Genomic DNA, 56,667 nt, shown 5'->3' on the forward strand with positions numbered 1-56,667 from the left:
CATGGATTCCCTGTTGAATTACCGTTCAGAGGGCATTATAATGGTAGGGCACAAAGAATCCAAGAAGGAAGAAGAAACCGAGGTGTCCCATGGGAAAAACCATTGCCATTGTCAACCAGAAGGGCGGCGTCGGTAAGACAACCACCTGCGTCAACCTGGCCGCCGCCCTGAAGGAGCTGGGCCAGCGCGTCCTCATCTGCGACTTCGACCCCCAGGCCAACACAACTTCCGGCTTTGGAGTGGACAAGACCACCGCCTCCCCCTCCATCTACGACGTCCTCATCGACGGCGCCGACTGCCGGAAGGCCATCGTTCCCACCCAGTGGGCCGACGTGATCCCCGCCAACAAGGCTCTGGCCGGCGCCACCGTGGAGATGATCGGCATTGACCACCGGGAGTACCTGCTGAAAAACGCTCTGGAGCCCTTCCGGGAGGAGTACGACTATATCTTCATCGACTGCCCCCCCTCCCTGGAGCTGCTCACCCTCAACGCCCTGTGCGCCGCCGACACCGTCATGGTCCCCGTCCAGTGCGAGTACTACGCCCTGGAGGGTCTCAGCGACCTCCTGTCCACCATCCGCATTGTCAAGCGGTCTCTCAACCCCGCCATCGATCTGGAGGGCGTGGTCCTCACCATGTACGACGGCCGTACCAACCTGTCCATGCAGGTGGCCGAGGAGGTCAAACGCCACTTCCCCGGCAAGGTGTACGCCACCGTCATCCCCCGGAACGTGCGGCTCTCCGAGGCCCCCAGCCACGGCAAGCCGGTGACCGCCTACGACAATCTGTCCCGGGGCTCCGAGGCCTATCGCGCCCTGGCCGGCGAGCTGCTGGAAAAGAGCGCCGCCGCGGTGGGCTGACCCTCTCCCTTTGGTAAAATCCCCATGAAGGAGTGATCCTATGTCATTAGAACGCGGCCTGGGCAAGGGCCTGGGCGCCCTGCTGGGGGACGCCGCCCTTCAAACCCAGGAAGGCGGCTCCGTCTCCCTCCCCATCGCCCAGGTGGAACCGGGCCTGAAGCAGCCCCGGAAGCGCTTTGACCCGGAGACCCTGGCCGACCTGGCCGAATCCATCCGCACCCACGGCATCATCCAGCCCCTCACCGTCCGGCGGCTGGGCTCCGGCTACTATCAGATCATCGCCGGAGAGCGCCGCTGGCGGGCGGCCAAGCTGGCGGGCCTCTCCGAAGTCCCCGCCGTCATCATCGAGGCCGACGACCGGAAGGTCATGGAGCTGGGCCTCATCGAGAACCTCCAGCGGGAGGACCTGAACCCCATGGAAGAGGCCCTGGGCTACCAGGCCCTTGTCCAGGAGTACGGCCTCACCCAGGAGGAGGCCGCCCAGCAGGTGGGCAAGTCCCGCCCCGCCGTGGCCAACGCCCTGCGGCTCCTCTCCCTCCCCGACGCCATCCGGGCTCTGCTGGAGGAGGGCAAGCTCTCCGCCGGCCACGGCCGGGCCCTGCTGACGGTGCCCGACAGCACCTTGCAGAAAAAGCTGGCCCAGAAGGTGGTCCAGGAGGGGTTGTCCGTCCGGCAGACCGAGGCCATGGCCAAACGCCTGGCCCAGGCCGGCGCCGAGGCCCAGGAGGCCGCCGCCAAGGCGGCCGACCCCATGAAGCTCTACCGGGACGCTGCCGCCAAGGAGCTGTCGCAGCGCTGGGGGCGGAAGGTGTCCATCACCAAGGGGCCCAAAAAGGGCAAGGTGGAGTTTGAATTCTACAACGACGAGGACCTCACTGAGCTGCTGGATAAGCTGGAACAGTCCGTGAAGGGAGGTCCCGATCTGTGAGTCAGACCCCCGAGCAAAACCATTCCCAGGAGGAGGACAACATCCCCCTCCAGCACGCTGCCGAGCATGAGCGACCCAAAAAACAGCAATCAGTGCTCATTTACCTGGTGATTCTCTTTGCCGCCGCCTTTCTCCTCATGGCCCTGAGCTATTTTATGCAGCGCCGCACCAGCGATGCCACCATTGCGGGCTTGCGCGGGGAGTCGGTGTCCGCCATGCAGTCGATAGAGGACATCCAGGAGGAGAACGAGACCCTCAAGCAGCAGGTGGCCGATCTGGAGGCCCGGCTGGAGGAGGCCCAGAAGGAGGCCGACGACGCCCAGGCCCAGGCCGACGCCCTGACTGAGGCCCAGGACCGGCTCACCCGGGCCATGGATCTCTTCTGGCAGATCGACGAGGCCTATGTCCGGGGGCGCTACTCCCTGTGCCGGACGCTCATCGCCCAGATGGAGGACACCACCCAGGGCAGTGCCCTGAAGGAATCCCTCCCGACCGAGACCACCACCGACACCGACCGCTTCTCCCCCGCCGACCGCTACCAGGAGATCTATGACGCGGTGATGTGAGGCACCAAAACCGTTTGCTCAGAACAGGAAGGTTTTGCGGGCGGATGGTATCCGCCCCTACCCCCAGTCATCCTAAGCGCAAAAAAAGGGCCTGCGCACACCCAACGTGGCGGACTTTGCCCAATGGGGCCCCCGCGCGAGCCCAGCGCAGCGGGTCGCGTGGGGAGAGGAGGGGCAGCGGAGCGAGCGAGCTTTCGTGTATACACGGAACCGAGGGATACGCAGCTTGCCCCGACGAAGTTTCACGTGAAACATCGGGCGGCGAAACACCGCCCGGTAATTTGATAAATTACCTGAAAAAGAAAGGTTGAGAACAGCCATGCTGGACATCAAGTTTATCCGGGAGAACCCCGAAGCCGTGAAGGAAAACATCAAGAAGAAATTCCAGGACGCCAAGCTGCCCCTGGTGGACCAGGTGCTGGAGCTGGACGCTGAGAACCGCCAGACCATCCAGGAGGCCCAGGACCTGCGCACCGCCCGCAACGCCAAGAGCAAGCAGGTGGGCGTGCTCATGGGCCAGTCCAAGAAGGACCCCTCCAAGCTGGCCGAGGCCGAGAAGCTCAAGGACGAGGTCAAGGCCGACGCCGACCGTCTGGCCTATCTGGAGACACGGGAGTCCGAGCTGGCCGAGCAGATCCGCCACATCATGCTCCAGATCCCCAACATCATCGACCCCTCCGTGCCCATCGGCCCCGACGACTCCTGCAACGTGGAGGTCCAGCGCTTCGGCGAGCCCGTGACCCCCGACTTTGAGATCCCCTATCACACCCAGATCATGGAGTCCTTCAACGGCATCGACATGGACGCCGCCGGCCGGGTGTCCGGCAACGGCTTCTATTATCTGATGGGCGACATCGCCCGGCTCCACGAGGCCGTGCTGGCCTACGCCCGCGACTTCATGATCAACAAGGGCTTCACCTTCTGCGTGCCCCCCTTCATGATCCACGGCAACGTGGTGGAGGGCGTCATGAGCCAGACCGAGATGGACGCCATGATGTACAAGATCGAGGGCGAGGACCTCTACCTCATCGGCACCTCCGAGCACTCCATGATCGGCAAGTTCATCGACCAGATCATCCCTGAGGAGTCCCTCCCCCAGACCCTCACCTCCTACTCCCCCTGCTTCCGTAAGGAGAAGGGCGCCCACGGCATCGAGGAGCGGGGCGTCTACCGCATCCACCAGTTCGAGAAGCAGGAGATGGTGGTGGTCTGCAAGCCCGAGGACTCCATGAAGTGGTACGAGCAGATGTGGCGCTACTCCGTGGAGCTCTTCCGCTCCATGGACATCCCTGTCCGGCAGCTGGAGTGCTGCTCCGGCGACCTGGCCGACCTGAAGGTCAAGTCCTGCGACATCGAGGCCTGGTCCCCCCGCCAGCAGAAGTACTTTGAGGTCTGCTCCTGCTCCAACCTCGGCGACGCCCAGGCCCGCCGCCTGAAGATGCGGGTCAAGGGCGAGAAGGGCACCTACCTGCCCCACACCCTCAACAACACCGTGGTGGCGCCCCCCCGTATGCTCATCGCCTTCCTGGAGAACAACCTCCAGGCCGACGGCAGCGTGAAGATTCCCGCCGTGCTCCAGCCCTACATGGGCGGCACCGCCCTGCTGGTGCCCAAGAAATGAGACGGCCCGCCGCCGCCCTGCTGACTCTGGTGCTCACAGCGGCGGTGAGCACGGCGATGCTCGCCGCCGCCCCTCGGCTCACTTCCACCCCGGAGGAGCGGGCTATTCAGGCCCTCAATCAGCGCTACGGCCTGGATGATCCAGCGGACACAGAGCTCCAGCTGTATCTGGAAAACCTGCTTCATGGGGACGTGGGCTGGTCCATTCAGCCATGACCCCTTCCCCGCCCGCACATGAAAAGAGAGGAATCTGAATGAAAACCCGTCTCTTGCCCCTGTCCCTTGCCCTTACCACCCTGCTGGTCCTTCCGGCCGGCGCCTTTTCCGACGTGCCGGCGGGCGCCTGGTACGCCGACGCCGCCCAGATCTGCGTGGACCGGGGCCTGCTCAAGGGCACTGGGGAGGACACCTTTTCCCCCGACAACGCCGTCACCCTGGCCGAGGTGATGACGGTAGCCGTCCGGCTCCACTACCAGGCCCACGGGGGTACCGGCGACCCGCCTGCCGCCCCCGACAACTGGGGCACCGGCACCCTCACCACCCCCACCGGCGCGGTGCTGCTGGCCTTCAACACCTGCGACCTGGACCGGGGCCTCACCTATCGCTACGATCAGGAGACTCCCCGGCGGCTCCACCTGTACCTCACCGTCAGTCCCGAGGAGCGGGCCGCCCTCACTCCCGCCGGCGGACCTGCCCAGGCCGTGCTCACCCTCAACGGCGTGACCGTGCTCACCGGCGGTCTGGCTCCGGCGGAGGGCAGCGCCAACCGCATGGAGTTTATGGCCGACCCCGGCAGCGACTACACCGCCTTCAACCGGGAGCTGTCCGCCTTCCTCCCCGCCCCGGCCGCGGGGCTGTGGTACCGGGATGCCCTGTGGTACGCCCGGGAGCACGGCATGGTGGACAGCCAGCCCATGGAGGCCTCCTTTGAGGAGCCCGCCGCCCGTCAGGATCTGGCCGAATGGCTGTGCTCCGCCCTGCCCCAATCGGCCCTCACCCCCATCAACACAGTGGATAGCCTGCCCGATTCCATCGACCCGGAGGTGCTGGCCCTCTATCGGGCGGGCATCCTCACCGGCGTCGACAACACCGGCGCCTTTGCCCCCGCGCGCACCCTCAGCCGGGCAGAGCTGGCCGCTGTGCTGGCCCGGGTAGCCGACCCCAGCCTGCGGGTGGTTCTGCCCACCGGCGGGGTTTCCTGATATTTACAGAAAGAGGGGTTTTCTATGAACCACCGCCTGCCCGCCCTGCTGCTGGGCCTCACCCTGACCCTCAACTGCCTGCCCGCCCTGGCGGTCCAGACCCCCTTCAACGACGTGCCCGAGGGGGCCTGGTACGCCCCCGGCCTCAATAAGACCTGTGAGATCGGGCTCATGTCCGGCGTGGGCGGGGACCGCTTCGCCCCTGAGGTCACCCTGACCTACGGGGAGCTGTACGCCGTGTCGGCCCGGCTTCTCCGCTACTACCAGATTGGCTCCACCACCCTGCCCACCGCCCCGGCGGGCTACCGGCAGGGAGAAAATATCCCGGCCTGGGTGCTGGACGCCCTGTGGTACCTGGAGCAGACCGGCGCGGCCGCCGGGGAACTGGCCGAGCTGGGGACGGGGGAGCGCTGGGACCGCCCCGCCACCCGGGAGGATCTGGCTCAATGCCTGTGGGGCAGCGTGGAGTCGGCCCAGGCCCTCTCTGCCGGGGCCTTCCTGGCCTACACCCCCAACCTGACCGAGAAAAACATCGTGGCCTACCTCCCCGACACCGGCGCCGAGAGCGTGCTCAGTCTGTGCCGGATGGGCGTGCTCACCGGCGTGGACAGCCGGGGCACCTATGCCGGGGACCGGACCCTCACCCGGGCCGAGCTGGCCACCGCCCTGGGGCGGCTGCTGGACCCCAACCTGCGGCTCTCCTTCACCCTGGAAACCCACCTGGAGTGGGAGAACTTCACCCTCTCCCCCATCGCCCTGCCTGAGGGCTACCGCATCATCTGGCCCGCCGACCCCGACCCCGCCTGCTACTTCTCCGACGGCATCTACCTCCACATGGACAACGGGGTGGACCTCACCGATGAGCGCAGCTGGACCGGCCACCGGGAGGGTATCCTGGACATGCGGGGCACCTGGGCCCTGGAGCCGGTGTGGCACACCGTCAGCCAGGTGAAGAGCAACGGCATGGCCGACGTGGTCACCGCCTGGCCCGCCCTCATCGCCAAGCAGGTGCTGGTGAAGCAGGTCTCCTCCCCCGTGACCGACGGTACCCTCACCGCCTACCAGGACGCCGCCACCGGCCTGTGGGGCTTCCAGGACGCCGGACAGACGGCGGTCATCCCCGCCCGCTACGCCGTGGGCAGCACGGAGGACCTGGACACCCCCTTCCCCTTCCAGTTCAAGAACGGCTACGCCGTGGTGGGGGCCGCCCAGCCCGGCGGAGGCGTGCTGTGCGGCCTCATCGACGAGGCCGGCAATGAGGTCCTGCCCTGTGTCTATGACAGCCTGGGCCTGGTCTGTGACGGCCTCATCTACTACCGCCAGGGCGGTACGGCGGGCTACTGGAATGTAGCCGCCAAAGCCCCCGCCTTCACCTTCTCCTATACCGACAGCGCCCAGCGGGCCAACCCCTTCTCCGAGGGCCTGTGCTCCTTTGCCGTGGAGGACGGCGGCGTGGGCTACCTGGACAAGACGGGCGAGCTGGCCATCCCCGACCTCTTCGACTGGGCCGGGCCGGTGCTGGAGGGCAAGGCCCTGGTTATCCTGGGTGGACGCCCCTACCAGCTCACGCTGAAGACCTGATACCTGACTACGGAGGACCCATTTTGAAGCACATCAAAGAAAAGACCGGCGGCTTTCTGGCCGAGTTCCGGAAATTCATCGCCCGGGGCAACGTGATGGACCTGGCCGTGGGCGTCATCATCGGCGGCGCCTTCAAGGGCATCACCGACTCCCTGGTGAGCGACATCCTCAACCCCATCCTGGGCATCTTCGCCGGCGGCAACGAGGCCCTCACCGGCCTGAGCATTGCCGTCCCCGGCGGAGGCGCCATCCAACTGGGCAGCTTCATCAACGCCGTGCTCAACTTCCTCATCATGGCCTTTGTCATCTTCTGCCTGGTCAAGGCCATGAACCGCCTCTATCGGAAGAAGGAGGAGGCACCGGCGGCGCCCCCCGCCCCCAGCAAGGAGGAGGTCCTGCTCACCGAGATCCGTGACCTGCTCAAGGCGCAGAAGGAGGAGAGCTGAGCATGGACGACCGCAAGGACCTGCCCCCGGAGGAGCCCCATGAGCCCTATGTCCCCGCCTCCCCCATCAAGCGGACCTGGGCCTGGGTGGCCATCGTGTACGTGGTCATCTGCACGGTGCTCTTCACCTACTACCTGGCCACCGCCCGGGTACTCATCGGCCTGGGCCCCCTGATGCTCTGCCCCGCCCTGGCGGGTCTGGCCGTCACCACGGTACTCCGCTACCGCAGCGGCAGGGCACGGGGCGGACTGGCGGCCTGCATCGCCCTCACCGCCGCCTGTGTGGCCCTGCTGCTCATCAATCTGTACGTGGGGGTCCCCTCCCTGCTACGGAACTTTGGAGGTTAACATGAAGGAACGGTTGGAACAGGGCCTGACCGCCCTGGGGATCACGCCCCCCGCCGGGGCGGTAGACCGGCTGGTGCGGTACGCCCAGCTGCTGCTGGAGCAGAACAAGGTGATGAACCTCACCGCCATCACCGAGCCCGACCAGGTGGCCGACCTCCACTTTCTTGACTCCGCCGGGGTGGCCCTGTGCGCCGACCTGGCGGATAAAAAGCTCATCGACGTGGGCACCGGCGCCGGCTTCCCCGGCATGGTGCTCAAGATCCTGGTGCCCGACCTGGAGCTCACGTTGGTGGACAGCCTGGGCAAGCGGCTGGACTGGCTGAGCACGGTGTGCGCCGACCTGGGCCTCACCGGGGTGACCATCCGCCACGCCCGGGGGGAGGAGCTCTCCCTGGACCCCGCCTTCCGGGACGGGTTCGACTTCGCCACCGCCCGGGCGGTGGCCGATCTGCGGGTGCTGTGCGAGCTGTGCCTGCCCTACGTGAAGCCCGGCGGCCGCTTCCTGGCCATGAAGGCCGTGGACTGCGAGGAGGAGGTCTCCCAGGCCGGGCGGGCGGTGTCGGTGCTGGGCGGGCGGCTGCTGCCCGCCTTCCGCTACCACATCCCCGGCACTGACGTGGACCGCCGGGTGGTGCTGGTGGAGAAGGTCTCCCCCACTCCCAAGGGCTACCCCCGCCGCTGGGCCAAGATGCAGAAATCCCCCCTCTGAGCATTCCCTGCCCTTCGCATCAAAATATTTTATGAATTTGTGCCAAATAGGCTTTGCACTCTGGCAAAAGCGATGATATAATGAGATGCGTGGGTTTAGGTTTTTGACCCAACGTCGTTTCCCCCGGCCGGGGGTAGGAGGTCTGCTATGGGAACCGTCATCGTGGTCACGTCCGGCAAGGGCGGCACCGGGAAGACCTCCCTCACCGGCGGCGTGGCCTCCTGTCTGGCCGCCCTTGGGCAGAAGGTGCTGTGCATCGATCTGGACATCGGCCTGAGGAACCTGGACATCTCCCTGGGCATGACCGACCGGGCCCTCATGGACTTCACCGACGTGGTGGAGGGTCGCTGCTCCCTGGAGCGGGCAGCCGTGGAGCACCCGGTGATCCGGGGTCTCTATCTGCTCACGGCACCGGTCCGTCCCACCCCCTCCTCCATGGACGAGGAGAAAATGAAGGCCATGCTGGGGACGGCACGGAAACAATACGACTATATTCTCATTGACTCCCCCGCCGGACTGGGCAGCGGCTTTCGTCTGGCGGTGTGCGGCGCCGACCGGGCGGTGGTGGTCTCCACCAACGACTCCTCCGCCCTGCGGGACGCCCAGCGCACCGTGGTGGAGCTGGGACGGCAGCTGGACACCATCCATCTGGTGATGAACCGCATCCAGCCCAAGCTGCTCCGCCGCCTGCGCACCACCATCGACGACGCCATGGACGCCGCCGGTCTCCCGCTGCTGGGGGTGGTGCCCGAGGACAGCCAGGTCATGCTGGCCGCCAACACCGGGGAGCCGCTCATTCTGTTCAGCCGCAAGGGGGCAGCCCTGGCCTATCTGAACATCGCCAAACGTCTGATGGGGCAGAGAGTGCCCCTCATGAAGATCCGCTGAAGCGCTCTGACGCTTTTAAAAAATGTTTTTGAGGAAAGAGAGGACTGAGTAAGAGATGAACATCGCACTGATGAGTCACGACAGGAGAAAGGAATTGATGGTGCAGTTCTGCATTGCTTACTGCGGCATCCTCTCCAAGCACACCGTCTGCGCCACCAACACCACGGGCAAGATGGTGGCCGAGGCCACCGGCCTGCCGGTGAACCTCTTCCTGTCCCACGAGCACGGCGGCAGCCAGCAGATCGGCGCCCGCATCGCCTATAACGAGATCGACATGGTCCTCTTTTTCAACGACCCCCAGTCCCACGACCTGGACGCCGACATCGACTACATCACCCGCCTGTGCGACCAGTACAACATCCCCTACGCCACCAACGTGGGCACCGCCGAGATGCTCATCCACGGCCTGGAGCGGGGCGACCTGGACTGGCGCGACATCGTCAGCCCCAAGACCGCTCCTTTCACCGTCTGATTTCCCCACTACCAGTGCGCCCGCCTTTCCCGTCCACGGAAAAGGCGGGCGTTTTTCCACATCAGGAGGTGTTTTTGTGGATAAAAAGACCGGACACATTCTCTCCGCCGTTGTTGCCGCCGCCGTGGTGGTGGTGTTCTTCCGGCAGAACGCCGCCCTTCAGGACAAGGTGGACCAGCTCTCCCAGCAGGTGGACAGCCTGAGCCATCAGCTGGTGGATGCCCGCTACGACCTCTCCGACGAGATCGGCACCCTACGGCGGGATCTGGAGGAAGAGGCCAGCCTCTTTTCCACCGTGGAGACCAAACTGGGGTATGAAAACGGCGCCCTGACCCTGGCCGTGGCGGTGGTGCCCAAGGAGCTGAGCGCCGGGGAGACGGCCCAGGTGGCTCTGAGCACGGGCGAGACCGCCGTCCTCACCGACGACGGCGCGGGACGGCTCAGCGGTACCCTCACCTGCTCCCTGCGGGAGTCCCTGGAACCGGTGGTGAGCCTCACCGCCGGGAACCGGACCCGCCGGGAAACTCTCCCCACCCTGTGGACGAATGAGCTCTTTACCATAAAGGGGGAGAGTCAGTGGGGCACAGTGAACGGCACATCGTCCAAGGTGCTCTGCCTGACCTTCAGCGCCCCGGAAAACAGCGCCCTCCAGCCCGGCACCGTCGCTGTGGAGGTTCGTTCGGCCATCCTGGACCCCACGGACCAGGGCTCTCTGCTGGGCACAGTGGAGGCCGTCCGGCAGGCCGACGGCAGCTGGCAGGCCGACCTGAGCCAGTACCTGGGCCGGGAGGGCGGCTATGAGTACGCGTTTTGGCTTACCCTGATCACCACCCACGATTTCGACCTCTGGCTCTCCACCACCACCGGGGAGGGGCTGACCCTGCGCAGCAACGAGGCCGTGGCCACCTGGCAGCAGAGTGAGGACGGAACCACCGCCAGTCAGAGCGAGGGCAGCTTTGCCCTCTTTGCCGACTTCGGCGAGGCGTGAGGACGCCCCCCCTTCCCGATCTCCGGCCCCTTTCAGGGCCGGATATTTTTTACATAATTTATCATATATAGCAGCTATTTGTATAATAAGAAAATTCATTTTGAAAAAGCTTGCACTTTTTCCCATAGGTTACTACAATAGACCGATAGCAGGGAACGATAGACCATCTGTTACTTTTTACACGTTCCCAGCGAAAATACATTTTTTACAAAGAGGAGTGAAACCTGCATGATGCGTGTCCGCGTAGGCCAAAAAACATTTATGTCCTTTATCATTCCGTTCCTCATTACCATCGCCGCAGCCGGGCTGCTGATGCTGACTGTAAACGGTTCCCCCGATCCCGACAACAGCGTCCTGGTGGACGTTTTACTGAACCTCTGGATGGTCACCCTCTATGCCTGGCTCCCCATCTTTATCATACTGAGCATTGCCTTTGTGTACATGGGCTGGTATCCCCCCACCTTTTTCAAAAAAACGGACCCCTTCCTCTGCCGGAGTGACCGGGAGAAGTGGGCCGCCGCGGCGGGCTACCAGCCCCTGCTGGAGCTCCACTCCAGCCTGCCCAACACGGTGGAGGGCACCGACCTGGTGGGCGGCGGCCGCCCCGCGCCCAAGCGCCGGAAGCGCTATCAGGACTTCTTGGCCAAGCGCTTCCACATCACCGACCGGAAGAGCGGTCTGGCCGTGCTGGAGCATCTGGCGGCCTCCCGTCAGGCCCGGAACCTGTGCTGGGGCGCCCTGATCGCCGGGATGCTCTTCGTGTGCCGCTGGCTCAAGCGGGATGAGCTCAACGATTGGTACGGCAAGTTCATGACGGCCATCCAGAATCAGTTCCACTCCTGGACGGAGCTCAACCTGCGCTTCCAGGAGGAGGAGTCCGCCGCCGGCATGGATGACGAGAGCGTAAAGGTCCTCAAAAACGCGGTGGAGCGGGAAAAGAACGGGCTCTATCAGGTCCGTTTCCTTTAAAATCCCCTTTTCGTCCGCAAAAACCGGGGAAAATGGTTGACTTTTTCCCCACCGTGGGATACTATTGTTACGCTCACCGCCACGACGGGTCATGAGTAACCCCCAGCACCGCCGGACAGAGAGGGACGCCTTTGGCTGCAAGCGTCCTACGGCAAGGAGAGGGCGAAGACGGTCCCACCAGCGGGCCCGGAGACGGGCGCGGTCCCCTTCCCGCAACAGAAGGCAAAAGGACGGTCTATTTCCACAGGCCGTTGAAAATGGGTGGCACCACGAAAGCAGGCGCTTTCGTCCCATTGAGGGACGAGAGCGCTTTTTTTGTTTTTGGCACCAAAAGCGTCCTTCCGACCCAAAGAGAAAAGGAGTGTTATGATGGACCGTATCAAACCCCGCACCCTCTCCGGCTTCATGGAGCTGCTGGCCCCAACGGCCTGACGGCCGCCGGGGACCCCTTTATTTGACTCAAACAAGCCGAAGTGAATCCGGCCTGTTTCAAGGTTTTTGCTCCGCAAAAACGCTTGGCGCCGCTGACGCGGCGGGCGGGGCAGCAGCCTGCAAACTTTTACAACAAAGGAAGTGTGATCATGGACCGTATCAAGCCCCGCACCCTCTCCGGTTTTATGGAGCTGCTGCCCCGGGACCAGGTGGTCTTTGACCGGATGGTGGCCATCCTGCGGGAGAGTTACAGCCTGTACGGCTTCACCCCCCTGGACACCCCCGCCATCGAAGCCAGCGAGGTCCTCCTGGCCAAGGGCGGCGGCGAGACCGAAAAGCAGATCTACCGCTTCACCAAGGGGGACACCGACCTGTCCCTGCGCTTTGACCTGACCGTGCCCCTGGCCAAGTACGTGGCCCTCCACTACAACGAGCTCTCCTTCCCCTTCCGCCGGTTCCAGATCGGCAAGGTCTACCGGGGTGAGCGGGCTCAGCGGGGCCGGTTCCGGGAGTTCTACCAGGCCGACATCGACGTCATCGGCGACGGCAAGCTGGACATTGCCAACGAGGCCGAGGTGCCCGCCATCATCTACAAGACCTTCACCGCCCTGGGCCTGAAGCGCTTCAAGATCCGGGTCAACAACCGGAAGGTCCTCAACGGCCTCTTCGACCTGCTGGGCCTCAAGGAGCAGGCCGGCGACGTCATGCGCACCATCGACAAGCTGGAGAAGATCGGCCCCGAGAAGGTGAAGGCCATCCTGGTGGACGACTTCGCCGTCCCCGCCGCCACCGCCGACCAGCTCCTCGCCCTCCTCTCCACCGCCGACCCCATGGCCGCCCTGGAGACCTTCAAGGGCAAGAATGAGCTGCTGGACCTGGGCATCGCCGAGCTCTCCACCGTGGTCAAGTACATGGCCGCCTTCGGCGTCCCCGCCGACCACTTCATGGTGGACCTCACCATCGCCCGGGGCCTGGACTACTACACCGGCACCGTCTACGAGACCGTCATGCTGGACCATCCCGAGATCGGTTCCATCTGCTCCGGCGGCCGGTATGATAACCTGGCGGAATATTACACCGAAAAACAACTCCCCGGAGTGGGTATTTCCATCGGTCTCACCCGTCTGTTCTTCGTTCTGCAGGACCAGGGCTACCTGAACCCGGAGGTCCTCACCGCCCCCGCCGACCTGCTGGTGCTGCCCATGACGGGCGACCTCACTGCCGCCATCTCCTTCGCCACCGCCTGCCGCGCCGCCGGCATCCGCACCCAGCTCTACACCGAGGCCAAGAAGTTCAAGGCCAAGATGAACTACGCCGACAAGACCGGCATCCCCTTCGCCGCCTTCCTGGGCGAGGACGAGATCAATGCCGGCACCGTCACCGTGAAGGACCTGCTGCTGCCCGACCCCTCCAACACGGAGGAAATCCAGGAGCAGAAGGCCGCCGGCCTCTTCAAGCAGGTGACTCTCCCCACCGCTGAGGCCGTCAACTACGTCAAGACCCACCTGGACGCCCGGCCCGACAGCCAGCCCATCCTGGACGCCCCCGCCCTGGCGGAGAGATACCACCTGGAGCAGCCCTGAGGGGGAAGGCTTGCGGGCGGCCAAAGGCCGCCCCTACGGAAAACGCTGGGGTCATGGGGTAGGGGGGGGGGGCGGCCCCCCCCCCCCCCCCCCACAACCCGGATCACCCGCCCATACCCCCTATTATCAAATCCTATCTGGATAAACCAATATCAATATTACAAACTGGAGTTGATTTTCATGATGCAGTCCCGCACCCACACCTGTGGGGAGCTCCGGATGGAGCATGTGGGCCAGACCGTCACCCTGGCCGGTTTCCTGGAGAACGTCCGTGAGGTGGGCCAGAATCTGGCCTTCGCCGTCCTCCGCGACTTCTACGGCACCACCCAGGTGGTCATCGAGACCGAGGCTATGATGGCCGCCATCAAACCTCTCAACAAGGAGTCCAACATCCAGGTCACCGGCGTGGTCCGGGAGCGTGATTCCAAAAACCCCAAGCTGCCTACCGGCGACATCGAGGTGGTGCCCAGCGAGATCAAGGTGCTGGGCCGCTGCCGCCACAACGAGCTCCCCTTCCCCATCAACCGCAGCCGGGAGGCCGACGAGTCCGCCCGCCTGAAGTACCGCTACCTGGACCTGCGGAACCCGGCGGTGAAGAACAACATCGTCCTGCGGTGCAACGTGGTGGCCGCCCTGCGGCAGGCCATGACCGCCCACAACTTCCTGGAGATCACCACCCCCATCCTCACCGCCTCTTCCCCGGAGGGCGCCCGTGACTACCTGGTGCCCAGCCGGAAGCATCCCGGCAAGTTCTACGCCCTGCCCCAGGCCCCCCAGCAGTTCAAGCAGCTGCTGATGGCCTCCGGCTTCGACCGCTACTTCCAGATCGCCCCCTGCTTCCGGGACGAGGACGCCCGGGGCGACCGCTCCCCCGGCGAGTTCTACCAGCTGGACATGGAGATGGCCTTCGCCGACCAGGAGGACGTCTTCGCCGTGCTGGAGGACGTGCTGCCTCCCATCTTTGCCAAGTACGGAACCTATAATGTGGCCTCCACCGCCCCCTTCGCCCGCATCCCCTACCTGGAGGCCATGGACAAGTACGGCTCCGACAAGCCCGACCTGCGCATCGACCTCACCGTTCAGGACGCCACCGAGGTGCTGGGTTCCTGCGGCTTCGGCCCCTTCGAGGGCAACACCGTGAAGGCCGTCCCTGTCACCGGCTTCTCCGCCACCCGCAAGCAGATCGACAAGCTGTGCGCCGACGTGGAGGTCCAGGCCGGTGAGAAGGTCTACTGGTTCCGCTACGACGAGAACGGCGAGATCGTGGGCGGCATCGCCAAGTTCGTCCAGCCCATCAAGGACCAGGTGGTCGCCGCCCTGGGTCTGGAGAAGGGCTCCTTCGTGGGCCTCACCGCCGGGAAAAAGCTCTCCGCCCAGAAGACCGCCGGCGTCCTCATCAAGATGCTCCCCGCCCTGGCCCCCCAGCACATGGACAAGGAGCGCTACGAGTTCTGCTGGATCGTGGACTTCCCCATGTACGAGATCGGCGAGGAGTCCGGCGAGCTGGAGTTCTGCCACAACCCCTTCTCCATGCCCAACGGCGGCCTGGAGATCCTGAAGAAGGCGGCCGCCGGCGAGGTGGACCCCCTCACCATCACCGCCTACCAGTATGACCTGGTGTGCAACGGCGTGGAGCTCTCCTCCGGCGCCGTCCGGAACCACGACCCCGAGATCATGATCGAGGCCTTCCAGCTGGTGCGGCTGGGCGAGGAGGACGTAAAGGCCAAGTTCCCCGCCATGTACAACGCCTTCACCTACGGAGCCCCCCCGCACGCCGGCATCGCCCCCGGCGTGGACCGCATGGTCATGCTGCTGGCCGGCGAGGACTCCATCCGCGAGATCATCCCCTTCCCCATGAACAAGAACGCCCAGGACCTGATGATGGGCGCTCCCTCCTTCGTGGAGCCCAAGCAGCTTGAGGAACTGAATATCGTGTGCACAAAGAAAGAGGAGGACACCGATCTGTGAGAGCCCCCTTCCCCAGATCCGCTGCCCGTGCCGCCGCCGGCCTGCTGCTCCTGAGCATGCTCGCCGGCTGCGGCGGTAAGCCGGAGACCACCCCTTCCCCCGCCGCCACGGCGGCCGACGACCCGGCGGCCCAGGCCGAGCTGGACACCCAGCTGGGCCGGCTCACCGGCTACATCACCGAGGAGGAGCGCCAGGCCGCCCTGGACCTGTGGCTCCAGATCCGCCCCCTGCGGGAGGCCCGGCTCTCCGCCGGACAGTGGGCCTGGCGGCCCCGGGAGGCCTCCCTGCTCACGGAGCTCTCCGGCCTCTACGACCAGTACACCATCAAGTACCTGGAGGGGGACGAGGCCGGGTTCGGCTACACCAACCCGGAGGAGAAGACCCTTATCTCCTATTCCATCGGGGACGACGGCACCCTCACCGCCGACCCGTCCACAGCGGGCCAGCTCACGGGCTGGACGGAGGAGGAGCTGCTCTCCCTCTGGAAGGACATGACCGACCTGCTGCCGGAGGGGTCCTTCGCCGACTTCAAGCGCCTCACCTTCTTCACCGACGGCCCCGGGGAGACCTCGGCCTGGGTTCAGGCCATGGACGATCCCGGCGACACCTGGGAGATCGCGGTGGACCCCGCCGATTCCGGCGACCGGCGCTATTTTGTGGAGACCGTCCTCCACGAGTACTGCCACTACCTCACCCTCAACAGCGGCCAGGTGACCTACACCACCGATCAGACCACCGACACCTACAACGAAGAGGGCATGGTGGCCCATAAGGGCTCCTACATCGATGACTTCTACCAGGCCTACTGGCCGGGCTACATCGACGACTGCCTCTCCTGCGGCGACACCTACAACTTCTTCCTGCGCCACTACGACGACTTCGTCACCGCCTACGCCTCCACCAACCCCGCCGAGGACATCGCCGAGGCCTTTGCCTACTTCGTTCTCTGGCCGGAGGGCGGCCAGGCCGACGAGGCCGTGTGGCGGCAGAAGATCGACTTCTTCTACGCCTACCCGGAGCTGGCGGCCTTCCGGGACCAGGTCCGGGAAAGCCTAGGTCTGAACCCCGACCAGGCCTATGAGGACCTTTTCCCCGCCGACACCAACGCCGACGCCGCATAAAAGAGAAAGAGGAGCGCCCCAAATGGGGCGCTCCTCTTTTATCCCCGTAAAAACGAAAGAATCTCTTTAATCGGGTATATTTTTCTATGACTGGAAAATCTTCTTGTGCTTTGTGAGGCCAGGGCTTACAATGTGGTCAATCCGCCGCCGGGATACGCCCGTTCCACGACGGTAGGAAAGAGAGAAGAGAGGAATCCGTATGGGAAAGAGATCATTTGCGCTTTTCCTGTCCCTGGCCCTGCTTCTGGGCCTGACCACCCCGGCGGGGGCCTACGACATGGGCTATGCCGGGACAACGCAGGTCATTTCCTGCGGCGAGACCAACAATGTGTTTATCAAGGAAGACGGAACCCTGTGGGGCATGGGGGATACTGGGTATGATGTCCTGGGCGAAACCGCGGGAAATCTCTCCACCCTATTTGGTGTATGTCAGACCGTACCCGTCAAGCTGATGGATCAGGTGACCTCCGTTTCCATGAAGGGTCGTCACATTGCCGTCATCCGGACGGATGGGTCGCTGTGGGCCTGGGGAGACAGCTACTACGGCCAGGTGGGCAACGGCGTCATGGCAAACTTGGATTCGTATGACTTCATTCCCACCGTCTCCTCCCCGGTGAAGATCATGGATCAGGTCTCTGTGGTCTCCTGCGCCGAGGAGTATACGGCGGCTGTCAAAGCAGACGGAACGCTGTGGACGTGGGGCAACGGGACATATGGCCAGCTGGGCAACGGCGGATATGGAGATGGGGTCGGCCTGGACGCCGTTCAGGCCCGCCCGGTGAAGATCCTGGACGGCGTCAGAACGGTGTCCTGCGGGTACTCTCATGCCGCCGCCATCAAGACCGACGGTTCCCTCTGGATGTGGGGGTACGCCAGCAACGGGGAACTGGGCAACGGCGGAACGGGCAACACAGTCCATCCGTCCAGCGATGACTACCGCACCTATTACTGCCAGACGGTTCCCGTAAAGATCATGGACGGCGTGGCCGCCGTGTCCTGCGGGGGGAGCTATACCGCCGCCATCAAGACCGACGGCTCCCTCTGGATGTGGGGGGACAACCACCTGGGCCAGTTGGGAGACGGGACCCTGGAGGACAAGACCTACCCGGTGAAGATCATGGACAACGTGCGGGCGGTGAACTGCGGTACCGGCTCCACCATCGTGATCAAGACGGATAACAGCCTTTGGGCGTGGGGCTGGGGCTCTGAAGCGCTGGGAGAGGACGGAGTCGGAAACGCGGAAGTGACCATGGACGGCAGTACGTTCCCCACCCAAACCACACCGGTGAAGGTCATGGACAATGTGGCGGCGGTGAACTCCGGACTGGCCGTTCAAATGGACGGTTCCCTCTGGACCTGGGGCTCCGATATGTACGGCCAGATGGGACGGGGCATCACTGATGAAAAAGAGTGGAACCACGCCCCCAAATCCTTCAGCACGCCCATCAAGATCCTGGACGGCGGAGTGGCCCTGCCGGAAGGGGTGGAGCCCCCCGTGCCCACGGTGGGCGGCTTCAGCGACGTGCCGGAAACCGCCTATTTCGCCCAGCCGGTGCTGTGGGCCGTGGAGCAGGAGGTGACCTCCGGCACCTCAACCACCACCTTCAGCCCCGACGCCACCTGCTCCACGGCGGAGGCGCTGACCTTCCTGTGGCGGGCCAACGGTTCCCCCACCCCCGCCTCCAGTGACGCCGTGCCCGCCGGGACCTGGTACGCCGATGCCGCCGGCTGGGCGCTGGAGCAGGGCCTGACGGACGGCTTCACCGCCGACTCCCCTGCCACCCGGGCGGCCATGGTGACCTACCTGTGGAGGCTGGCCGGCTCCCCCGACGCCGCCCACGCCGCCTTCTCCGACGTGCCCGCCGGGGCGGACTACGCCCAGGCCGTGGCCTGGGCCGTGGCGCAGGGCGTCACCTCCGGCACCGGCGACAACGCCTTCTCCCCCGACGGCGTCTGCACCCGGGCCCAGATCGTCACCTTCCTGTACCGGGCCTTGGCCGCCTGACCCACAAAACGCAAAAAGACCTTCCGCTTGGAGCGGAAGGTCTTTTTTGCTTCAGTATCGCTCCACCCAGCCGGAGATGAGGAAGGTGGGGACGGTCCAGGCCAGGAGGAAAATAGCCATCTGGGCGCCGGTGAGGGAGGAACAGGCGCCGATGAAGGTGAGGTAGAAGGCCAGCAGCAGGCCCACCACCGACCCCAGCACGGTGAGGGCGGTGGTCATGAGGACGGCCAGCCGCAGGCGCTTGGCACCCACCACCGCCTCGGAGAAGGGGGCCAGGCCCTCCCGGCAGAGGACGGCGGTGAGCCGGGCATTGTGGAGGGCGGCGGGGTCGGAGAGCTCGGTGCGCCGGTCCACGGCGGGGAAGTCCATCTTCTCCACAGGCAGCTTGAACTTCTGCCGCAGCATGGCGGGGATGAGGTTGAAGTCCCGGGTGCACAGCACCGGGGAGACCCGGTTGGCCACCAGGGCGGAGATGGCGGGCGGGATGGTGGGGTGCATCATGTAGTTGAGGGCGAAGATGCCGGCCAGCTCCCCGTCGATGGCGCAGAACACGGCGCTGCGGACGTTGAGGCCCTGGGGCAGGGGCACCTCCATGAGGGTCATGAAGGAGGCGGAGCCCACCAGAATGCGCTCCCCCCGGATGTCGGCGGAGAGGCCGCCGCCCTCGTGGCGGGTGAAGCCGGAGCACCGGCGGTAGACCGCCCCCTGGGTGCGGAGGAGGTCGTGAAAGACCTTGTCCAGCCCGGAGCCGCTCTCCTTGATGAGGGTGGCGCAGACGGCCACCACCTTCTCCACGGAGTAGTCTCCAAAGATCTTGATGCCGTTGAGGGCCACCTCACCTGGGGGAAAGAGGTCGGTGTCGGTGAGGAGGATGGCCCGTCCCACCCGCTCGGCGCCGGACCAGCCGGGTAGGGCGGCGCCGCTGGAGGCCAGCCGCCGGGCCAGGGCCCGGTAGGGCCGGGAGAAGCACAGCAGGGCGGAGAAGCCCGAGGAGGCGGTGGCGCAGGCGGAGAGGCACCAGGGCAGGCGCTCGGGGGCGCCGTGGCCCACCGAGGCCACCAGGGCGCACAGCAGGCTCCCCAGCAGCAGCAGGGGCACCGAGATGCGCAGCACCCGCTGGCTGCCGTCGGGCTCCTGGATCTGGCTGCCGAAGCCGTAGGCGGGGCCCGACCACTTGGCGTAGGCGTCCTTGCCGTTCCAGCTCTTGTGGTCCAGGGTCACCAGGTAGGGCTCCGAGGCGGCCGCCGCCGTGCGGCAGGAGAGCCGCAGGCCCTGGCGCTTGGCGTAGGTGCCCCACATGGTGCAGAAGAGCCCGGCGCAGCAGGCGGCGCAGTAGGGCAGGGTGGTCCGCTCGGGCATGTACGTGAGCTGGGTGAAGGTGTCCCACAGGGTGAAGGCGCAGGCGAAAAAACTGGCGGTGGCGCCGCTGGGACGCAGGCGGAAGAGGTCGACCAGTCCCCCCAGCAGCACGTCGATGCCCAGGACCATGGCCACGGCCAGCAGGCCGCCGGAGCACCACACCCGCAGCTGGAAGGAGTCCATGAGGGCGGCGGGCAGGGGCAGGCCGAAGAAGCCGGCGAAGGCCAGGTACAAAAGGGGCAGGCACAGCAGGGCCACCAGCACCGACCGCAGCCGCAGCAGGCCCAGGCCCCGGCCGTACCGCCCGGCCAGGTCGGCGGGGGGCAGGTCGGGGGGCGGCGCGGGCGGTTTTCGGGGCTTGCGCTCCCGGCGGGGGGGCTCGTCCTCCTCCTCCGGCTCCTCCTCGTCCACCCCGGGGATGAGCTTCTGGAACCGGATGGTCTCCTCCGAGACCTCGGTGCCCTCCTCGGCGAACATCTGCTCGGAGAAGGCGTCCGCTTTCTCCTTCAGGTGGCGCAGGCCCGCCTGGAGGGGAGGCGTGTCGTCCTCGGGGAACTCCAGCACCTTGTCGGTCACCGGAGCCTTTTTGGGCTTCTCCTTGGGCGGCGGCATCTTTTCCTCCGGCTCCTCTTCGTCACCGGCGTCCTCGGGCTCCTCCTCCCCGTCGTCCTCCTCCTCGTCATCCCCGCCGTCGTCCGGCGGGGCCGTCATACCGGGAAAGAGCACCACGTTCTTGGGGGGCGGGGTGTGCTTGGCCTCCGGCCAGGGCAGGTCAGGACCGGCGTCCGCCGCAGGCCCTTTGGCGGAGGGCCCCTTGGACCCCTTGGCCGCCGGGCGGTCCTCCTCCTCCCACCGGCTCACGTCCACACCGTACTCGGCCAGGATCTCCTCCAGGGTGAAGCCGCTATCCTGTTTTTCGTCGTCCTTTGACATACCGGCTCCTTTGTCTCTGTAAGCGTTATCCCAGCCGCTGGCGGACGGCCTCATAGAGCAGGATGGCCGCCGCCGCGGAGGCGTTGAGGGAGTTGAGCTTGCCCTTCATGGGGATGCTGACCTTGAAATCGCACTGCTCGGCCACCAGGCGGCCCATGCCGTTGCCCTCGGAGCCGATGACGATGGCGGCAGGGCCCTTGAGGTCGGCGTCGTAGAGGGTGGTATTGCCGTCGGCGGCGGTGCCGAAGATCCAGATGCCCGCCTCCTTGAGCTCCTTGAGGAGGGCGGTGAGGTTGGGCACCCGGGCCACCGGCACGTAGGACACCGCCCCCGCCGAGGTCTTGGCCACGATGGCGGTGAGGCCGGCGGAGCGGCGCTTGGGGATGATGACCCCGTGGGCCCCGGCGCACTCGGCGGTGCGGATGACGGCCCCCAGGTTGTGGGGGTCGGAGAGCTCGTCGCACACCACGATGAGGGGAGGCTCCCCCTTCTCCCTGGCGGCGTTGAGGATGTCGTCCACGGTGGCGTACTCCCGGACGGCGGCCTGGGCGATGACGCCCTGGTGGGCGTGGGTGCGGCTCATGGCGTCCAGCTTCCGCCGGTCGGCCTCCACCACCACGATGCCCTTGCCCCGGGCCGTGGATGCGATGTGGCCCAGGGCGGCGTCGGTCTCCCCCTTGGCGATGAAAATTTTATCGATGGGCGTCCCCGCCCGCAAAGCCTCGATGACCGCGTTGCGGCCCTCAATGATGCCGTCGGCCTCGGCCATGGGCTCGGGCCGGGGGGTCCGTTTCTCTCTCATGGGACTTGTCCCGCCTTTCTGTTCAATCAGCTCTCAGTATACCATACTTCACCCGGGAGAAAAAGAAGAATTTGTCCGTCTTTTGGGACGGAAAAAGCGGGCGGCCCCCAATGGGACCGCCCGCCGTGTTGGAACTGCGCTTTACCGTCTGCGAAGCCCATATAGATAACACAGGAAGCTGGCGAAACAAAAAACAGACATCAGCCCAGAAAAGACGGCGCTTTCCCTCCGCGGCATGAGATAGACCCCGATCATACCCAGGATGACGCCTATGGTAAAGAGGGCCCACCGGACCTTTTTCATCCTATTTCTCCGCCTCCTCCAACAGCCGGGCATAGCGGTCCCCGCCGTCGCCGCCGGTGATTACGTACCGGGTCCCGTCCAGATAGAGGTACCCGTCTCCGGGCAGGTTGAAGTCCCGCCGCTCCTCCCCCCGGAAGGTCACGGTGATGATGGGGCCGCTCTCCACGTACTCGATGTAGGCGTACTTTCCCCGCCAGAACAGCCGGACGTCGGACAGCAGCCGGTACAGCTCTTCCTGGGTCTCCTGGTCCAGGGGGCGGCTCTGGAGTCCCTTCTCGTCCCCCCAGTCCACGGTGAGGCCGACGCGCTGGGGCTCCGTCCCCGTAAGGCCGGTGAGGGGAACTGGCCGCAGGACCCAGGCCAGGGCGCACAGCACCGCCGCCGCCAGGGCCGCCAAGAACCACACCTTTCTGCCCTTCAAAGAGATCAGCTCCTTTCGCCCTTCTGTCCGGTTCAGGCCGGAGCCGACAGACACCGGGCGCTCTGATACAGAAACACCACATAGAGGACCTTGCTCACCAGCGTCAAAAGGATGGACGGCAGATTGACAGCCATGGACAGCACCGACAGCGTCCCCATATCCAGGCCGGTTTTCAAAAGGGCACTCACCGCTATTGTCAGCACGATTCCGGCCACGGTACAGATCAAATTGACCCTCCACGCCCAAATGCCCCGGGCGGCCACAGCGGGGTCGTCCACCAGCCCGGCGGTGGTGAGGCAGATCTGCCGCAGGATCAGCAGACTCAGAATCAGACCGGCAATAGAGAGGAGGGCGCTGAGCGCGCCGACGATCTGGACAGCCCAGGTGCCGAACATTGTTACCAGAACAAAAATAAGCCGGCGGAGAAGGACATAGGAGAGCACGTCCAGAGCCAGATCCGCCGCCTGGAGCTTCAGGGCGGCCCGGTAGCCGGAGGCCTCCCCGGCGGCTCTGACCAGGGCGGCCAGGGTCAGCAGGCCGACGGCCGCCCGGAGCAGGGTTTTGAGATCGTAGGCCAGGGGGAGCAGCGCGACGATGGACAGCAGTTGGGCCACAAACAGCCACTTGATCGCCCTGGAGAGGGCGGCGTTTTTCATGGGCGCACCTTCCTTTCGGCGGATGAAACGCTCTTTCGTTTACGTTCCGCAGTCGATGAGGATCTTTCCGCAGCTCCGGCACAGATGGGCGGGACAGTGGGAGTCCCGGAGCCGGGTGTGCCGGGGGCCGTCCAAAATGACCGTCCCGGCAGCCTCGATCTGCTTTCTGGTGTCAAAGGCCGAGGGCAGTTCCTCCGGCCTCGACACGAAGAAGAGGCCATAGCCCTCCCGGGTGCCCACATGGCCCCCCTCCATCTCCTGCCCGCAGTAGGGACAGCGCATGACAAACACGCTCCTTTCCGTCTGTTCCGGTCGGTTTTTCTCCCTTTCAAGGCGAGCATATCATATTTCCCACCCCGTTACAACCAAAGAATCGTCTCCTTCCGCTTTCGCGGGGCGCGGCATCCCAGACACGCCCACCGCACAGCCCCCAAGAGGACCCATTCACAGAAAGTTTACTGCGCTGTTTCTTGTGTTTTAATGTATACTGTGCTATATTTAGGGTAACTTGTTATCTGGCGAATAGCAGGCGAACGATCCCAAAAAAGGAGGACACGCCTTGGATCAAAACAACAGAAAGGGCTCCGGAGGTTCCGGCGGAAACAAGAACATGATGGGCATCATCTCCATCATTCTCTGGGCCCTCATCATCACCCTCATGATCAACTACTTCACCTCCTCCATGTCCACCTCCCGCTCGACCCAGATCGAGTACTCCCAGTTTGTGGAGATGGTGGAGAACGACGAGGTGGCCTGGGTGGTCATGGAGTCCAACAAGTACACCATCTACCCCCGTCCCACCACCGGCGACAGCGCCGCGAATCCCCAGACCGGCGCCCAGAAGGACAGCGCCGACGTCACCGTTACCCCCATCCCCGGCCTGGAGGGCCTGGAGGGGCTCACCAGCGGCGCCTCCTCCGGCCTCACCGCCCCCGCCGCCGGCGGCGGCACCGTCTCCTCCGCCCAGACCCTGGAGCCCGGCTCCAACGAGTGGAAGCAGATGCTCAAGGAGGGCACCTCCTACTACTGCGCCCCCATCACCAGCGACTCCGAGATGTCCCGCCTCATCTCCATCATGGAGGAAAACGGCGTCGTCTACGGCCCGCCCTACATTGAGCAGCTCTCCCCCATCATCACCCTCCTCATCTCCTACGTCCTCCCCGTGGTCATCATGGTGGTCCTCTTCTCCTTCCTGTTCCGGGGCATGTCCAGCAAGATGGGCGGAGGCCTGGGCGGCCTGGGCAAATCCAACGCCAAGGTCTACGTGGAGAAGTCCACCGGCGTCACCTTTATGGACGTGGCCGGTCAGGACGAGGCCAAAGAGTCCATGCAGGAGATCATAGACATCCTGCACAACCCCCAAAAGTACACCGACATCGGCGCCAAGCTCCCCAAAGGCGCATTGCTGGTGGGCCCGCCGGGCACCGGCAAGACCCTCCTGGCCAAGGCCGTGGCCGGCGAGGCCAATGTGCCCTTCTTCTCCATCTCCGGCTCCGACTTCGTGGAGATGTTCGTGGGCATGGGCGCCGCCCGGGTCCGCGACCTCTTCAAGGAGGCCAGCAAGATGGCCCCCTGCATCATCTTCATCGACGAGATCGACACCATCGGCAAATCCCGCGACAACCGCCTGGGCGGCAACGACGAGCGGGAGCAGACCCTGAACCAGCTGCTGGCTGAGCTGGACGGCTTCGACCCCAGCAAGGGCGTCATCGTCCTGGGCGCCACCAACCGCCCCGAGGTGCTGGACAAGGCCCTCCTCCGCCCCGGCCGCTTCGACCGGCGCATCACCATCGACCGGCCCAACCTGGCCGGCCGTCTGGCCACCCTCCACGTCCACACCCGCAAGATCAAGCTGGCCGAGGACGTGGACCTAAAGAAAATCGCCCTGGCCACCGCCGGCACCGTGGGCGCCGACCTTGCCAACCTGGTGAACGAGGCCGCCCTCCGGGCCGTCCGCCACGGCCGCAAGGCCGTCAACCAGGAGGACCTGCTGGCCTCCTTCGAGTTCGTCATCGCCGGCAGCGAAAAGAAAAACTCCGTCCTCACCGAGTTCGAGAAGAAGCTGGTGGCCTACCACGAGGTGGGCCACGCCATGGTGGCCTACAAGCAGAAGAACGCCGAGCCGGTGCAGAAGATCACCATCGTCCCCCACACCGAGGGCTCCCTGGGCTACACCCTGCTCATGCCCGAGGAGGACAAGACTAACCTGCGCACCAAGGACGAGCTGCTGGCCAAGATCACCGTCTCCATGGGCGGCCGGGCCGCCGAGGAAGTGGTCCTCAACACCATGACCAACGGCGCCTCCCAGGACATCCAGGAGGCCACCAACATCGCCCGCAACATGGTGGCCATGTACGGCATGAGCGACGCCTTCGGCATGATGGCCCTGGGCTCCGTCCGCAACCAGTACCTGGACGGCGGCTATGGCCTGGACTGCGCCCAGGACACCGCCGCCGCCATGGACCGGGAGGTCCAGGCCATCCTGACCAAGTGCTATCAGGACGCGGTGGAGGTCCTCAAGGCCAACCTGGACGACATGCACAAGGTGGTGGAGTACCTCCTGGAGAAGGAGACCATCACCGGCGGCGAGATGGTGGCCATCATCGAGGGCCGGGACCCCGCCCTGGTGGAGGACGCCTACGCCTCCACCAACACCGCCAAGACCGCCTCCCCCGCCCTGGACGACGGCGTGGAGCGCCCCGCCAAGAAGATCACCCTCTTCGACGGCAGCCAGCCCCAGGAGGGCCAGGATCAGCCCGGCCAGGAGGACGGTCAGGACAAGCCGTCCGACGGCGAGCCCCCGGCAGATCAGCCCCAGGACAGCGAAAATCAGAACGACCAATAACCAAAACCACCCCGGCGAACTTGTCGCCGGGGTGGTTTTTTGTCTTTTTCGGCCTGCCAACACGCTGCAAGGGAATATGCCCCGCAAGGGTCGAATCTTACAACCCAAAAGCCTTCCCCTGGGGGTCTGACTGTCCGGTGGACAGTCAGAAGAAATGACTTCTTCCTTAGCCCGTGGTGGCATTTGCGAAGCAAATGACGGATGAGGGGGAGCCTTGCGGCGTGGTATTACGTCTCTTTTCCTTTTCTTTCTGTTACGTGAAAGGACGGGGGAGACGGTTCAAAACCCGTTTCTTTTTCCCTGCTGGAAAAAGAACGGTTTTTGGAATCCAAAGAAAAAGGGGCTCCAAAGGGGTTAAGTGGTCCCAAATAGGAATCCGGCGGCCCGGCTTTACGCCCCCATAAAGCACCAGCCCCGTCTACGGTAGACTACCTCGGTGGAACAGGGATAACCTGTGGTCCTATCCCACATTTTTTCGCCGCCTGCGTGGGTGGGTGTCGGGACGTGGTGGCGCTGCCTGGGATTACCGTTGCTTCGGCGTGGAATAAATTGTTGGGCGGTCCTTTTCCCTGTGTTCATGCGGGTTTGCGGAGTTATCCACATTTTCCACAACTTTTCCACACCTGTGGATAAGTTGCACTTTATTCTTGACATATGCCAAAAACGGAGTATACTCTAGTTACTGGCATATACCAAAAACCTGAGAGGAGGCGGCTCCATGCCCAGACCCTGCAAACGGCGGCGGGTGTGTGCCCTGCCGGAGCGGCAGTGTTTCCGCTCGGCGGAGGGCGGGCCGGGCCAAAGCCCCATCCGCCTGACGGTGGACGAGTTCGAGACCATCCGGCTCATGGACCAGGAGGGGCTCAGTCAGGCCGAGTGCGCCCGGCAGATGGAGGTCTCCCGGGCCACGGTCCAGGCCATCTACGGCGCCGCCCGGACCAAGGTGGCCCAGTTCCTGGTCCGGGGCGGGGAGCTTACCATCGGCGGCGGGGCGTTTGCCCTCTGCCCCGGCGGCAACCAGGGCTGCCCACACTGCCACAGGCATTGTCATAAAGGAGGAAACAGCCATGAAAAAGATCGCGGTGACCTATGAGAACGGCCAGGTGTTCCAGCACTTCGGCCACACGGAGAAGTTCAAGGTGTACACGGTGGAGGACGGAGCCGTAAAGTCAGCGGCCATCCTCAGCGCCAACGGCAGCGGCCACGGCGCCCTGGCGGGACTGCTCTCTAGCAGCGGCGTGGACACCCTCATCTGCGGCGGCATCGGCGGCGGCGCCCGCGCCGCCCTGGACCAGGCGGGCATCCAGCTCTACGGCGGCGTGTCCGGCGACGCCGATCAGGCGGTGGCCGACCTGCTCTCCGGCAAGCTGGCCTTTGACCCGGCGGCGGAGTGCCACCACCACGACGAGCACCACGGCCACGACTGCGGCGGTCACCACGACCACCACTGCGGCGGCCACGGCCACGCCTGTGGGGAGCACTAAAACAGAACCAAACCCCCGTCCTCACGGACGGGGGTTTTTCATGTTCCGGATGAGTTCAAAAACCTTCCCCCCTGTGGGGTTAAGGTTTTATAGGGTGTATCCATAGGCGAATCAAACCACCCCGCGCCGCAGCAACGGAAATACCAGGCAGCGTCACCACGCCCCGACACCCACCCGCGCAGGCGGCGAAAAAATGTTGGATAGGACCACGGCTTTTCCCTGTTCCGCCGGCGGAGTCACCTGTGGACGGTGCCGGTCCTCAACGGGGGCGTAAAGACGGGCCGCCGGATTCCTATTTGGAGCCACTCAACCCGCACGGGAGCCCCTTTTTCTTTGGATTCCAAAAACCGTTCTTTTTCCAGCAGGGAAAAAGAAACGGGTTTTGTCGTCCTCGCAAAGTCCGTACCGTTCAAAACGCCCTGGCGGGCATTTCTCACTCCACTCCCTTGCTCGTCCTCTCCCCACGCGACCCGCTGCGCTGGGCTCGCGCGGGGGCCCCGTTTCTGCATGTGGTTTGGCGCGTCGAGTCGTCGCGCCCCACGACAATGAGCACCCTGACGGAGGCATAAACCACACTTCAAGTCCCTCCTCATCCGGCGGCTTACGCCGCCACCTTCCCCCCAGGGAAGGCTTTCGGGCGGATGCTATCCGGCCCTACAATGGATATAAGCCAACCCTGTGACCACAAAAAGCGCCCGTCCGGCATCGCCGGACGGGCGCTCTGTCATACCTTTTATTCCGCCGCAGGGGGCTTGGGCTACTGTCCGCCGCCGGAGGGCCGACGGCGACGCCGGTTCCGATTGCGGTTGCCGGAAGGCTTCTTCTCGCCGCCCTCACCGCCCTCCTTGGGGGGCTGGTTCTGGGCCGCCTGCTGCTGGGGAGCGGCCTGCTGAGGCTTGTCTCCCCTGCCCTTGCCGGGCCGGTTGGAGCGGCCCTCGCCCTGGGGCTTGTCCCCGCGGGGCGGCTGCTCCTTCTTCTTCTCGGGCGCGGCCTCCTGGCTCTGGGGCTTGCCCTCGCCGCCGCTCCGACGCCGCCGGGAGCCGCCCCGGCTGCGGCTCCCACGCTCTGTGGGGGCCATCTTCTTCTCCCGGGTGGGCTGGGCGCTTTCCTCCGCCGCCTGGAACACCCGCTCCAGGGCCTCGGTGAGGGCGCTGCGCTCCGGCGCGGGACGCTCCCAAACACCCTCCTCACGGGGAGGCACATAGCGCAGCTTGGCCAGCTCCTCCGGGGGCGGCGCCACATAGTCCTCGGGCCGCTTGCCCTTGCCGTTGCGGACCACACAGATCTCGCAGTTGCGGTAGCACTTGGGGGTCTCCGGGGCATCGTCCAGCCGCACCTTCACCTGCTCCTTCAGCAGGTTCACCTGGCACACGGTGCCCACCCCGTCGGGGGTCTCCACGAAGGACTCCTGCTTGGGCATCCGCTTCACGGCGTCCTCATAGGCCTCCTGCTCATACTTCAGGCAGCACATGAGCCGCCCGCAGGTGCCCGAGATCTTGGTGGGGTTGAGGGACAGGTTCTGGGTCTTGGCCATCTTGATAGACACGGGCTGGAACTCGTCCAGGAAGCCGGAGCAGCAGAAGGGCCGGCCGCAGATACCCAGGCCGCCCAGCATCTTGGCCTCGTCCCGGACGCCGATCTGCCGCAGCTCGATGCGGGTGTGGAACACGCCGGCCAGGTCCTTGACCAGGGCCCGGAAGTCCACCCGGCCCTCGGCGGTGAAGAAGAAGAGGATCTTGTTCCCCTCGAAGTTGTACTCCACCTCCACCAGCTTCATCTCCAGGCCATGCTGGGCAATCTTCTCCTGGCAGATGCGGAAGGCCTTGGCCTCCTTCTCCCGGTTCTTGGCCACCACCTTCTCGTCCTCGGGGGTGGCCACCCGGAGCATGGGCCGCAGGGGGGGCACCACGGACTCGTCGGGCACCATGGTGTTGCCCTGGACGCACTCGCCGTACTCCACCCCCCGGGCGGTCTCGATGATGACCCCCTGGCCGGGCTCCACCTGGACGCCCTGGGGGTCGAAATAGTATTGTTTTCCGCCGCTTTTGAAGCGGACGCCGATGATCTCAGTCATGGGGATACCTCGTATCTCTGATTTAAAAAGAGCCGGCGCACAGCCAGCCCGCCACATGCCCCGCGCCCACATGGAAGTCCAGGCTCCGGCGGATCTCCTCCAGGCGGCCGACGAGGGCCAGGGCACGCCGGGTGTCCCGGTACCGGCCCATACCGGCGCGCAGCACCTCCACACCCTCCTCCAGGAGAGCGCACAGGTCGTCCCGCTCCCACTTCTCCAGGCCCACGCAGAACTCCAGGGCGGAGCGCTCCGGGCCGTCCAGCAGCAGCTTCACCATCTGACCGGCGGCCTCCTGGACCTCACGGGTCCGGCCGCCGGAGCCCTCCAGCAGGGTGATGCCCCGGCCGATGAGCCCCTCGCACCGGCGGGCGGCGTCGGCGACCTCCTGGGCGGGGCGGTCGGGGAAGCGGGCGGAGAGCACCGCCCGGGCCTCGGCCTCGGTGACGGGAGCCAGGGTCAGCAGCTCGCACCGGGAGCGCACCGTGGGCAGGATGGCCCCGGCGTTTTCGGCCAGCAGCAGGAAGGCGGCATAGGGCGGGCCCTCCTCCAGCAGCTTTAAAAGGGCGTTCTGGGCGCTCTGGTTCATGGTGTGGGCGTTGGGGAGCAGGTACACCTTCCGTGGGGCCTCGTTGGGCCGGATATAGGCGTCGGAGCGCAGGGCGCGGACCATGGCCACATTGATGTCCTTGCCTTCCTCCCCCACGGTGATGACGTCGGGGTGGATGCCTGCGGCGGCCTTCCGGCAGTCGGGGCAGGCGCCGCAGGGGGTCTCCCCCTTCCCGGAGCACACCAGGGCCCGGGCCAGAAGCCCGGCCAGGGTGTGCTTGCCGCTGCCGGCGGGACCGGCGATGATATAGGCGTGGGAGAGCCCCCGTCCGGCGGAGAGCCGGTGCTTTGCCTGGGGGTTGCCCGCCAGGACCTCCAGTCCCCGCATCAGGCCCGCTCGAAGCGCTCGATGTCCACCACGAAGATGGTGGCGCCGCCTACGGTGACCTCCACGGGCATGGAGGGATAGTATCCGTAGCTCATCTCGGTGGTGGTGGGGATCATCTGCTTGCGGGAATGGGAGTGCTCCTTGATGATGTCGATGACGGCCTGGACCTTCTCCTCGTCCACGCCCACCAGGATGGTGACGTTGCCCGCCATGAGGAAGCCGCCGGTGGTGGCCAGCTTGGTGGAGGAGAAGCCCTTCTTGGTCAGGGCGTGGGTGACGGCATTGGCGTCGTCAAAGTTGATAATGGCAAGGATCAGTTTCATGGTAATCCCTCCTTGATGCAGACAGAGCCCCTTCCGGGGCGGGTAAAAATCACTTCAGGTTATTCTATTTCATTATACCCCATTTGCTTCAAATAGGAAAGAAGTTTTTTCTTCGCTCGAAAGGGGATGAGGGCCCGGATAGGGCATCATTACTCTGGTCGTGGGCGGATACATGCACGCAAAGGCCTTCCCCTGGGGGTCTGACTGTCCGGTGGACAGTCAGAAGAAATCACTTCTTCCTTGACCCGTGGTGCCCCAGTGCGCACACTGGGGCGAATGAGGGGGAGCTTTGCGGTGTGGTTTTACATCTCGTTTCCTTGTCTTTCTGCTACGTAAAAGGACGAGGGATACGGTTCAAAACCCGTTTCTTTTTCCCTGCTGGAAAAAGAACGGTTTTTGGAATCCAAAGAAAAAGGGGCTCCCGTGTGGGTTAAGTGGTCCCAAATAGGAATCCGGCGGCCCGGCTTTACGCCCCCATAGAGGTCCAGCCCCGTCTACGGTAGACTACCTCGGTGGAACAGGGACAAGTCGTGGTCCTATCCCACATTTTTTCGCCGCCTGCGTGAGTGGGAATCGCGGCGTGGTGGCGCTGCCTGGTATTACCTTTGCTGAGACATGGGGGCGATTGCGGGCGGCGGATCGCATCCGCCCGCAAAACGAAAAACCCCCGTCCTGACGGACGGGGGTTTGGGCAGGTGGGATTCAGTTCCGGTGCTCGCCCTTGGAATAGGCCACGATGGTGCGGCGGTTGGGCTCGGTGCCGGTGGAGTAGGTGGTCACGTCGGGGTAGTCCTGGAGGGCAGTGTGGATCACATGGCGCTCGTAGGCGTTCATGGGCTCCAGGGTGACGTTCCGGCGGTACTTGACCACCTTCCCGGCCACCTTCCGGGCCAGGCGCTCCAGGGACTCCTCCCGCTTGGCACGGTAGCCCTCGGCGTCCACGTGGATGCGGACCCGCTTGGACTGGCCCCGGTTGACGGAGTAGCTGGTGAGCTGCTGGATGGCGTCCAGGGTCTCGCCCCGACGGCCGATGAGGGCGCCCAGGTTCTCCCCTTCCAGGGTCACCTTGTAGCTGCCGTCCTCCCCCATGGTGATGCGGGGAGAGGCCGACACGCCCATGTGGGCCATGAGTCCGGTGAGGAAGATGGTGATGGCCTCGGTCCGGTCCCCGGCGGGGGCGGACTCGTTGGGCTGGGAAACAGGGGCGGCAGGGGCCTCCGCCTCCACAGGCTCCGCCTTGGGGGCCTCGGCTTTGGGCTCCTCCACCTTGGGCTCCTCGGCCTTGGGGGCGGGAGCGTCGGGCACCTCGTAGGACACCTTCACCTTGGCGGGGCTGCCGCCGATGCCCAGAAAGCCGCTCTTGGCCCGCTCCAGCACCTCCACGGAGACCTCGTCCCGGTCCAGGCCCAGCTTCCGGAGGGCGGCGTTGATGGCCTCCTCCTCGTTTTTACCCGTGGTCTCGATATACTGCAACATAGGTCTGATCGTCTCCTTATGTTGGGGTCATTCCTTATCCTTGTCTTGGGTCTCGGCGTTGATGGCCTCCACCTCGGCGTCGATGCCGGCCCAGGGGTCCTGGACATCGGCGGCGTCGCCGGCATCGGCAGCGGCGCTCTCCACGGTCTCCGTGGTCTCGGCGGCGGAATCGGCGGCGGCGTTCTCCTCCAGGATCTCATTCACGATGAGCTCGTCGGCCACGCCCTCGGCGGCCACGGCCTGGAGGTGGTCGGACTTCTTCTCCAGCGCCTTCTCCACAGCGGTCTCGTCCACCGGGGCGCCGGGGTCCTTATAGGGGGTGGGTCCGTCGGGGCTGTACCGGTAGGGGTCGTAGGCCCGGCCGCGGGCGTAGGAGCGGATGCCCACGCGGCTCACGTCGATGACGGAGGCGTCGCTCTTCTTCTTTTCCTCGGCGGGCTTGGCCTTCTTCTTGCCTCTGTTGGCCTTGGCGTCGGCGATGGCCTGAGCCTTGCGCTCGGCGGCCTCCCGGCGGCGCTGCTTCTCCTCTTCCTTCTCCAGCCGCTCCTGCTCGGCACGGGCGGCGGCGGCGGCCTCGTAGTCCTTCTTCAGGATACGACCGGCCAGCAGCTCCTGGACCAGGGAGAGGACGTTGTTGGACACCCAGTAGATACTCATGGCGGCAGGCATGGAATAACCCACCCACAGAGAGATCACCGGGGACATAATCATCATGGTCCGGCTGGTGGACTTGGCCTGCTCGTTCTCGGGCTGGTTCTTGTTGAGCTGGTTGGTCCGCATGGAGATGATGGAGAAGAGCAGACCGGTGCAGGCGGAGACGATGGGGATGAGGAAGGTGCCGATAGCGTTCCAGGTGATGGGTCCCGCCCAGATCTTCCAGGTGGGGACGGTGGACAGGGCCAGTCCCAGGAAGGAGAAGTCCAGCTGCTTGAGGTTGTCGGCAAAGGCGGCAACGGCGGGGTTGGCCACCACGGCGTCGAAGTTCTCAAAGAGCACGTTGGAGGCGATGAGCTGATAGTAGACACTCTTGGAGGGATCGATGGCGGTGGTGGCGTACTGGTTGAGCACGTCGATGAGGGTGGTGATCTGGGTCTCATCCAGGCCCATCATATACTTCATGGGCTGGCGGATGATGGCGTACAGGGGCAGCAGGATGAAGATGGGGAGCAGGGACCACAGGCAGCCGCCCATGGGGTTGACCTTCTCCTTTTCGTAGAGCTTTTGTATCTCCAGATTCTGTCTCTGCTTGTCGTTGGCGTACTTTCTCTGGATCTGCTGCATCTTGCCCTGGAGCATGTTCATCTGGATCATGCTCTTTTTTCCCTTCAGAGAGAAGGGGAAGAGGATGAGCTTCACCACCACTGCAAAGAGAATGAGGGCGAAGCCGTAGCTGCCGGTCAGGTCATAAAAGAACTGGAGCAGCCAGGAAAACGGCGTAAGAATGTAGTATGCAAAATCCATTTGCTTGCCTCCACAGAAGATTCAGGCCCTAAGGCACCGGGTCGTATTCGATGCTCTTTTGCCTGTGGAACGGCTGGCACTTGAGGATGCGGCGCAGGGCCAGCCAGCCGCCCTTCCAGGCGCCGTATTTCTCCACCGCCTCCAGGGCGTAGGCCGAGCAGGTGGGGATGAAGCGGCAGCAGGGAGGTCGGGCGGGCGAGATGTGGACGCGGTAGAACCGGATAAGCGCCAGGAGCAGGGCTTTCACCCCTCCGCCTTCTTTCTCAGGCCCAGCTTGTCCGCCAATGAGAGGAAGGACTTCTCCAGCTGGGCGTATTTGGCATAGACGGCCTTGACCCGGGCCACCACTACGATGTCATAGCCCGGGGTGAGCTCGTGTTCGTGGAGACGGTAGATCTCCCGCAGGCGGCGGCGGACCCGATTGCGCTTGACGGCGCACCCCACCTTCTTCCCCACCGTGAAGCCCAGCCGGTTCTGACCCCGCCGGCTCTTGCGGCAGTAGAGGGCCAGGTAGGGACTGGCGGCGCTTTTCCCCTTGTGGTAAAGGCGCTGGAACTCATGATTTCGTTTCATGGTGACGGTGAACTTCAAGGTGCGGCCCTCCTGTGTGACGGCACCGGAAAAACTTCCGTATGCACTGCAGGGGCGGTGGGAATTTGCTCCCCCGCCCCTTCATGACGCTCTATTCGGTAAATGCCGCATTCCTTAGTAGGACAGGCGGGCGCGGCCCTTCGCGCGGCGGCGGGAGAGGACCTTCCGGCCATTCCGGTCGGCCATCCGCTTCCGGAAGCCGTGGACCTTGGAACGCTGGAGCTTCTTGGGCTGATAGGTACGCTTCATGTCTGAACACCTCCTGTAACGGTTCCTTGAGACGGGCAAGCCCGTCCACCACAACGGCCGGAAAACCGGCCGAGGTCGTCATTTGGGTAGACGCCCCCCTTGTTTTCGGGACGCGGTAACTATTATAGCCCAAGCTTTCCCCCACTGTCAACTATATTTTTGCTGGAATTTCCACATATGTCAAGGACTTTCCCTTACACACAAGATGTTGTGCCAAACGCCCTCCTCCCCCACTTTTTTCCCTGTGGAAAAGTGGAAAGCCCTGTGGAAAACTTATTGCTTACCCCGCTTATTTTTGTTATAATGTGTACGCGAACGTACAACTTTCCGCCCTTGCGCGCCATAGATAGAGAGGCTCCCGTCCGCGGGGCACCCAGCGTCATCCTTGAAGGTCCGCCTTTAAGGGTGATGCTTTGCTGCCCTGGAACGGGAGAGAGAACGCATTTTGCAACAAAGGGAGGTCTCAGCCATGGCCATGAATTCCGCCGCCGACATCTGGTCCCGGGTCCTTGTCCTCATGGAGGCGGACATGACCGCCACCACCATCCACACCTGGTTTGACGATACGGTGGCCGTATCCATGGAGGGCGACAAGTTCATCCTCCACACCCCGTCCGACTTCAAGCGGGATATCATCGTCTCCCGCTACCTGCCCCCCATCCAGAAGGCCCTTCACGAGCTCTTCTCCGCCGACTTCCAGGTGGAGGTGCTGGGGGACGGCGATCTGGAGCGCCGGCAGCGCAATACCGCCCCCAAGGACGACAGCTTCCTCCCCGGCACGGAGGAGTATACCTTTGAGCGGTTCGTGGTGGGCTCGTCCAACAAGTTCGCCCACGCCGCTGCCCGTGCGGTGGCCGACCACCCCGCCATGAACTACAATCCCCTCTTCATCTACGGCGAGTCGGGACTGGGCAAGACCCACCTCCTCTACGCCATCGCCCACAAGATCCACGACGACCACCCCGACTACCGCATCGTCTATATCAAGGGCGACGCCTTCACCAATGAGCTCATCCAGGCCATCCGGGAGGGCCGCAACCAGGAGTTCCGGGAGAAGTTCCGCTCCGCCGACGTGTTTTTGATGGACGACGTCCAGTTCATCGCCGGCAAGGACTCCACCATGGAGGAGATGTTCCACACCTTCAATACCCTCTATGAGACCCGGAAACAGATCGTCTTTACCGCCGACCGTCCCCCCAAGGAGATGCTCAAGCTGGAGGACCGTCTGAAAACCCGGTTCGAGTGGGGCCTCATCGCCGATATCCAGCCTCCGGACTACGAGACCCGCATGGCCATCATCAAGAACAAGGCCATCCGCATGGGGGTGGAGCTGCCCGAGGCCGTTTTGCAGTACGTGGCCGAGAACATCACCGCCAACGTGCGGCAGATCGAGGGCACCGTCAACAAGATCATGGCCCTCCGGGACCTGGAGGGGAGCAGCATCGACGCCGCCACCGTCACCCGGGCCGTCCGGGACATGTTCAAGGACCCCTCCGACATCATGCCCACCTCCGACGTCATCATCGAGGAGGTCTGCAACTTCTATAACATCGAAAACAGCGCCCTCCGGGGGCAGGGCCGTACCAAGGACACCGCCCTGGCCCGGCAGGTGGCCATGTACCTCATCCGGGAGATGACCAACATGTCCCTGAAGGAGATCGGCCGGGAGTTCGAGAACCGGGACCACACCACCGTCCTCCACTCCATCGAGCGCATCGAAAAGCTCAAAAAGACCACCCCCGAGATCTCCGAGGTCATCAAGGACATCCGGGCCAATATCAATGCCAGATACGAATGAGGTCCTTGTCCGGTACGAGTAAAAACCTCTCCCCCTTTTCGGGCGGATGCTATCCGCCCCTACCCCAACCCCGGGGTGTGGTTTGGCGCGCCGAGGTCGTCGCGCCCCACAGCAGAGGTAATCCCAGTCAGCGCCACCACGCTCCGCCCCCCACCCACGCAGGCGGCGAAAAAAGTGGGGATAGGAACACGGCTTACCCCTGTTCCAACCAGGTAGTCCACTGTGGACGGGGCTGGACCTCAACGGGGGCGTAAAGCCGGGCCGCCGGATTCCTATTTGGGACCACTCAACCCACACGGGAGCCCCTTTTTCTTTGGATTCCAAAAACCGTTCTTTTTCCAGCAGGGAAAAAGAAACGGGTTTTGAGCCGTCTCCTCCGTCCTTTCACGTCACAGAAAGCAATGGGCTGAGACATGGTTTGGCGGGCGGATGCTATCCGCCCCTGCGACAAGGCAAACGACCTTTCAGGGAAGGCGAAAAACGGCCCTCCTGCAAATGACGGAAATCCTGCATGGCCCTGCATACTCAGCATGCAACCTTATGCATTTCCTGTATAAATACCCATTCACCGTTGGAAAACCCAAGAGGTCGAAATCCACCGGTTTTTGTGGAAATGTGGATAATCCCCTGTGGACAATTTTTCGCCCTTTTTCCCTCCTGTGGAAACCCTCGAAATTTGTCCACCACCCCTGTGGACGCCCTGCGTCCTCTCCCCCAAGGCTTTCCAACGCTTTTCCACAATATTTTATACTACGAGTACTATTTCTATCTTTTATCCTCTCCTCTCCTCAAAAACGAGCGGAGCACGAAAGGAAGGGAACCCACTCCCATGAAGTTTTCCTGTGAAAAAGCACTCCTTCAGTCGGCCATCGCCACCACGGCCCGGGCCGTCTCCCCCAAGAGCTCCATCCCCGCCCTGGAGGGCATCCTGGTGGAGGCCGGAGACCAGCTCCGGCTCACCGGCTACAACCTGGAGACCGGTATCCGCACCGTGGTCCCCGCCCAGATCGAGCGGGAGGGCAGCCTGGTCCTCTCTGCCCGCCTTTTTGGCGAGATCATCCGCAAGCTGCCCGACGACGTGGTCTCCTTCTCCGCCGACGGCTATATGGTGAACATCACCTGCGGCATGAGCAAGTTCAACATCCTGGCCACCGACCCCGAGGACTTCCCCGACCTGCCCGCCGTGGAGGATCAGAACAGCTTCTCCATTTCCCGGGACAAGCTGGGCTCCATGATCCGGCAGACCATCTTCGCCGTCAGCGACAACGAGTCCCGGCCCATCCACACCGGCTCCCTCTTCGAAGTGAGCGCCGACGGCCTCACCATGGTCAGCGTGGACGGCTACCGGCTGGCCCTCCGCCACGAGCCCATCCTGGAAAAGGACGGGGCCCTCTCCTTCTCCTTCGTGGTGCCCGGCGCCGCCCTCAACGAGGTGGAAAAGATCTGCGGCGACAGCCAGGACGAGGCGTTGGTCATTGAGGGCGACCGCCACGTCATGTTCCGCATGGGGGACACCATGCTGGTGTCCCGCCGGCTGGAGGGTGAGTTTTTGGCCTACCGCCAGGCCATCCCCCGCAACAACGCCATCAAGGTGGAGGGCGAGACCCGCACCCTCCTCACCTCCATTGACCGCGTCTCCCTCATCATCTCCGACAAGCTCAAGTCCCCCCTGCGCTGCGTCTTTGGGGACAACGTGCTGAGCATCACCACCAAAACCGGCATCGGCGACGCCGCCGACCAGTGCCCCATCTCCGGCGACGGCCAGAATCTGGAAATCGGCTTCAACAACCGCTACCTTATGGACGCCCTGAAGGCCGCCCCCACCGACAAGGTGCGGCTGGAGCTCAGCTCCGGGGTGGCCCCCTGCGTCATCCTCCCCGCCGAGGGGGAGGAGAACTTCCTCTATATGGTGCTGCCCGTGCGGCTGAAGGCAGGCGAGTGATATGGAACTGCGTCCCTATCTGAGAAAGGCCCAGTTTTACGAGACCGACGGCATGGGCGTGGTCTATCATGGGAATTATATCCATTGGATGGAGGAGGCCCGCACCGACTTCATGGACCAGATCGGCTGGGGCTACCAGAAGGCGGTGGAGGCGGGCATCGACTTCGCCCTCACCGACATCTCCTGCAAATACCGGTCCATGACCCGGTTCGGGGAGACGGTGGCCATCCATATGACGGTGACCAAGCTTTCCCCCGCCAAGATGGAGGTGGCCTACCGGATGGTGGACGCCGAGACGGGGGTCCTCCGGGCGGAGGGCACCTCCGGCCACTTCTTCTATGACCGGAAGAAAAACAAACCGGTGGCCCTGAAGCGGGTGCTGCCGGAGGTATACGAACTCTTTACGCGGCTCCTTCAGGAGCACGCCGCGTCGTGACGGGAGGCAGCCATGCAGAAAGAGACTGTGAAGATCCAGACGGAATTCATCAAGCTGGACGCCCTTTTGAAGTTCGCCGGGGTCACCGAGACCGGCGGCGAGGCCAAGGAGGCCATCCAGGCCGGTGAGGTGCAGGTAAACGGCGAGGTGTGCACCATGCGGGGCAAGAAGCTGCGGCCCGGTGACGTGGTGGCGCTGGAGGGCGTGGAGCTCACCGTCCAATGAGGGTGGACGCCCTGGCCCTGGAGGACTTTCGCAACTACCGCCGCCTGGAGGCGGCCTTCTCCACCGGGGTCAACGTGATCTACGGGGAGAACGCCCAGGGCAAGACCAATTTACTGGAGGCGGTGGCCTATCTCTCCACCGCCTCCTCCCACCGGGCCCGGTACGACCGGGAGCTCATCCGGCTGGAGGCCGACGCCGCACGGGTCCAGGCCACGGTGGAGGCCCGGCAGCGGACCTTCAAGCTGGAGGCCCGGCTCCGCCGGGGCCAGCGGCGGCAGCTCTTCTCCAACGGGGTGAAGCTCAAGACCGCCGGGGAGCTCTCCGGGGTGCTGCAAACCGTCCTCTTCTGCCCCGAGGATCTCTCCCTCATCCGGGCGGGGGCCGCCGAGCGGCGGCGGTTTCTGGACGAGTGCATCTGCCAGCTCCGGCCCCGGTACGCCGCCGCCCTCTCCCAGTACAAGCGGCTCTATGAGCACAAGACCCGTATCCTCCGGGACTGGGAGGAAAAGCCCGCCCTGCTGGACACCCTGGACGACTTCAGTTACCAGATGGCCCAGGCGGGGGCGGTGCTCATCCACTACCGGGCCCACTTTTTAAAGCGGCTCCGGGAGACGGCGGCCGCCGTCCACGCCGACTTCTCCGGTGGGCGGGAACAGCTGGACCTGGGCTACGCCACGGTGAGCACCGTGGCCGACCCCCTGGCCCCCACCCGGGACATCTTTGAGGCGGTGCTTGAGCACCAGCGCACCCACCGCCAAGCCGAACTGGAGGCCCGGCAGTGCCTCACCGGACCCCACAAGGACGATCTGGTGGTCCGCATCAACGGCCTGGAGGCCAAGACCTACGCCTCCCAGGGCCAGACCCGGACGGCGGCCCTCTCATTGAAGCTGGGCTGCCGGGAGATCTTCTACCACGACACCGGGGAGTGGCCGGTGCTGCTGCTGGACGACGTGCTCAGCGAGCTGGACCGGCGGCGGCAGGAGTTCGTCCTCCACCGCATCACCGGCGGCCAGGTCTTCATTACCTGCTGCGAGGACGACGGGCTGGAGGGCCTGGACCACGGCGCCGTCTTTCATATCCACGGCGGGGAATTGATGTAATGAAGACCTGGCCCGGCGCGGTAAGCGCCGTCCAAGCGTCCCGGCAAAGCCGGGACCTTGCCGCAGGGCGAATTCATTTCGCCCGAGGATGTGAAATTCCGGGGTTCCCCGGAAAAGGCAAAGCCTTTTTTGGGGCTTCATCACCTGCTGCGAGGACGATGGCTTAGAAGGTCTGGACCAGGGCGCCGTCTTTCATATTCACGGCGGAGAGTTGATTTAAAAATCTTCCCCTCTGAAGGAAAAAGGTTATATTTATGAAGCAAATGCCGGTCAACATACGTTTCAGGACGGGAGAGACGGTTCAAAACCCGTTTCTTTTTCCCTGCTGGAAAAAGAACGGTTTTTGGAATCCAAAGAAAAAGGGGCTCCCGTGCGGGTTAGGTGGCTCCAAATAGGAATCCGGCGGCCCGTCTTTACGCCCCCGTTGAGGTCCAGCACCGTCCACAGGTGACTCCGCCGGTGGAACAGGGAAAGGCTGTGGTCCTATTCCAAATTTTTTCGCCGCCTGCGCGGGTGGGAGTTGGGGCGTGGCGCCGCTGACTGATATTACCTCTCTTGCGGCGCAGGATGGTTTACAGAGCTCCCCCACCCCAACGAAAGGAGGTCCGCCATGTATTTGCATCTGGGACAGTCGGTGGTGGTCCCCTTTCGGGACGTCATCGGCATCTTTGACCTGGACACCACCACCGACTCCCGCATCACCCGGGAATTTCTGAAAAGGGCCGAGCGGGAGGGCGAACTGGTGGACGTATCCATGGACCTGCCCAAATCCCTGGTGCTCTGCCGGTCGGAGCTGGGCACCCTCACCTACCTCTCCCAACTCTCCGCCGCTACCCTCCGGGGCCGGGTGGAGAGCGGGACCTTTGAATAGAAAGAACCCGGCGGAGCGGATAAATCCGCTCCCTACTTCGGTAAGGAGTGCATTTATGCGCTTCGCCAACACACCCAGGAGGTTTTACAATGTCTGAAGAACTGGAAGTAAACGAGCTGGAACGGCCCGAGCAGGTCGAGCACGAGTACGGCGGCTCCGAGATCCAGGTCCTGGAGGGCCTGGAGGCGGTGCGCAAGCGCCCCGGTATGTACATCGGCTCCACCTCCTCCTCCGGACTCCACCATCTGGTCTATGAGATCGTGGACAACTCCATCGACGAGGCCCTGGCCGGCTATTGTGACGAGATCAACGTGGTCATCAAAGAGGGCGACGTCATCACCGTCACCGACAACGGCCGCGGCATCCCCGTGGACATCCAGCCCCAGACCGGGCTGCCCGCCCTGGAGGTGGTCTTTACCATCCTCCACGCCGGCGGCAAGTTCGGCGGCGGCGGCTACAAGGTGTCCGGCGGCCTCCACGGCGTGGGCGCCAGCGTGGTGAACGCTCTCTCCGAGTGGCTGGAGGTCCAGGTCCACAAGGGCGGCAAGATCTACGAGATGAAGTTCGCCCGGGGCAAGGTGACCCAGTCCATGACCGTGGTGGGCGACACCGACAAGCACGGCACCGTGGTCACCTTTAAGCCCGACCCCGAGATGTTCACCGAGACCACCGTCTACGACTATGAGATCCTCCACACCCGCATGCGGGAGGAGGCCTTCCTCAACGCCGGACTGCGCATCCACACCATCGACCAGCGCCCCGGCAAGGAGCAGCACGACGACATGTGCTACGAGGGCGGCATCAAGGAGTTTGTTACCTGGCTCAACCGGTCCAAGACCCCCATCCACAACGGGGTTATCTACATGGCCGGCCAGAAGGGGGACTCCATGGCGGAGCTGGCCTTCCAGTACACCGACAGCTACTCCGAGACCATCCTCTCCTTCGCCAACAACGTGCATACCCCCGAGGGCGGCATGCACGAGACCGGCTTCAAGCAGGCCCTCACCACCACCCTCAACGCCTACGGCAAGAAGATGAACATCCTCAAGGACGGCGACGAGATCAAGGGCGAGGACTACCGGGAGGGCCTCACCTGCGTCATCTCGGTAAAGCTCACCGACGCCCAGTTTGAGGGCCAGACCAAGGCCAAGCTGGGCAACAGCGAGATCCGCACCCTGGTGAGCGCCATCGTGTCGGAAAAGCTCTCCGAGTTCCTGGAGGAGAACCCGGCGGTGGGCAAGGCCATCCTGGACAAGGCCCTCACCGCCTCCCGTGCCCGTGAGGCGGCCCGGAAGGCCCGGGAGTCCATCCGGCGCAAGACCGCCCTTGGCGGCGCCGCCATGCCGGATAAGCTCCGGGACTGCAACGAAAATAACCCCGAGCTCACCGAGCTCTACATCGTCGAGGGTGATTCCGCCGGCGGCTCGGCCACCCAGGGCCGGGATTCCCGGTTCCAGGCCATCCTCCCCCTGTGGGGCAAGATGCTCAACGTGGAGAAGGCCCGGGCCGACAAGGTCTACGGCAACGATAAGCTCCAGCCCGTCATTACCGCCCTGGGGGCCGGCATCGGCGACGAGTTCGACCCCGCCAAGCTGCGCTACCATAAGGTCATCATCATGGCCGATGCGGATGTGGACGGCGCCCACATCCGCACCCTGCTGCTGACCTTCTTCTTCCGCTTCATGCGTCCCCTCATCGAGCAGGGCTACGTCTACGCCGCCGTGCCCCCCCTCTACAAGCTGACCCGGGGCAAGACCACCCGGGTGGCCTTCTCCGACGAGGAGCGGGATAAGGTCTCCTCCGAGCTCCGGGGCGACAACCCCAACGCTAAGGTGGACATCAGCCGCTATAAGGGCCTGGGCGAGATGGACCCCCACGAGCTTTGGGAGACCACCATGGACCCGGAGAAGCGCACCCTCAAGCGCATCGAGCTGGACGACGCCGTCCTGGCCGACCAGACCTTCACCGTCCTCATGGGCGAAAAGGTGGAGCCCCGAAAGGAATTCATCGAGAAAAACGCCAAATACGCGGTGAACCTGGACTATTAAGGGACCTTTTTTGACCTTCTCCCTGCGAGGGAGAAGGTTTAGGGGGTGCGTCTGGGAAGCCGCACCCCACAATAGGAGGGAAAACCAGGCAGCGCCACCACACTCCGACACCCACCCGCGCAGGCGGCGAAAAAATGTGGGATAGGACCACAGCTTTTCCCTGTTCCACCGGCGGAGTCACCTGTGGACGGTGCCGGTGCTCTATGGGGGCGTAAAGACGGGCCGCCGGATCACTATTTGGAGCCACTCAACCCGCACGGGAGCCCCTTTTTCTTTGGATTCCAAAAACCGTTCTTTTTCCTGCGGGAAAAAGAAACGGGTTTTGAATGCGTCTCTTACGTCCCCAAGCGTAAAAATCAACCCAACCTCTACCCAAGGAGGAAACAAATAGATGAGCAAGAAACCCCAATACGACCCGGAGGAGATCCGATACCCCAATCAGACCATCGTCACCTCTCCCCTGGTGCCGGAGATGGAGAAATCCTACATCGAGTACGCCATGAGCGTCATCGTGGGCCGGGCCCTGCCCGACGTGCGGGACGGCCTGAAGCCGGTCCACCGCCGCATCCTGTACGCCATGTACGAGGACAACCTGACCCACGATAAGCCCTTCAAGAAGTCGGCCACCTGCGTGGGCGACGTGCTGGGCCGGTACCACCCCCACGGCGACGCCAGCGTCTACGACGCCCTGGTCCGCCTGGCCCAGAACTTCTCCATGCGCTACGTGCTGGTGGAGGGCCACGGCAACTTCGGCTCCGTGGATGGCGACCCCCCGGCCGCCTACCGTTACACCGAGGCCCGTCTGAGCAAGATCTCTGAGGAGATGCTCCGGGACATCGAGAAGGACACCGTGGACTGGGACCCCAACTTCGACGAGTCCCGGAAGGAGCCCCGGGTGCTGCCCAGCCGCTTCCCCAACCTGCTGGTGAACGGCTCGGCGGGCATCGCCGTGGGCATGGCCACCAACATCCCGCCCCACAACCTGCGGGAGGTCATCGACGCCACCATCTGCGTGCTGGAGGACCCCAACGCCACCCTGGCCGACCTGATGGAGCACGTGAAGGGCCCCGATTTCCCCACCCGGGGCATCATTATGGGCCGCAGCGGCATCCGGGCAGCCTACGCCACCGGCCGGGGCCGCCTCATGGTCCGGGCCCGCACCGAGTTCGAGGAGTTCGGCAAGGACCGCACCCGCATCATCGTCACCGAGATCCCCTATCAGGTCAACAAGCGCATGCTCATCAAGAACATGGCCGACCAGGTGGAGGACAAGCGGCTGGAGGGCATCTCCGACATCCGGGACGAGACCGACCGCAACGGCATGCGTATCGTCATCGAACTCAAGAAGGACGCCAACCCCCAGGTGGTCCTGAACCGCCTCTTCGCCCAGACCCAGCTCCAGACCACCTTCGCCATCAACATGCTGGCCCTGGTGAACAACCAGTCCCAGCCCAAGATCCTCTCCCTGCGCCACATCCTGGACGAGTACATCGCCTTCCAGGAGGAGATCATCATCCGGCGCACCAAGTACGACCTGAAGAAGGCCCAGGAGCGCGCCCACCTGCTGGAAGGTCTGCTCATCGCCCAGGACAACATCGATGAAGTGATTAAGATCATCCGGGAGAGCTACGACGACGCCAAGGAGCGGCTGTGCGCCCGCTTCAGTCTGGACGACGTCCAGGCCCAGGCCATCCTGGATATGCGCCTGAAGGCCCTCCAGGGTCTGGACCGGGAGAAGCTGGAGAACGAGTACAAGGAGCTGGAGGAGCGCATCGCCTACTTCCAAAAGCTCCTCTCCGACGAGAGCATGCTCAGAGGTGTGCTCAAGGACGAGCTCATCGCCATCCGGGACAAGTACGGCGACGACCGCAAGACTGAGATCCAGGACGTGGAGGACGAGCTGGACATCGAGGACCTCATCGAGGAGGAGGAGTGCGTCTTTACCCTCACCGCCGGCGGCTACATCAAGCGGACCCCGGTGTCCACCTACCGCACCCAGCGTCGGGGCGGCAAGGGTATCACCGCCATGGCCACCAAGGAGGAGGACTATGTGGACACGGTGTTTACCGCCTCCACCCACGACTTCATCCTCTTCTTCACCAATAAGGGCCGGGTCCACCGGAAGAAGGGCTACCAGATCCCGGAGGCCGGCCGCACCGCCAAGGGCACCAACCTGGTGAATGTGCTGCCCATCGAGTCGGACGAGAAGGTCACCGCCATGATTCACCTGCGGGAGTTCCCGGAGGACCGGTATCTGGCCATGGTGACCCGGAACGGCACGGTGAAGCGGATTCAGCTCTCCTCCATCCATACCGCCCGGAAGGCGGGCATCCGCTGCATCACCCTGGACGAGGGAGACGAGCTCATCACCGTCCGGGAGACCGACGGCGACCAGGCTATCCTCATCGTCACCCATGACGGTATGGCCATCTGCTTTAAGGAGACGGACGTGCGGTGCATGGGCCGTGACGCCGCCGGCGTCCGGGGCATCAACCTGAAGGAGGGCGACTATGTGGTGGGCGCCGCCCGGGCCAAGCACGATCACCAGGTCCTCATGATTACCGAGAACGGCTACGGCAAGCGCACCGACATGGACGAGTATATCCGTGCCGACGGTCCCCAGAAGCGGGGCGGCTACGGCCTGAAGGGCTATAACGTCACCGAAAAGACCGGCCCCGTGGTGGGGGTCAAGGTGGTCAGCGACGCCGACGACGTGCTGGTCATCAACGACGCCGGCGTCATCATCCGCATGGCGGTGTCCGGCATCTCCACCTACGGCCGGACCGCCCAGGGCGTGAAGATCATGAATCTGGAGGAGGGCGTGAAGGTCATCTCCTTCGCCCGCACCGACCACGAGGAAGAGGAGGCCGAGGAGGGCTCTGAGGAGCCCAATGACCAGCAGGAGGGTTAAGCCATGGCCAGAAAGCGTGTGACCTACCGTCCCAGTAAGAGCGGCTCCGTCATGGGGGGCGTGGTGGGCGTCATCTTTGTGCTCATCGGCCTCTTTGTGGTCATCCCCTCATTTTCCATGACCGGCGGCTTCGGCGCCATCTTTGGCGTCCTTTGGACCATCATCGCCGGCGTCATCGCCGGGACCAACTTCTACCAGGCCTTCGGCAAGGGTTATATCGGCCCCGAGATCCACATCGAGGAGGAGGGCGGCGCTGAGCATGCTCAGGACGCCGCCGCCCCCGGCGATACCCAGGCCCGCCTCACCGAGCTGCGCGCCCTCTACGACCAGCGCCTCATCACCCAGGAGGAGTACGAGCAGAAGCGCAAGGAGATCCTGGAGGAGCTGTAAGGAGACCTATGAAGACAGTCACCATCTATACCGACGGCGCCTGCTCGGGGAACCCGGGCCCCGGGGGCTGGGGCGCCATCCTGATGTACGGCAAGTTCAAAAAGGAGCTCTCCGGCGGCGAGGGGCACACCACCAACAACCGCATGGAGCTCACCGGGGTCATCACCGCCCTGGAGGCGCTGAAGGAGCCCTGCATCGTGGAGCTTTACTCGGATTCCAAGTACGTCATCGACGCTCTGGAGAAGGGCTGGGCCCGGGGCTGGAAGGCCCGGGGCTGGGTGAAGGGCGACAAGAAGCCCGCCCTCAACCCGGACCTGTGGGAGAAGCTCCTCAATCTGTGCGACTACCACACCGTCAACCTCCACTGGGTCAAAGGGCATGCGGAGAATCCCTATAACAACCGCTGCGATGAGCTGGCGGTGCTGGAGAGCAAAAAGTTCAAATGACCCCTCTGTGCGGGGGTATGCAGGGGCGGATGGTATCCGCCCCTGCGCTCGTTTTGCCCCGTCTTTGCAGGCCGCCCGTTGACTCACGCCGCAACTTTCACCCACGCAAGCGGCGAAAAAAGTGGAGATAGGACCACAGCTTTTCCCTGTTCCGCCGGCGTAGTCTACCGTAGACGGGGCTGGTGCTCTATGGGGGCGTAAAGACGGGCCGCCGGATTCCTATTTGGAGCCGCTTAACCCGCACGGGAGCCCCTTTTTCTTTGGAGTCCAAAAACCGTTTCTTTTTCCAGCAGGGAAAAAGAAATGGTCTTTGAAACCGTCTCTCCCGTCCTTTCACGCAGCAAAAAGCACCAGGCCGCGTCCGGGAAGCCGCACCCCTCAATCGAGGCTGCCCCCTATCGTCGTCCATAAAATCCCACAAAAAAAGACCGCCGGCGGGTGCATCAAAGCCCGTCGGCGGTCCTTTTGTATGTACTTAAATGAGTCCCATGGACCGGAGGACGTAGAGCCAGCTGGTGAGGGTAAAGGCGCTCAGGAAGGTGGTGAGCAGGATGGTGTTGGCGGTGAGGGCGCCGTCGTAGCCCTGTCCTCTGGCCATGACGTAGGAGCTGGAGGTGGTGGAGGAGGCCAGCATGATGAGGATGGTGACCAGCTTGTCGGTGCGGTAGCCCAGCCACACCGCCAGGGGCAGAAAGACGGCGGCGAAGAGGAAGAGCTTGCAGAAAACGGCCAGGAGGGAGGGCTTGAGCTTGGCCAGCGCCTGCTCCGGGTCCACGGAGGCGCCCAGGCCGATGAGGCCCATGGGGGTGGCCACGCCGGCAAAGCTGTCCACCGACTTCTGGAGGATGACAGGTTGTGGCAGGCGCAGCAGGGACCAGAGCATGCCGATGACGATGCCGATGAGGATGGGGTTGGTGACTACCTTCTTGAGGGTGCGCAGAAGGCGGTCCCGGCTCAGGCCCCCCTGGTCGGGGCGCATGAGGGCCAGGATCAGGACGGCGGCGATGTTGTAGAGGGGGACGGCGCCGATAATCATGAGGGGGGCGGCGCCGGCGGTGCCGTAGATGTTCTGAATAAAGGCCACCCCCAGCAGGGCCACGCTGCTGCGGTAGGAGACCTGGACGAACTCGCCCCGGAGTTCCCGGCTGAGCACGTGGGAGAGGAGGAGCATGGCCAGGATGCTCACCGCCGTCACGCCGAAGCACAGCCCCACAAAGGGGCCGTCCCACTGGGCAAAGAAGTCGGCGCCCGACATGTCCTGAAAGAGAAGGACGGGCAGGGCAGCCTTAAAGACAAAGCCGTTGATCTTGTCGGCGAAGGCCTTGTCCACGAAGCCCACCCGCCGGAACACAAAGCCCAGCAGCATCATGAGAAAGACGGGTACCGTGGCGTTGAGACAGAAGATGAGATTGTCCATGGGTGGATGCCTCCAATTTATTTCTTTGGGGAACCTTCCACATTTCAGGAAAAAATGTGGAGAAAAATTGGGTGCGTACCGGGAGTGGGGGTAAAATAGCGGGAAACTTTCCACAAAAAAGAGCGAAATGTGGAAAGCATGTCCCTGTCGTGCGGAGGTTGCCGCGCACTACGGATGTGTGGTACGGCGGGCGGCCGCAGGCCGCCCCTACCCCATACTCGCAGCATTTTTGTAGGGGCGGCCTATGGCCGCCCACAGACCTCCTCTAATAAAAAGCACACGCCCCGCCGGGACCGGCGGGGCGTGGCACTCTCCTGCCATCAGCGCAGGCCGTCGTAGATGAAGTTCTTGCGGTAGTAGTACTGGAGCATGTCGAAGTCGGTGACCAGGGCCTGTCCCTCGGGGGTGAGGGTGCCGGTGACCGCGCCGTCCTCCATGTAGAGGCCGGTGGGGGTGTTCATGACGGGCACCTGCTCCATGACGGGGCGGGTGGCCTGCATATAGGCGGGACCGGTCCACCCGCAGGCGTCAAAGACCACGTCCATGAGGAAGGTGGGGCTCACCGTGGGGCCCTCCCCCACGAAGTCGTTCCCCAGAACGGCCTTGGCGGCGTCGTTGGCCCAGATGAGGTAGCGGGTGGAGTAGTAGTTGTAGAAGCCCTCGGGGGTGGAGAAGTCCAGGTCCAGGCCGATGGCCTCATACACCGAGTTGCCGTCCCCCAGCCAGGGGTTGTGGTCGCCAAAGACCACGATGACCACCGGCTCCTCCTCTTCCCGGAAGTAGTCGAAGAAGGCCTTCAGGTTCTGGTTGGTGTTGTAGACCGAGCCAAAGTAGTTGTTGAGGATGTTGAGTTCAGCCTGGGTGTAGCCCTTGTCGTTGACCACGTAGTCGTCGCCCCACCAGGTCTGGTCGTCGTTGTAGGGGCCGTGGCCCTGGTAGGTCAGGTTGTACTGGAACACGGGCTGGCCCAGGGCCTTGTCCTGCTCCCAGAGCTTGATGAGCTCCGGGAAGAAGAGGTCGTCGTAGCCCACGCCGCCGTCGGTCATGGGAGAGAAGTAGTTCTCCACGAAGCGGTAGTCCTGGAAACCCAGGTTGACGTTGATGTTCTCCCGGTTATAGAACCAGGCGTAGCAGGGGTGGGAGCCGGTGACGGTGTAGCCCTGGCTGCGGAAGTACCAGGGGTAGGAGTTGGTGGCCGACCGGAAGGAGCCCAGATCGGCAAAGCCGGTGAGGAAGCACCGCTCCGAGTCCACGGTGCCCCCGGCGAAGATGTTGGTGATGAGGTCGCCGGTGAGGCTCTCTTCCTCCAGGGCGTGGTAGTCGGCGTACACCTTGGGGTCCAGGGTGGGGGTGCCGTACTTGGAAAAGTCGTCGTAGGACTCCAGCATGATGGAGATCACCGACACCTTCTTGTCCTCGGGGATGTCGGCGTCCTCGTAGCCCGACAGGATGGTCTCGGCCCGACCGGCGTCATAGCCCTCCGGCGGGGCGTCGGAGGCCGACTTCACGCTGTGGAGGAAGGGGTAGACGAAGCCCTTGGACACGTAGACCTGGGTGGCCGACCACTGGTTGATGAGGCCGTTGTTGGCGGTGCGGTTGTTGTAGATGTCGTCGCTCTGGGTCATGTTCCACACGGGGAGGGCGCAGAGGACGGCGGCGGCGAAGCCCAGCAGCAGCAGCCGGGCGCCGGGGCGGCCCCGGACGCAGAAGTGGAGGAAGAGCCAGCCCAGGATGAGGAGCACCAGGGCCAGGATCATGGTCTTGGTGAGGAAGAGCTGGTACTTCCCCGCCATGTTGCCGGCCTCCTTCAAAAGGAGCAGGTCCTCGAACATGAGGGGGTCGTTGCGGAACTGGAGCTTGAACCAGCTGCCCATGGTAAAGCCCAGGGTAATGGCGGCGGTGAGGGCGTAGGCCAAAGAGGCCCGGCCCAGGATAAAGTAGAGCAGGAAGTAGAGGAGCACCACCGGGGCCAGGTTCAGAAAGGCGATGAGGGGGTTCTGGAAATAGCTCAGGAGCATGGCCTTCTGGTCGATGACAGCGGCAAAGATCAGGCTCACAAGGCCTACTCCCAATGTGGCACACAGGCCCCAAAAGAGGTTCCAGACCCAGAAGAGGGCGGTTTTCCACGCCGGCCAGGACTGGTCGGCATGGCGCTGAAAGAGGGGGATTTTTTTCATATCTGATTCCTTTTTGTCTGTGAAAGGGGGAACAAACAGAGCCTTCCCCCGGGGGTCTGACTGTCCGGTGGACAGTCAGAAGAAATGACTTCTTCCTTAACCCGTGGTGCCCCAGTGCGCACACTGGGGCGGATGAGGGGGGACTTTAAGCGTGGTTTACGTCTCATTTTCTTTCTGTTACGTGAAAGGACAGGAGAGACGGTCAAAGACCGTTTCTTTTTCCCTGCTGGAAAAAGAACGGTTTTTGGAATCCAAAGAAAAAGGGGCTCCCGTGCGGGTTAGGTGATTCCAAATAGGAATCCGGCGGCACGTCTTTACGCCCCGTAGAGGACCAGCACCGTCCACAGGTGACTACCTCGGTGGAACAGGGAAAAGCCGTGGTCCTATCCCACATTTTTTCGCCGCCTGCGCGGGTGGGTGTCGGAGCGTGGTGGCGCTGCCTGATGTTCCTTCTATTGTGGGGCGCGGCTTCCCAGACGCGCCCGTGGTGCTGTGCTGTTTGTGGGGCGCGACGACTCGGCGCGCCAAACCACACCGTAAAGCTGGGGTAGGGGCGGATATGATCCGCCCCTACGCCCGGCCGCGGTGGGCAATTCCTTAAAACGCCACTCTCTCGGCAATATAATCCTTGAGCTGATCGATGGGGATTCTGACCTGCTCCATGGTGTCGCGGTCGCGGACGGTGACGCAGTTGTCAGCGGGGGTCTTGTCGTCGCCCACGGTCTGGAAGTCCACGGTGATGCAGTAGGGGGTGCCGATCTCGTCCTCGCGGCGGTAGCGCTTGCCGATGGAGCCGGCGTCGTCGTAGTCCACCATGAAGTACTTGGAGAGCTCGGCCTGGATCTCCCGGGCCTTGTCGCCCAGCTTCTTGGAGAGGGGCAGCACGGCGCACTTGAAGGGGGCCAGGGCGGGGTGGAGCCGCAGGACGGTGCGGACGTCGTTCTTCTCGGCGTCCACGACTTCCTCGTCGTAGGCGTCCACCAGGAAGGCCAGGGTGACGCGGTCGGCGCCCAGGGAGGGCTCGATGACGTAGGGGATATAGTGCTCGTTCTTCTCCTGGTCGAAGTAGGTCATGTCCTTGCCGGAGGTAGTCTGGTGGGCGTTGAGGTCAAAGTTGGTACGGCTGGCCACGCCCCACAGCTCGCCCCAGCCGAAGGGGAAGACGAACTCGAAGTCGGTGGTGGCGTTGGAGTAGTGGGAGAGCTCCTCGGGGTCGTGGTCCCGGAGCCGCAGGTTCTCGTCCTTCATGCCCAGCTGGAGCAGCCACTGGTGGCAGAAGTCCTTCCAGTACTTGAACCAATCCAGCTCGGTGCCGGGCTGGCAGAAGAACTCCAGCTCCATCTGCTCGAACTCACGGGTGCGGAAGGTGAAGTTGCCGGGGGTGATCTCGTTGCGGAAGCTCTTGCCCACCTGGCACACGCCGAAGGGCAGTTTCCGCCGGGTGGTCCGCTGGACGTTCTGGAAGTTGACAAAGATGCCCTGGGCGGTCTCGGGGCGGAGGTAGACGGTGTTCTTGGCGTCCTCGGTGACGCCCTGGAAGGTCTTGAACATCAGGTTGAACTGGCGGATGTCGGTCCAGTTGTGCTTGCCGCAGGTGGGGCAGGGGATATTGTGCTCCTCGATGAACTCCTTCATCTGGGTCTGGCTCATGGCGTCCACGCTGTGGCCCAGGTCAAAGTTATTCTCCTGGCACCAGTCCTCGATGACCTTGTCGGCGCGGAAACGCTCCTTGCACTCCTTGCAGTCCATGAGGGGGTCGGAGAAGCCGCCCACGTGGCCGGAGGCCACCCACACCTGGGGATTCATGAGGATGGCGGCGTCCAGACCCACGTTGTAGGGGTTCTCCTGGACGAACTTCTTCCACCAGGCCTTTTTCACGTTGTTCTTGAGCTCCACGCCCAGGGGGCCGTAGTCCCAGGTATTGGCCAGGCCGCCGTAGATCTCGCTGCCGGCGAAGATGAAGCCACGGCCCTTGCACAGGGCTACGATCTGTTCCATGGTCTTTTCGGTGTTTTTCATGGGGAGACACTCCTTATGACAAAAATAAAGGTAAGCAAAAGAAAACGCCCTGAGCCTATGGCTCAGGGCGAACGCTGACGGTCCGTGGTACCACCTGAATTTGCACCCCTTAGGGCGCACACTCTTGGGTCCGTAACGGGGACGAGACGGCGGAGCATTTCCGCTCCGCGGCTCACGGGCGCCTTCCGCGGGACCGTCGGGAGCCTTGCACCGAAGCGGCTCCTCTCTGCGGTCCGGGTCCTCGCGTACTCCTCCCGGTCACTGCCTTTTTCCGATTTGGGCCCATTTTATCACCCTTTCTCCCCGCCGTCAAGGGCTGGGACGGAAAGAAAGCACGGTTTTGGACACTGTTTTGCCTGTGTAGGGGCGACCTTTGGTCGCCCGCCGTACCGATACGGGAAAGTTTCATTTGTGGGGCGCGGCTTCCCAGACGCGCCCCGCGAAAAAGCGGTCCCGCACCGGCACGGCGGGCGGTCGCAGGCCGCCCCTACGCTGGGGCACCGGCGGCGTTACAGAGTAAGCCGACGGTGCAAGTGGCGTAACAGTAGAAGAGTCCGGGGGGTACTTCCAATAGGGGGGAGCCGCAGCTCCCCCCTGTGTTTGGTCGTTTTAAGGGGGTTGGGTGTCGGGTAGGGGGGAAATCGCAACCCCCCCTTCCCGCCTGACTCTTTTGCCCCTTTCTGGTCATTCAGAAAGGGGCCCGCCGGAGGCCGTTCCCCCATTAAAAAAAGCAGCGTGGTTTAAAGCCTCTTCCCCCTCAGGACAAAAACAGCTCCACGTCCTCCACGGAGAGACGGGGGTGGAGGGCCAGGTCGATGCCGAAGCCGATGACCTTGGCCATATCTTTGACCCGCTGGTCAATGTCCCTGGGGGTGACCATGAGGCTCCCCCCCACCCCCCGGAGGGCGGCGGGGTCCAGGTCGTCCCGGCCGGCCTCCTCCAGGATGTCCAGGGCCAGGGTGGCGCCGTCCACCACGGTGGGCACCCCCACGGCGATGACGGGCATCCCCAACGTTTCGGCGTTGAGGGCGAAGCGGTGGTTGCCCACCCCGGAGCCAGGGACGATGCCGGTGTCGGAGAGCTGTACCGTGGCGCAGATGCGGTCCAGGCTGCGGGCGGCCAGGGCGTCCACGGCGATGACGCAGCCCGGCTTTACCTTCCCCGCCACCGCCTGGGCCAGTTCCCCGCTCTCCACGCCGGTGGTGCCCAGCACCCCCGCCGCCAGGGCGGCCACCGGCCGAAAGTCCCCAAAGTGCTCCGGGGCCTGGTCGATGAGGTGGCGGGTCACCAGGGTGTGGTCGGCGGCGCCGGGCCCCACGGCGTCTGGGGTGATGGCCCGGTTGCCCAGGCCCACCACCAGCACCGGGGCCTTTTCCGGCACCCGACAGCGCCGGAGCAGGTGGGAGAGCTCCCCCGCCAGGGCCCGGCAGGACCGGGGAAAGGCCTCCTCCTCCCTGCGCGTCAGCCCGGTGAGGTCCACCGTTACATAGGTCCCAACAGGCTTACCCAGGGCCTCCTCCCCCCTGCCGTCCAAAATCTCCACCCGGGTCACCGGGCAGCCCTCCCGGCGCTCCTCCTGCACCCGCACCCCCTCCGGCGCCGGGGTCTCCCGCCCCGCTCTGGCCAGAGCCTCCGCCTCCACCGCCAGGTCCGTCCGCCGCGTCAGCATGGATCACCACGCTCCCTTCCGCAAGATATAGTGGCTGCATCGCCATTTGACCCCTATTTTTTGCGAAATCCAAGTTTCCTATCCAAAGAACAAAAAAATTTAAAAAAAAGGTTGCATTTTTTCAAAGCTTCTGTTAAAATGGATACCTGAACGGGCAGGTCCCGTGGATATGATTATACCATCGGAGGAGGTGTTTGGTTTGCCGAATATCAAGTCTGCCAAGAAGCGCGTGCTGGTCAACGAGACCAAGGCGGCCCGGAACAAGGCGGCCAAGTCTGCGCTGAAGACCCAGATCAAGAAGTTTGACGCCGTGGTGGCCGAAGGCAACCGCAGCGAGGCCGATGTTGTCTACAAGGCCACGGTGAAGGCCATCGACAAGGCTGCCGCCAAGGGTCTGCTGCACCGCAACAACGCGGCCAACAAGAAGAGCGCCATGACCATCAAGCTGAACAAGCTGGCCTGAGGCGCACAGATCATTGCCTGAAAACCGCCTGCATGCGCAGGCGGTTTTTTGCTGCCCATAGAGGACCATTTTTTGGAAAAAAGGAAAAAACCCATGCTTTATTTGAAATTCAAACTAAAAATGCTTGACAAGCGGAGCGAGACCGGATACAATGCCAATGTTTTGAACTTCAAAGAAAAGGAGGCGGCGGCATGGAGGTGCGGGGCGCCAAGATCAATCAGTTTCTGGTGGAGGTTTTTGACCAGATCCTGCGCCGGGAGGAGGAGGTCCTGACGGCGGAGTACCCCAAGCTGTCCCTGCGGGAGATCCACCTGATCGACACGGTGTGCCGGGTGGCGGACCACGGCGGGGACAACCGTGCCACGGCCATCGCGGCGGCCCAGGGGGTGACGGCGGGGACGCTGACCACGGCGGTGAACCTGCTGGAGCGGAAGGGCTACGTGGAGCGCCAGCGGGACGAGAAGGACCGGCGGGCGGTGCGGATTCTGCCCACGCCGCTGGCCCGTGAGGCGGACGCAGCCCACAGGGAATTTCACCGGCAGATGGTGGAGCAGGTCCTGGACGGACTGACGCCGGAGGAGTGTGACGCCCTGGTGGGGGCCCTGGGGAAGCTGGCCCGGTTTTTCGCGCCGGAAGAGCATCCCAATGAAGCATAAAGTGAGGTAAGAAGTATGGTACGCATCGTCACCGACAGCACCTGTGATCTCTCCCCGGAGCGGCAAAAGGCCCTGGGGGTGGAGGTGGTCCCTCTCTCCGTCCATTTTGGGGAGGAGTCCTTCCTGGACGGCATCGACCTGAGCAACGAGGAATTTTACGCCCGGCTGCGGACGGCGGAGACCCTGCCCACCACGGCCCAGGTGAATCCGGAGGAGTTTGCCCGTCGGTTCCAGGCCCACGTGGACGCCGGGGACCAGGTGGTGGGGCTGTTCATTGCCTCCCAGCTCTCGGGCACCTGCCAGTCGGCCATGATTGCCCGGGACATGGTGGACGAGGAGAACATCTTCGTGGTGGACTCCACCACGGTGACCTTTGGCCTGGGGCTGCTGGTGGAGATGGCGGCCCGGTTGCGGGACCAGGGTCTGGACGCCCATACCATCGCCGAAAAGGTGCAGGAGCTGGCCAAGCGGGTGCGGTTCTACGCGGTGGTGAGCACCCTGAAGTACCTGAAGATGGGCGGGCGCATCTCGGGCACCGCCGCCGTGGTGGGCGGCATGCTGGGCATCACCCCCATCCTGAACATCCGGGACGGCGTGGTGGAGGCGGCGGCCAAGTCCCGGGGCCGGAAGGGCGCCTTCCAGTGGATGGAGAAGCAGCTCCAGGCCGAGCCGGCGGACACCTCCTTGCCCGTCTCCTTCGGCAACGCCGACAGCCCCGACGTTATGGCCGAGTGCGAGGCCGCTCTGGCGGCCAGCATCCCCGGCGCTGAGTTTTTGGAGAGCTCCATTGGCTCCGTAGTTGGTACCCACGCGGGGCCGGCCTGCACCGGCATCGCCTATTTTGTAAAAGAGTAAATAAGGTATGGAGCCGCGCCCGGTTTTTTACCGGGCGCGGCCTTTTTGTGTTACGACGCTGTGTAATATGGATAGGGGCGGCCTGGCACCAGACCGGACGGGGGGGCCCCCCCCCCCCCCCCCCTACGCCACTCCGCAGTGTGGTTTGGCGCGCCGGGGTCGTCGCGCTCCACAAATAAAAGGAAGAAGGAAAAGGGAAGCGTGAATAGGGAATAGAGACGGAGCCGCACCCCACAGCAACGGTAATACCAGGCAGCGCCACCACGTCCTGACACCCACCAGCGCAGGCGGCGAAAAAAGTGGGGATAGAACCACGGCTTTTCCCTGTTCCACCAGCGGAGTCTCCTGTGGACGGTGCTGGTGCACAATGGGGGCGTAAAGCCGGGCCGCCGGATTCCTATTTGGAGCCACTTAACCCCTTTGGGAGCCCCTTTTTCTTTGGATTGCAAAAACCGTTCTTTTTCCAGCAGGGAAAAAGAAACGGGTTTTGAAAACGTCTCTTTTCTCCAAAAGCGTATGTTGATTGGTATTTGCTAGGGAACCTCTGAATAAAAGCCTTTATCCTGTTTCTACTCAATGTATTAGCCGCCATTTGCGCTTGGTTAAGGTGATTTCAGTGCAAAATAGCCATTATTTATCTGCTTTTCT

The 56,667-nt window shown here is 63.7% G+C and carries 50 protein-coding genes, 1 pseudogene and 1 other annotated feature; of the genes and pseudogenes, 34 read left to right on the forward strand and 17 right to left on the reverse strand.

Annotated features, from left to right (window positions below; translation table 11 throughout):
* Positions 1 to 89: 89 nt before the first annotated feature.
* The 18 genes from ACTNBK_RS02435 to ACTNBK_RS02520 all read left to right on the forward strand — a co-directional run bounded on the left by ACTNBK_RS02435 (position 90) and on the right by ACTNBK_RS02520 (position 18,685).
* Positions 90 to 860, forward strand: a complete 771-nt coding sequence (locus ACTNBK_RS02435; protein ID WP_441143295.1) for a ParA family protein — start codon at positions 90 to 92, stop codon at positions 858 to 860.
* Positions 861 to 900: 40 nt separating this feature from the next.
* Positions 901 to 1,788 carry a ParB/RepB/Spo0J family partition protein gene (locus ACTNBK_RS02440; protein ID WP_294514559.1) on the forward strand — a complete coding sequence of 296 codons (888 nt, stop codon included), beginning with the start codon at positions 901 to 903 and terminating at the stop codon, positions 1,786 to 1,788.
* A complete protein-coding gene (locus ACTNBK_RS02445; protein WP_441143298.1) occupies positions 1,785 to 2,354 on the forward strand; it encodes a hypothetical protein in 570 nt (189 codons plus the stop codon). The genes ACTNBK_RS02440 and ACTNBK_RS02445 overlap by 4 nt, the downstream gene beginning before the upstream one ends.
* A gap of 319 nt (positions 2,355 to 2,673) precedes the next feature.
* Positions 2,674 to 3,975 carry a serine--tRNA ligase gene (gene serS, locus ACTNBK_RS02450; protein WP_441143300.1) on the forward strand — a complete coding sequence of 434 codons (1,302 nt, stop codon included), beginning with the start codon at positions 2,674 to 2,676 and terminating at the stop codon, positions 3,973 to 3,975.
* Positions 3,972 to 4,190, forward strand: a complete 219-nt coding sequence (locus ACTNBK_RS02455) for a hypothetical protein (protein WP_441143302.1) — start codon at positions 3,972 to 3,974, stop codon at positions 4,188 to 4,190. Before serS ends, ACTNBK_RS02455 begins: the two co-directional genes overlap by 4 nt.
* A gap of 38 nt (positions 4,191 to 4,228) precedes the next feature.
* A complete protein-coding gene (locus ACTNBK_RS02460) occupies positions 4,229 to 5,176 on the forward strand; it encodes an S-layer homology domain-containing protein (RefSeq protein ID WP_441143304.1) in 948 nt (315 codons plus the stop codon).
* 24 nt (positions 5,177 to 5,200) lie between these two features.
* Positions 5,201 to 6,757, forward strand: coding sequence for a WG repeat-containing protein (locus tag ACTNBK_RS02465; RefSeq protein ID WP_441143306.1), 1,557 nt, complete (start codon positions 5,201 to 5,203; stop codon positions 6,755 to 6,757).
* A gap of 32 nt (positions 6,758 to 6,789) precedes the next feature.
* The gene (gene mscL / locus ACTNBK_RS02470) at positions 6,790 to 7,203 is read left to right on the forward strand and encodes a large-conductance mechanosensitive channel protein MscL (RefSeq protein ID WP_441143371.1); all 414 of its coding nucleotides are present in this window, start codon (positions 6,790 to 6,792) and stop codon (positions 7,201 to 7,203) included.
* A gap of 2 nt (positions 7,204 to 7,205) precedes the next feature.
* On the forward strand, positions 7,206 to 7,550 hold the full coding sequence (locus tag ACTNBK_RS02475; RefSeq protein WP_441143308.1) for a hypothetical protein: 345 nt from the start codon (positions 7,206 to 7,208) through the stop codon (positions 7,548 to 7,550).
* A gap of 1 nt (position 7,551) precedes the next feature.
* Positions 7,552 to 8,259 carry a 16S rRNA (guanine(527)-N(7))-methyltransferase RsmG gene (gene rsmG, locus ACTNBK_RS02480; protein WP_441143310.1) on the forward strand — a complete coding sequence of 236 codons (708 nt, stop codon included), beginning with the start codon at positions 7,552 to 7,554 and terminating at the stop codon, positions 8,257 to 8,259.
* 147 nt (positions 8,260 to 8,406) lie between these two features.
* On the forward strand, positions 8,407 to 9,147 hold the full coding sequence (gene minD / locus ACTNBK_RS02485; RefSeq protein WP_441143312.1) for a septum site-determining protein MinD: 741 nt from the start codon (positions 8,407 to 8,409) through the stop codon (positions 9,145 to 9,147).
* A gap of 55 nt (positions 9,148 to 9,202) precedes the next feature.
* Positions 9,203 to 9,619, forward strand: coding sequence for a methylglyoxal synthase (locus tag ACTNBK_RS02490; RefSeq protein WP_441143314.1), 417 nt, complete (start codon positions 9,203 to 9,205; stop codon positions 9,617 to 9,619).
* Positions 9,620 to 9,695: 76 nt separating this feature from the next.
* Positions 9,696 to 10,607 (forward strand): MbeD/MobD family mobilization/exclusion protein, encoded by a 912-nt coding sequence (locus tag ACTNBK_RS02495; protein WP_441143316.1) that lies wholly within the window; start codon positions 9,696 to 9,698, stop codon positions 10,605 to 10,607.
* 228 nt (positions 10,608 to 10,835) lie between these two features.
* Positions 10,836 to 11,576 (forward strand): hypothetical protein, encoded by a 741-nt coding sequence (locus ACTNBK_RS02500; RefSeq protein WP_441143318.1) that lies wholly within the window; start codon positions 10,836 to 10,838, stop codon positions 11,574 to 11,576.
* Positions 11,577 to 12,157: 581 nt separating this feature from the next.
* Positions 12,158 to 13,591: a histidine--tRNA ligase gene (hisS, locus tag ACTNBK_RS02505; protein ID WP_441143320.1), complete on the forward strand. Its 1,434-nt coding sequence runs from the start codon at positions 12,158 to 12,160 to the stop codon at positions 13,589 to 13,591.
* A 180-nt stretch (positions 13,592 to 13,771) separates the two neighbouring features.
* Positions 13,772 to 15,559 carry an aspartate--tRNA ligase gene (gene aspS / locus ACTNBK_RS02510; protein WP_441143322.1) on the forward strand — a complete coding sequence of 596 codons (1,788 nt, stop codon included), beginning with the start codon at positions 13,772 to 13,774 and terminating at the stop codon, positions 15,557 to 15,559.
* A complete protein-coding gene (locus ACTNBK_RS02515) occupies positions 15,556 to 16,680 on the forward strand; it encodes a hypothetical protein (RefSeq protein WP_441143324.1) in 1,125 nt (374 codons plus the stop codon). Before aspS ends, ACTNBK_RS02515 begins: the two co-directional genes overlap by 4 nt.
* Before the next feature lie 199 nt (positions 16,681 to 16,879).
* Positions 16,880 to 18,685, forward strand: coding sequence for an S-layer homology domain-containing protein (locus tag ACTNBK_RS02520; RefSeq protein ID WP_441143326.1), 1,806 nt, complete (start codon positions 16,880 to 16,882; stop codon positions 18,683 to 18,685).
* Positions 18,686 to 18,736: 51 nt separating this feature from the next.
* Here ACTNBK_RS02520 and ACTNBK_RS02525 read toward each other — a convergent pair whose 3' ends face one another.
* The 5 genes from ACTNBK_RS02525 to ACTNBK_RS02545 form a co-directional block, all read right to left on the reverse strand.
* Positions 18,737 to 20,977, reverse strand: coding sequence for a hypothetical protein (locus ACTNBK_RS02525; protein ID WP_441143328.1), 2,241 nt, complete (start codon positions 20,975 to 20,977; stop codon positions 18,737 to 18,739).
* A 25-nt stretch (positions 20,978 to 21,002) separates the two neighbouring features.
* A complete protein-coding gene (gene rlmB, locus ACTNBK_RS02530) occupies positions 21,003 to 21,779 on the reverse strand; it encodes a 23S rRNA (guanosine(2251)-2'-O)-methyltransferase RlmB (protein WP_294515170.1) in 777 nt (258 codons plus the stop codon).
* Between the two features lie 304 nt (positions 21,780 to 22,083).
* Positions 22,084 to 22,503, reverse strand: a complete 420-nt coding sequence (locus ACTNBK_RS02535; RefSeq protein WP_441143330.1) for a hypothetical protein — start codon at positions 22,501 to 22,503, stop codon at positions 22,084 to 22,086.
* 32 nt (positions 22,504 to 22,535) lie between these two features.
* Positions 22,536 to 23,159: a hypothetical protein gene (locus tag ACTNBK_RS02540; RefSeq protein ID WP_441143332.1), complete on the reverse strand. Its 624-nt coding sequence runs from the start codon at positions 23,157 to 23,159 to the stop codon at positions 22,536 to 22,538.
* Positions 23,160 to 23,198: 39 nt separating this feature from the next.
* Positions 23,199 to 23,441, reverse strand: coding sequence for a PF20097 family protein (locus ACTNBK_RS02545; RefSeq protein WP_441143334.1), 243 nt, complete (start codon positions 23,439 to 23,441; stop codon positions 23,199 to 23,201).
* 328 nt (positions 23,442 to 23,769) lie between these two features.
* Here ACTNBK_RS02545 and ftsH point away from each other — a divergent pair, with 328 nt between their 5' ends.
* The 3 genes from ftsH (at position 23,770) to ACTNBK_RS02560 (ending at position 27,488) form a co-directional block, all read left to right on the forward strand.
* Entirely contained in the window at positions 23,770 to 26,004 is a 2,235-nt protein-coding gene (gene ftsH / locus ACTNBK_RS02550; protein ID WP_441143373.1) for an ATP-dependent zinc metalloprotease FtsH, read from the forward strand.
* A 718-nt stretch (positions 26,005 to 26,722) separates the two neighbouring features.
* Positions 26,723 to 27,097: a DUF134 domain-containing protein gene (locus ACTNBK_RS02555; protein WP_441143336.1), complete on the forward strand. Its 375-nt coding sequence runs from the start codon at positions 26,723 to 26,725 to the stop codon at positions 27,095 to 27,097.
* Positions 27,072 to 27,488, forward strand: coding sequence for a NifB/NifX family molybdenum-iron cluster-binding protein (locus ACTNBK_RS02560; protein ID WP_441143338.1), 417 nt, complete (start codon positions 27,072 to 27,074; stop codon positions 27,486 to 27,488). The genes ACTNBK_RS02555 and ACTNBK_RS02560 overlap by 26 nt, the downstream gene beginning before the upstream one ends.
* 1,255 nt (positions 27,489 to 28,743) lie before the next feature.
* Here ACTNBK_RS02560 and ACTNBK_RS02565 read toward each other — a convergent pair.
* The 8 genes and pseudogenes from ACTNBK_RS02565 to rpmH form a co-directional block, all read right to left on the reverse strand.
* Positions 28,744 to 29,562, reverse strand: a pseudogene (locus tag ACTNBK_RS02565) (PSP1 domain-containing protein); the annotation flags it as partial.
* A 22-nt stretch (positions 29,563 to 29,584) separates the two neighbouring features.
* Positions 29,585 to 30,496 carry a DNA polymerase III subunit delta gene (locus ACTNBK_RS02570; RefSeq protein ID WP_441143340.1) on the reverse strand — a complete coding sequence of 304 codons (912 nt, stop codon included), beginning with the start codon at positions 30,494 to 30,496 and terminating at the stop codon, positions 29,585 to 29,587.
* Entirely contained in the window at positions 30,496 to 30,819 is a 324-nt protein-coding gene (locus ACTNBK_RS02575) for a cyclic-di-AMP receptor (RefSeq protein WP_033117614.1), read from the reverse strand. Before ACTNBK_RS02575 ends, ACTNBK_RS02570 begins: the two co-directional genes overlap by 1 nt.
* A gap of 702 nt (positions 30,820 to 31,521) precedes the next feature.
* On the reverse strand, positions 31,522 to 32,295 hold the full coding sequence (jag, locus tag ACTNBK_RS02580; RefSeq protein WP_441143342.1) for an RNA-binding cell elongation regulator Jag/EloR: 774 nt from the start codon (positions 32,293 to 32,295) through the stop codon (positions 31,522 to 31,524).
* A gap of 27 nt (positions 32,296 to 32,322) precedes the next feature.
* Complete coding sequence (locus ACTNBK_RS02585; protein ID WP_441143344.1) at positions 32,323 to 33,756, reverse strand: YidC/Oxa1 family membrane protein insertase; 1,434 nt, start codon at positions 33,754 to 33,756, stop codon at positions 32,323 to 32,325.
* A gap of 28 nt (positions 33,757 to 33,784) precedes the next feature.
* On the reverse strand, positions 33,785 to 34,003 hold the full coding sequence (gene yidD / locus ACTNBK_RS02590; RefSeq protein WP_130848845.1) for a membrane protein insertion efficiency factor YidD: 219 nt from the start codon (positions 34,001 to 34,003) through the stop codon (positions 33,785 to 33,787).
* Positions 34,000 to 34,347, reverse strand: coding sequence for a ribonuclease P protein component (gene rnpA / locus ACTNBK_RS02595; protein WP_294513374.1), 348 nt, complete (start codon positions 34,345 to 34,347; stop codon positions 34,000 to 34,002). Before rnpA ends, yidD begins: the two co-directional genes overlap by 4 nt.
* 114 nt (positions 34,348 to 34,461) lie before the next feature.
* Complete coding sequence (gene rpmH, locus ACTNBK_RS02600) at positions 34,462 to 34,596, reverse strand: 50S ribosomal protein L34 (protein ID WP_130848843.1); 135 nt, start codon at positions 34,594 to 34,596, stop codon at positions 34,462 to 34,464.
* Positions 34,597 to 35,065: 469 nt separating this feature from the next.
* On the opposite strand from rpmH, the gene dnaA reads away from it, so the two are divergent.
* The 10 genes from dnaA (at position 35,066) to rnhA (ending at position 46,763) form a co-directional block, all read left to right on the forward strand.
* Positions 35,066 to 36,394 carry a chromosomal replication initiator protein DnaA gene (dnaA, locus tag ACTNBK_RS02605; RefSeq protein WP_294513371.1) on the forward strand — a complete coding sequence of 443 codons (1,329 nt, stop codon included), beginning with the start codon at positions 35,066 to 35,068 and terminating at the stop codon, positions 36,392 to 36,394.
* Between the two features lie 829 nt (positions 36,395 to 37,223).
* Positions 37,224 to 38,336: a DNA polymerase III subunit beta gene (dnaN, locus tag ACTNBK_RS02610; protein WP_441143348.1), complete on the forward strand. Its 1,113-nt coding sequence runs from the start codon at positions 37,224 to 37,226 to the stop codon at positions 38,334 to 38,336.
* Position 38,337: 1 nt separating this feature from the next.
* Positions 38,338 to 38,772: an acyl-CoA thioesterase gene (locus ACTNBK_RS02615; protein WP_441143350.1), complete on the forward strand. Its 435-nt coding sequence runs from the start codon at positions 38,338 to 38,340 to the stop codon at positions 38,770 to 38,772.
* 12 nt (positions 38,773 to 38,784) lie between these two features.
* Entirely contained in the window at positions 38,785 to 38,997 is a 213-nt protein-coding gene (locus tag ACTNBK_RS02620) for an RNA-binding S4 domain-containing protein (RefSeq protein ID WP_441143352.1), read from the forward strand.
* Positions 38,994 to 40,097 carry a DNA replication/repair protein RecF gene (gene recF, locus ACTNBK_RS02625; protein ID WP_441143353.1) on the forward strand — a complete coding sequence of 368 codons (1,104 nt, stop codon included), beginning with the start codon at positions 38,994 to 38,996 and terminating at the stop codon, positions 40,095 to 40,097. The genes ACTNBK_RS02620 and recF overlap by 4 nt, the downstream gene beginning before the upstream one ends.
* Before the next feature lie 610 nt (positions 40,098 to 40,707).
* Positions 40,708 to 40,968, forward strand: a complete 261-nt coding sequence (remB, locus tag ACTNBK_RS02630) for an extracellular matrix regulator RemB (protein ID WP_441143354.1) — start codon at positions 40,708 to 40,710, stop codon at positions 40,966 to 40,968.
* 89 nt (positions 40,969 to 41,057) lie between these two features.
* Positions 41,058 to 43,016 (forward strand): DNA topoisomerase (ATP-hydrolyzing) subunit B, encoded by a 1,959-nt coding sequence (gene gyrB, locus ACTNBK_RS02635; RefSeq protein ID WP_441143355.1) that lies wholly within the window; start codon positions 41,058 to 41,060, stop codon positions 43,014 to 43,016.
* Between the two features lie 391 nt (positions 43,017 to 43,407).
* Entirely contained in the window at positions 43,408 to 45,927 is a 2,520-nt protein-coding gene (gyrA, locus tag ACTNBK_RS02640; RefSeq protein ID WP_441143356.1) for a DNA gyrase subunit A, read from the forward strand.
* A gap of 3 nt (positions 45,928 to 45,930) precedes the next feature.
* A complete protein-coding gene (locus ACTNBK_RS02645; protein ID WP_441143357.1) occupies positions 45,931 to 46,317 on the forward strand; it encodes an SHOCT domain-containing protein in 387 nt (128 codons plus the stop codon).
* Positions 46,318 to 46,325: 8 nt separating this feature from the next.
* On the forward strand, positions 46,326 to 46,763 hold the full coding sequence (rnhA, locus tag ACTNBK_RS02650; protein ID WP_441143358.1) for a ribonuclease HI: 438 nt from the start codon (positions 46,326 to 46,328) through the stop codon (positions 46,761 to 46,763).
* A 475-nt stretch (positions 46,764 to 47,238) separates the two neighbouring features.
* Here the strand turns inward: rnhA and ACTNBK_RS02655 are convergent, their stop codons facing one another.
* The 4 genes from ACTNBK_RS02655 to gpr form a co-directional block, all read right to left on the reverse strand.
* Positions 47,239 to 48,180 carry an AEC family transporter gene (locus ACTNBK_RS02655; protein ID WP_441143359.1) on the reverse strand — a complete coding sequence of 314 codons (942 nt, stop codon included), beginning with the start codon at positions 48,178 to 48,180 and terminating at the stop codon, positions 47,239 to 47,241.
* A 320-nt stretch (positions 48,181 to 48,500) separates the two neighbouring features.
* The gene (locus ACTNBK_RS02660) at positions 48,501 to 50,357 is read right to left on the reverse strand and encodes an LTA synthase family protein (protein WP_441143361.1); all 1,857 of its coding nucleotides are present in this window, start codon (positions 50,355 to 50,357) and stop codon (positions 48,501 to 48,503) included.
* 597 nt (positions 50,358 to 50,954) lie between these two features.
* On the reverse strand, positions 50,955 to 52,376 hold the full coding sequence (locus ACTNBK_RS02665; protein ID WP_441143363.1) for a glycine--tRNA ligase: 1,422 nt from the start codon (positions 52,374 to 52,376) through the stop codon (positions 50,955 to 50,957).
* Between the two features lie 60 nt (positions 52,377 to 52,436).
* Positions 52,437 to 52,647: a binding site (T-box leader), on the reverse strand.
* Positions 52,648 to 53,133: 486 nt separating this feature from the next.
* A complete protein-coding gene (gpr, locus tag ACTNBK_RS02670; RefSeq protein ID WP_441143365.1) occupies positions 53,134 to 54,045 on the reverse strand; it encodes a GPR endopeptidase in 912 nt (303 codons plus the stop codon).
* 199 nt (positions 54,046 to 54,244) lie between these two features.
* Here gpr and rpsT point away from each other — a divergent pair, with 199 nt between their 5' ends.
* The 3 genes from rpsT to ACTNBK_RS02685 all read left to right on the forward strand — a co-directional run bounded on the left by rpsT (position 54,245) and on the right by ACTNBK_RS02685 (position 56,019).
* Positions 54,245 to 54,508 carry a 30S ribosomal protein S20 gene (gene rpsT / locus ACTNBK_RS02675; protein ID WP_294513326.1) on the forward strand — a complete coding sequence of 88 codons (264 nt, stop codon included), beginning with the start codon at positions 54,245 to 54,247 and terminating at the stop codon, positions 54,506 to 54,508.
* A 191-nt stretch (positions 54,509 to 54,699) separates the two neighbouring features.
* A complete protein-coding gene (locus ACTNBK_RS02680) occupies positions 54,700 to 55,164 on the forward strand; it encodes a MarR family winged helix-turn-helix transcriptional regulator (protein WP_441143367.1) in 465 nt (154 codons plus the stop codon).
* A 15-nt stretch (positions 55,165 to 55,179) separates the two neighbouring features.
* Complete coding sequence (locus ACTNBK_RS02685; RefSeq protein ID WP_441143369.1) at positions 55,180 to 56,019, forward strand: DegV family protein; 840 nt, start codon at positions 55,180 to 55,182, stop codon at positions 56,017 to 56,019.
* The last annotated feature ends 648 nt before the right edge of the window (positions 56,020 to 56,667 follow it).

It is taken from the genome of Intestinimonas sp. HCP28S3_D6 (assembly GCF_052065695.1).
Lineage (GTDB): Bacteria > Bacillota > Clostridia > Oscillospirales > Oscillospiraceae > Intestinimonas.

What these genes read in the sequence shown, in the direction of transcription:
- ACTNBK_RS02435 (WP_441143295.1), top strand. Translation starts at nt 90, where the DNA reads ATGGGAAAAACCATTGCCATTGTCAACCAGAAGGGCGGCGTCGGTAAG.
- ACTNBK_RS02440 (WP_294514559.1), top strand. Translation starts at nt 901, where the DNA reads ATGTCATTAGAACGCGGCCTGGGCAAGGGCCTGGGCGCCCTGCTGGGG.
- serS (WP_441143300.1), top strand. Translation starts at nt 2,674, where the DNA reads ATGCTGGACATCAAGTTTATCCGGGAGAACCCCGAAGCCGTGAAGGAA.
- ACTNBK_RS02455 (WP_441143302.1), top strand. Translation starts at nt 3,972, where the DNA reads ATGAGACGGCCCGCCGCCGCCCTGCTGACTCTGGTGCTCACAGCGGCG.
- ACTNBK_RS02460 (WP_441143304.1), top strand. Translation starts at nt 4,229, where the DNA reads ATGAAAACCCGTCTCTTGCCCCTGTCCCTTGCCCTTACCACCCTGCTG.
- ACTNBK_RS02465 (WP_441143306.1), top strand. Translation starts at nt 5,201, where the DNA reads ATGAACCACCGCCTGCCCGCCCTGCTGCTGGGCCTCACCCTGACCCTC.
- ACTNBK_RS02475 (WP_441143308.1), top strand. Translation starts at nt 7,206, where the DNA reads ATGGACGACCGCAAGGACCTGCCCCCGGAGGAGCCCCATGAGCCCTAT.
- rsmG (WP_441143310.1), top strand. Translation starts at nt 7,552, where the DNA reads ATGAAGGAACGGTTGGAACAGGGCCTGACCGCCCTGGGGATCACGCCC.
- minD (WP_441143312.1), top strand. Translation starts at nt 8,407, where the DNA reads ATGGGAACCGTCATCGTGGTCACGTCCGGCAAGGGCGGCACCGGGAAG.
- ACTNBK_RS02490 (WP_441143314.1), top strand. Translation starts at nt 9,203, where the DNA reads ATGAACATCGCACTGATGAGTCACGACAGGAGAAAGGAATTGATGGTG.
- ACTNBK_RS02500 (WP_441143318.1), top strand. Translation starts at nt 10,836, where the DNA reads ATGATGCGTGTCCGCGTAGGCCAAAAAACATTTATGTCCTTTATCATT.
- hisS (WP_441143320.1), top strand. Translation starts at nt 12,158, where the DNA reads ATGGACCGTATCAAGCCCCGCACCCTCTCCGGTTTTATGGAGCTGCTG.
- aspS (WP_441143322.1), top strand. Translation starts at nt 13,772, where the DNA reads ATGATGCAGTCCCGCACCCACACCTGTGGGGAGCTCCGGATGGAGCAT.
- ACTNBK_RS02520 (WP_441143326.1), top strand. Translation starts at nt 16,880, where the DNA reads ATGGGAAAGAGATCATTTGCGCTTTTCCTGTCCCTGGCCCTGCTTCTG.
- ACTNBK_RS02525 (WP_441143328.1), bottom strand. Translation starts at nt 20,977, where the DNA reads ATGTCAAAGGACGACGAAAAACAGGATAGCGGCTTCACCCTGGAGGAG.
- rlmB (WP_294515170.1), bottom strand. Translation starts at nt 21,779, where the DNA reads ATGAGAGAGAAACGGACCCCCCGGCCCGAGCCCATGGCCGAGGCCGAC.
- ACTNBK_RS02540 (WP_441143332.1), bottom strand. Translation starts at nt 23,159, where the DNA reads ATGAAAAACGCCGCCCTCTCCAGGGCGATCAAGTGGCTGTTTGTGGCC.
- ACTNBK_RS02545 (WP_441143334.1), bottom strand. Translation starts at nt 23,441, where the DNA reads ATGCGCTGTCCCTACTGCGGGCAGGAGATGGAGGGGGGCCATGTGGGC.
- ftsH (WP_441143373.1), top strand. Translation starts at nt 23,770, where the DNA reads ATGATGGGCATCATCTCCATCATTCTCTGGGCCCTCATCATCACCCTC.
- ACTNBK_RS02555 (WP_441143336.1), top strand. Translation starts at nt 26,723, where the DNA reads ATGCCCAGACCCTGCAAACGGCGGCGGGTGTGTGCCCTGCCGGAGCGG.
- ACTNBK_RS02560 (WP_441143338.1), top strand. Translation starts at nt 27,072, where the DNA reads ATGAAAAAGATCGCGGTGACCTATGAGAACGGCCAGGTGTTCCAGCAC.
- ACTNBK_RS02570 (WP_441143340.1), bottom strand. Translation starts at nt 30,496, where the DNA reads ATGCGGGGACTGGAGGTCCTGGCGGGCAACCCCCAGGCAAAGCACCGG.
- ACTNBK_RS02575 (WP_033117614.1), bottom strand. Translation starts at nt 30,819, where the DNA reads ATGAAACTGATCCTTGCCATTATCAACTTTGACGACGCCAATGCCGTC.
- jag (WP_441143342.1), bottom strand. Translation starts at nt 32,295, where the DNA reads ATGTTGCAGTATATCGAGACCACGGGTAAAAACGAGGAGGAGGCCATC.
- ACTNBK_RS02585 (WP_441143344.1), bottom strand. Translation starts at nt 33,756, where the DNA reads ATGGATTTTGCATACTACATTCTTACGCCGTTTTCCTGGCTGCTCCAG.
- rpmH (WP_130848843.1), bottom strand. Translation starts at nt 34,596, where the DNA reads ATGAAGCGTACCTATCAGCCCAAGAAGCTCCAGCGTTCCAAGGTCCAC.
- dnaA (WP_294513371.1), top strand. Translation starts at nt 35,066, where the DNA reads ATGGCCATGAATTCCGCCGCCGACATCTGGTCCCGGGTCCTTGTCCTC.
- dnaN (WP_441143348.1), top strand. Translation starts at nt 37,224, where the DNA reads ATGAAGTTTTCCTGTGAAAAAGCACTCCTTCAGTCGGCCATCGCCACC.
- ACTNBK_RS02615 (WP_441143350.1), top strand. Translation starts at nt 38,338, where the DNA reads ATGGAACTGCGTCCCTATCTGAGAAAGGCCCAGTTTTACGAGACCGAC.
- ACTNBK_RS02620 (WP_441143352.1), top strand. Translation starts at nt 38,785, where the DNA reads ATGCAGAAAGAGACTGTGAAGATCCAGACGGAATTCATCAAGCTGGAC.
- recF (WP_441143353.1), top strand. Translation starts at nt 38,994, where the DNA reads ATGAGGGTGGACGCCCTGGCCCTGGAGGACTTTCGCAACTACCGCCGC.
- remB (WP_441143354.1), top strand. Translation starts at nt 40,708, where the DNA reads ATGTATTTGCATCTGGGACAGTCGGTGGTGGTCCCCTTTCGGGACGTC.
- gyrB (WP_441143355.1), top strand. Translation starts at nt 41,058, where the DNA reads ATGTCTGAAGAACTGGAAGTAAACGAGCTGGAACGGCCCGAGCAGGTC.
- gyrA (WP_441143356.1), top strand. Translation starts at nt 43,408, where the DNA reads ATGAGCAAGAAACCCCAATACGACCCGGAGGAGATCCGATACCCCAAT.
- ACTNBK_RS02645 (WP_441143357.1), top strand. Translation starts at nt 45,931, where the DNA reads ATGGCCAGAAAGCGTGTGACCTACCGTCCCAGTAAGAGCGGCTCCGTC.
- rnhA (WP_441143358.1), top strand. Translation starts at nt 46,326, where the DNA reads ATGAAGACAGTCACCATCTATACCGACGGCGCCTGCTCGGGGAACCCG.
- ACTNBK_RS02655 (WP_441143359.1), bottom strand. Translation starts at nt 48,180, where the DNA reads ATGGACAATCTCATCTTCTGTCTCAACGCCACGGTACCCGTCTTTCTC.
- ACTNBK_RS02660 (WP_441143361.1), bottom strand. Translation starts at nt 50,357, where the DNA reads ATGAAAAAAATCCCCCTCTTTCAGCGCCATGCCGACCAGTCCTGGCCG.
- ACTNBK_RS02665 (WP_441143363.1), bottom strand. Translation starts at nt 52,376, where the DNA reads ATGAAAAACACCGAAAAGACCATGGAACAGATCGTAGCCCTGTGCAAG.
- gpr (WP_441143365.1), bottom strand. Translation starts at nt 54,045, where the DNA reads ATGCTGACGCGGCGGACGGACCTGGCGGTGGAGGCGGAGGCTCTGGCC.
- ACTNBK_RS02680 (WP_441143367.1), top strand. Translation starts at nt 54,700, where the DNA reads ATGGAGGTGCGGGGCGCCAAGATCAATCAGTTTCTGGTGGAGGTTTTT.
- ACTNBK_RS02685 (WP_441143369.1), top strand. Translation starts at nt 55,180, where the DNA reads ATGGTACGCATCGTCACCGACAGCACCTGTGATCTCTCCCCGGAGCGG.